Annotated in this window: 40 protein-coding genes and 4 tRNA genes (1 of these 44 only partly in view); 17 read left to right on the top strand and 27 right to left on the bottom strand. The window is 67.4% G+C overall.

Annotated elements, in window-relative coordinates; all coding sequences use genetic code 11:
- The 6 genes from AC5P65_RS05130 to AC5P65_RS05105 all read right to left on the bottom strand — a co-directional run.
- Positions 1-451 (bottom strand): GTP-binding protein (locus tag AC5P65_RS05130; protein ID WP_495215461.1); only part of this gene is annotated, 451 nt, incomplete at its 3' end.
- Positions 452-492: 41 nt separating this feature from the next.
- A tRNA-Thr gene (locus AC5P65_RS05125) sits at positions 493-568 on the bottom strand.
- Between the two features lie 49 nt (positions 569-617).
- Positions 618-691: transfer RNA gene (locus tag AC5P65_RS05120), tRNA-Gly, on the bottom strand.
- A gap of 24 nt (positions 692-715) precedes the next feature.
- Positions 716-801, bottom strand: a tRNA-Tyr gene (locus AC5P65_RS05115).
- Positions 802-938: 137 nt separating this feature from the next.
- Entirely contained in the window at positions 939-1955 is a 1017-nt protein-coding gene (locus AC5P65_RS05110; protein WP_021204466.1) for an isoaspartyl peptidase/L-asparaginase family protein, read from the bottom strand.
- Between the two features lie 138 nt (positions 1956-2093).
- Positions 2094-3113, bottom strand: coding sequence for a cyanophycinase (locus tag AC5P65_RS05105; protein WP_111099056.1), 1020 nt, complete (start codon positions 3111-3113; stop codon positions 2094-2096).
- A 170-nt stretch (positions 3114-3283) separates the two neighbouring features.
- On the opposite strand from AC5P65_RS05105, the gene AC5P65_RS05100 reads away from it, so the two are divergent.
- Complete coding sequence (locus tag AC5P65_RS05100) at positions 3284-6022, top strand: TonB-dependent receptor plug domain-containing protein (protein ID WP_111099054.1); 2739 nt, start codon at positions 3284-3286, stop codon at positions 6020-6022.
- Positions 6023-6636: 614 nt separating this feature from the next.
- On the opposite strand, the gene ychF is transcribed toward AC5P65_RS05100, so the two are convergent.
- The 9 genes from ychF to AC5P65_RS05055 form a co-directional block, all read right to left on the bottom strand.
- A complete protein-coding gene (ychF, locus tag AC5P65_RS05095; RefSeq protein WP_043403185.1) occupies positions 6637-7728 on the bottom strand; it encodes a redox-regulated ATPase YchF in 1092 nt (363 codons plus the stop codon).
- A gap of 98 nt (positions 7729-7826) precedes the next feature.
- Complete coding sequence (locus tag AC5P65_RS05090) at positions 7827-8408, bottom strand: DMP19 family protein (RefSeq protein WP_180832800.1); 582 nt, start codon at positions 8406-8408, stop codon at positions 7827-7829.
- Positions 8409-8449: 41 nt separating this feature from the next.
- The gene (gene pth / locus AC5P65_RS05085) at positions 8450-9028 is read right to left on the bottom strand and encodes an aminoacyl-tRNA hydrolase (RefSeq protein WP_111099052.1); all 579 of its coding nucleotides are present in this window, start codon (positions 9026-9028) and stop codon (positions 8450-8452) included.
- Between the two features lie 48 nt (positions 9029-9076).
- Positions 9077-9694 carry a 50S ribosomal protein L25/general stress protein Ctc gene (locus tag AC5P65_RS05080; protein WP_005415401.1) on the bottom strand — a complete coding sequence of 206 codons (618 nt, stop codon included), beginning with the start codon at positions 9692-9694 and terminating at the stop codon, positions 9077-9079.
- Positions 9695-9803: 109 nt separating this feature from the next.
- On the bottom strand, positions 9804-10763 hold the full coding sequence (locus AC5P65_RS05075; protein WP_005415400.1) for a ribose-phosphate diphosphokinase: 960 nt from the start codon (positions 10761-10763) through the stop codon (positions 9804-9806).
- Positions 10764-10903: 140 nt separating this feature from the next.
- A tRNA-Gln gene (locus AC5P65_RS05070) sits at positions 10904-10980 on the bottom strand.
- 11 nt (positions 10981-10991) lie between these two features.
- On the bottom strand, positions 10992-11861 hold the full coding sequence (gene ispE / locus AC5P65_RS05065; protein ID WP_021202247.1) for a 4-(cytidine 5'-diphospho)-2-C-methyl-D-erythritol kinase: 870 nt from the start codon (positions 11859-11861) through the stop codon (positions 10992-10994).
- On the bottom strand, positions 11858-12517 hold the full coding sequence (gene lolB / locus AC5P65_RS05060) for a lipoprotein insertase outer membrane protein LolB (protein ID WP_495215458.1): 660 nt from the start codon (positions 12515-12517) through the stop codon (positions 11858-11860). The genes ispE and lolB overlap by 4 nt, the downstream gene beginning before the upstream one ends.
- On the bottom strand, positions 12514-14199 hold the full coding sequence (locus AC5P65_RS05055) for a tetratricopeptide repeat protein (protein WP_171952421.1): 1686 nt from the start codon (positions 14197-14199) through the stop codon (positions 12514-12516). The genes lolB and AC5P65_RS05055 overlap by 4 nt, the downstream gene beginning before the upstream one ends.
- A gap of 63 nt (positions 14200-14262) precedes the next feature.
- On the opposite strand from AC5P65_RS05055, the gene hemA reads away from it, so the two are divergent.
- The 4 genes from hemA (at position 14263) to ppk2 (ending at position 19173) form a co-directional block, all read left to right on the top strand.
- A complete protein-coding gene (gene hemA / locus AC5P65_RS05050; RefSeq protein WP_111099050.1) occupies positions 14263-15546 on the top strand; it encodes a glutamyl-tRNA reductase in 1284 nt (427 codons plus the stop codon).
- The gene (gene prfA, locus AC5P65_RS05045; RefSeq protein ID WP_019661162.1) at positions 15524-16606 is read left to right on the top strand and encodes a peptide chain release factor 1; all 1083 of its coding nucleotides are present in this window, start codon (positions 15524-15526) and stop codon (positions 16604-16606) included. The genes hemA and prfA overlap by 23 nt, the downstream gene beginning before the upstream one ends.
- A 5-nt stretch (positions 16607-16611) precedes the next feature.
- Positions 16612-18315 (top strand): O-linked N-acetylglucosamine transferase, SPINDLY family protein, encoded by a 1704-nt coding sequence (locus tag AC5P65_RS05040; protein ID WP_111099049.1) that lies wholly within the window; start codon positions 16612-16614, stop codon positions 18313-18315.
- 75 nt (positions 18316-18390) lie between these two features.
- Complete coding sequence (gene ppk2 / locus AC5P65_RS05035) at positions 18391-19173, top strand: polyphosphate kinase 2 (RefSeq protein WP_111099048.1); 783 nt, start codon at positions 18391-18393, stop codon at positions 19171-19173.
- Positions 19174-19702: 529 nt separating this feature from the next.
- Here ppk2 and AC5P65_RS05030 read toward each other — a convergent pair.
- Entirely contained in the window at positions 19703-20272 is a 570-nt protein-coding gene (locus AC5P65_RS05030; RefSeq protein WP_099591109.1) for a TlpA family protein disulfide reductase, read from the bottom strand.
- Positions 20269-21543 carry a YihY family inner membrane protein gene (locus AC5P65_RS05025; protein WP_019661157.1) on the bottom strand — a complete coding sequence of 425 codons (1275 nt, stop codon included), beginning with the start codon at positions 21541-21543 and terminating at the stop codon, positions 20269-20271. The genes AC5P65_RS05030 and AC5P65_RS05025 overlap by 4 nt, the downstream gene beginning before the upstream one ends.
- A gap of 77 nt (positions 21544-21620) precedes the next feature.
- Here AC5P65_RS05025 and wrbA point away from each other — a divergent pair, with 77 nt between their 5' ends.
- From wrbA to AC5P65_RS05010, 3 genes are all read left to right on the top strand, one after another.
- The gene (gene wrbA / locus AC5P65_RS05020; protein ID WP_021203211.1) at positions 21621-22214 is read left to right on the top strand and encodes an NAD(P)H:quinone oxidoreductase; all 594 of its coding nucleotides are present in this window, start codon (positions 21621-21623) and stop codon (positions 22212-22214) included.
- On the top strand, positions 22211-22540 hold the full coding sequence (locus tag AC5P65_RS05015) for a DUF2069 domain-containing protein (RefSeq protein ID WP_180832802.1): 330 nt from the start codon (positions 22211-22213) through the stop codon (positions 22538-22540). Before wrbA ends, AC5P65_RS05015 begins: the two co-directional genes overlap by 4 nt.
- 85 nt (positions 22541-22625) lie before the next feature.
- On the top strand, positions 22626-23111 hold the full coding sequence (locus AC5P65_RS05010) for an asparaginase domain-containing protein (RefSeq protein ID WP_010481766.1): 486 nt from the start codon (positions 22626-22628) through the stop codon (positions 23109-23111).
- Between the two features lie 119 nt (positions 23112-23230).
- Here the strand turns inward: AC5P65_RS05010 and AC5P65_RS05005 are convergent, their stop codons facing one another.
- The 3 genes from AC5P65_RS05005 to sufT all read right to left on the bottom strand — a co-directional run bounded on the left by AC5P65_RS05005 (position 23231) and on the right by sufT (position 27130).
- Entirely contained in the window at positions 23231-24973 is a 1743-nt protein-coding gene (locus AC5P65_RS05005) for a S8 family peptidase (RefSeq protein ID WP_019661154.1), read from the bottom strand.
- Between the two features lie 451 nt (positions 24974-25424).
- Positions 25425-26519, bottom strand: coding sequence for a branched-chain amino acid aminotransferase (locus AC5P65_RS05000; protein ID WP_495215456.1), 1095 nt, complete (start codon positions 26517-26519; stop codon positions 25425-25427).
- Positions 26520-26578: 59 nt separating this feature from the next.
- The gene (sufT, locus tag AC5P65_RS04995; protein WP_005415385.1) at positions 26579-27130 is read right to left on the bottom strand and encodes a putative Fe-S cluster assembly protein SufT; all 552 of its coding nucleotides are present in this window, start codon (positions 27128-27130) and stop codon (positions 26579-26581) included.
- Positions 27131-27252: 122 nt separating this feature from the next.
- Here sufT and AC5P65_RS04990 point away from each other — a divergent pair, with 122 nt between their 5' ends.
- A complete protein-coding gene (locus AC5P65_RS04990) occupies positions 27253-27672 on the top strand; it encodes a hypothetical protein (RefSeq protein ID WP_019661152.1) in 420 nt (139 codons plus the stop codon).
- 131 nt (positions 27673-27803) lie between these two features.
- Here AC5P65_RS04990 and AC5P65_RS04985 read toward each other — a convergent pair whose 3' ends face one another.
- Entirely contained in the window at positions 27804-29264 is a 1461-nt protein-coding gene (locus AC5P65_RS04985; protein WP_111099047.1) for an NAD(P)(+) transhydrogenase (Re/Si-specific) subunit beta, read from the bottom strand.
- On the bottom strand, positions 29261-29581 hold the full coding sequence (locus AC5P65_RS04980) for an NAD(P) transhydrogenase subunit alpha part 2 (RefSeq protein WP_019661150.1): 321 nt from the start codon (positions 29579-29581) through the stop codon (positions 29261-29263). The genes AC5P65_RS04985 and AC5P65_RS04980 overlap by 4 nt, the downstream gene beginning before the upstream one ends.
- 98 nt (positions 29582-29679) lie before the next feature.
- Between AC5P65_RS04980 and AC5P65_RS04975 the strand changes: the two genes are divergently transcribed.
- From AC5P65_RS04975 to AC5P65_RS04965, 3 genes are read left to right on the top strand one after another with little or no spacing between them, the layout of a single operon-like run.
- A complete protein-coding gene (locus AC5P65_RS04975) occupies positions 29680-30264 on the top strand; it encodes an RNA polymerase sigma factor (RefSeq protein WP_019661149.1) in 585 nt (194 codons plus the stop codon).
- On the top strand, positions 30261-30587 hold the full coding sequence (locus AC5P65_RS04970; protein ID WP_019661148.1) for a hypothetical protein: 327 nt from the start codon (positions 30261-30263) through the stop codon (positions 30585-30587). The genes AC5P65_RS04975 and AC5P65_RS04970 overlap by 4 nt, the downstream gene beginning before the upstream one ends.
- Before the next feature lie 3 nt (positions 30588-30590).
- Positions 30591-31052 carry a DUF3106 domain-containing protein gene (locus AC5P65_RS04965; RefSeq protein ID WP_021203207.1) on the top strand — a complete coding sequence of 154 codons (462 nt, stop codon included), beginning with the start codon at positions 30591-30593 and terminating at the stop codon, positions 31050-31052.
- A 100-nt stretch (positions 31053-31152) separates the two neighbouring features.
- Here the strand turns inward: AC5P65_RS04965 and AC5P65_RS04960 are convergent, their stop codons facing one another.
- Together AC5P65_RS04960 and pacR are read right to left on the bottom strand one after the other, a co-directional pair.
- Positions 31153-32232: an NAD(P) transhydrogenase subunit alpha gene (locus tag AC5P65_RS04960; protein ID WP_021203206.1), complete on the bottom strand. Its 1080-nt coding sequence runs from the start codon at positions 32230-32232 to the stop codon at positions 31153-31155.
- A gap of 52 nt (positions 32233-32284) precedes the next feature.
- A complete protein-coding gene (gene pacR / locus AC5P65_RS04955) occupies positions 32285-34606 on the bottom strand; it encodes a PacR family protein (RefSeq protein WP_021203205.1) in 2322 nt (773 codons plus the stop codon).
- Positions 34607-34937: 331 nt separating this feature from the next.
- Here pacR and AC5P65_RS04950 point away from each other — a divergent pair, with 331 nt between their 5' ends.
- Genes AC5P65_RS04950 through AC5P65_RS04935 form a run of 4 tightly spaced genes read left to right on the top strand, consistent with a single transcriptional unit; the run spans position 34938 to position 37792 of the window.
- Positions 34938-35519: a nitroreductase family protein gene (locus AC5P65_RS04950; protein WP_026347148.1), complete on the top strand. Its 582-nt coding sequence runs from the start codon at positions 34938-34940 to the stop codon at positions 35517-35519.
- Complete coding sequence (locus AC5P65_RS04945; RefSeq protein WP_019661143.1) at positions 35516-36451, top strand: 5'-3' exonuclease; 936 nt, start codon at positions 35516-35518, stop codon at positions 36449-36451. The genes AC5P65_RS04950 and AC5P65_RS04945 overlap by 4 nt, the downstream gene beginning before the upstream one ends.
- Entirely contained in the window at positions 36448-37002 is a 555-nt protein-coding gene (locus AC5P65_RS04940; RefSeq protein ID WP_019661142.1) for an NUDIX hydrolase, read from the top strand. Before AC5P65_RS04945 ends, AC5P65_RS04940 begins: the two co-directional genes overlap by 4 nt.
- Complete coding sequence (locus tag AC5P65_RS04935; protein WP_111099046.1) at positions 36995-37792, top strand: N-formylglutamate amidohydrolase; 798 nt, start codon at positions 36995-36997, stop codon at positions 37790-37792. The genes AC5P65_RS04940 and AC5P65_RS04935 overlap by 8 nt, the downstream gene beginning before the upstream one ends.
- A 136-nt stretch (positions 37793-37928) precedes the next feature.
- Here the strand turns inward: AC5P65_RS04935 and AC5P65_RS04930 are convergent, their stop codons facing one another.
- Positions 37929-39341: an MFS transporter gene (locus tag AC5P65_RS04930; RefSeq protein WP_019661140.1), complete on the bottom strand. Its 1413-nt coding sequence runs from the start codon at positions 39339-39341 to the stop codon at positions 37929-37931.
- Between the two features lie 105 nt (positions 39342-39446).
- On the opposite strand from AC5P65_RS04930, the gene AC5P65_RS04925 reads away from it, so the two are divergent.
- The gene (locus AC5P65_RS04925) at positions 39447-40331 is read left to right on the top strand and encodes a LysR family transcriptional regulator (protein WP_111099045.1); all 885 of its coding nucleotides are present in this window, start codon (positions 39447-39449) and stop codon (positions 40329-40331) included.
- 90 nt (positions 40332-40421) lie between these two features.
- Here AC5P65_RS04925 and pip read toward each other — a convergent pair whose 3' ends face one another.
- Complete coding sequence (gene pip, locus AC5P65_RS04920) at positions 40422-41363, bottom strand: prolyl aminopeptidase (protein ID WP_021203202.1); 942 nt, start codon at positions 41361-41363, stop codon at positions 40422-40424.
- 48 nt (positions 41364-41411) lie between these two features.
- On the bottom strand, positions 41412-42096 hold the 3' portion of the coding sequence (gene prmC, locus AC5P65_RS04915) for a peptide chain release factor N(5)-glutamine methyltransferase (RefSeq protein ID WP_021203201.1). Its footprint extends 173 nt past the window's final position; 685 of the gene's 858 nt are visible here — the last part of the coding sequence; its start codon lies beyond the right edge, outside the window — the gene reads right to left on this strand; the stop codon is at positions 41412-41414.

Genomic DNA, 42096 nt, shown 5'->3' with positions numbered 1-42096 from the left:
CGACCAGCTCGAGCAGCTCGGCGTCGTCAACCATGTCGGCCTTGTTCAGGAACACGACGATGTACGGCACGCCGACCTGACGCGACAGCAGGATGTGCTCGCGGGTCTGCGGCATCGGGCCGTCAGCGGCCGAGCACACCAAGATCGCGCCATCCATCTGGGCGGCACCGGTGATCATGTTCTTGACGTAGTCGGCGTGGCCCGGGCAGTCAACGTGGGCGTAGTGACGGATCGGGGATTCGTATTCGACGTGCGCGGTCGAGATCGTGATGCCACGCGCCTTTTCTTCCGGAGCGGCGTCGATCGAGGAGTAGTCCTTGAACTCGCCACCGAAGCGCTCGGCACCGATCTTGGTCAGTGCGGCGGTCAGCGTGGTCTTGCCGTGGTCGACGTGACCGATGGTGCCGACATTGACGTGCGGCTTGGTGCGCTCGAACTTACCCTTGGCCATGGCTGCTTATCTCGAATTCGTCTGAGAGGTGATGCTTGAGATGGTGCTCACGAAAGGAATCGAACCTTCGACCTCTTCCTTACCAAGGAAGTGCTCTACCGACTGAGCTACGTGAGCCGAGTTTTGCATTATGACATGAACTCGATAATATTCAAAGTTCATTCAATGGAGCGGGAGACGGGAATCGAACCCGCACCATCAGCTTGGAAGGCTGAGGTTCTACCATTGAACTACTCCCGCGCCGGGAATGTCACAACGTGAAACTGGTGGAGGGAGGTGGATTCGAACCACCGAAGGCGTAAGCCAGCAGATTTACAGTCTGCCCCCGTTGGCCGCTTGGGTATCCCTCCTTACCACCCCAACCCGCTGCCGCCGAAGCGTTGCGGTGTGTGGTGGTGAGCCGCTTATTCTGCTGATGGGACGGGGGGCTGTCAACGCTTTTTTCCATTTTTTTCACACGCTGTCGCAAACCCATTGATACGCAAGGTTATTGCCCGGGAACCGGCAGGGTCTCGTTGGCGAAAATTGCGACATGAGGGACGCCGTCGCCGCCGATCCAGCCCCGATACATGCCCTGGGTGTTGAACGGCGTGGCCATTTTTCCGTCTGCGCCGAGCACGATCGCACCGCCGTCGCCGCCCATCTGCGGAATCGTCTCGTTGATCACGCCCTTGCCGGCCTGCTCCGGGCTCTGCCCCTGGTAGCGCATGCGCGCACAGATCTCGTGCGCGGCCGCAGTGCGGATGTAGTACTCGCCCCACCCGGTGCCGGACACCGCGCAGCGTGCGTCGGCCCAGGTGCCGGCACCGATGATCGGCGAGTCACCGACCCGGCCGTAGCGCTTGTTGGTCATGCCCCCGGTGGAGGTGCCGGCGGCCAGATGCCCCTGCGCGTCCAATGCGACCGCACCAACGGTACCGAAGTGCTTTGCAGTCTCCAGGTCGGCATGTGCCTGGCCACTGGCCTCTTCCTTGAGGGCGCGCTGCAGCTGTTGCCAACGCTTCTCTGTACGGAAGTAGGAGGGATCGACCAGAGGAATGCCCTGCTCGGCGGCGAAGGCTTCGGCGCCCTGCCCGACCATCATCACGTGGCGGGATTTCTGCATCACGGTCTGCGCCAGCAGGATCGGGTTGCGCACCCGCTGCACGCCCGCCACCGCGCCCGCCGCCTGGTTCGCGCCATCCATGACCGCCGCATCCAGCTCGTTGCGGCCGTCGTGGGTGAACACTGCGCCCTTGCCGGCGTTGAAGGTGGGATCGTCCTCCAGCACGGTGATCGCCGCAGTGACCGCTGCGAGCGCAGGGCGACCGGCCACCAGTTCCGCATGACCCTTCAGCAGTGCTGCCCGCAGCGCGTCACGTGCGGCCTTTTCCTCGGCCGGCGACAGGTCCTTGCGCTCGACGCCGGCGCCGCCGTGGATGACCAGCAGCGGTGAAGCGGCCGGTGCGGCCTGGGCAAGCATGGGCAGGGACAGCAGCATAGACAGCGCCAGGCGCAGTTTCATCGGATACGTCTCCAGCAGGTGGGCAAGGGAGGCATCATCGTAGAGCCGAGCCCATGCTCGGCTGATGCCTCGATTGAAGAGCAGCCGAGCGCGGGCTCGGCTCTACAGCATCCCATGCGTGGCCACAGGATCGCCGGGTCACTGGCGGATGACTTCGATCTCGCCATCGCTGACGTCGGCCACGGCCTGATAGTCGGCCTCGGCCTGGAAGTCATCCAGGCGCATGCGGCTGCCGCTGGCGACCACCGTTACCGGCACCGCGTGTAAGCGCAGCGGCTCACCTTCGACCAGGCGGTCGGCATCGCGGCCGGGGCTGACCACCCAGACCTTGCCCTCGCCGTCAGCACTGTAGACCTGCGCCTGGCCATCAGGCTCCACGCACAGGGCGGTGTCCTCGTCGACGCCGATGCCGACGATGCCGGGGTCGCCACTGTCCTGGGCGGCGCGCGCCACGAACACGATCAGGCGACCGAGCCGGTCGCGCTTGTCGAAGTGGGTGTCGGTGACCACGCGCTGCAGGTAGGGCATCTGCAGGAAGCCACTGTCCATGGTCACCGCACTGCCCATCGGGTCGGCCAGCGCACCGGCGGAGGTGATGCTGCCGCCGTCCATCGCGCCGTAGGCATAGCCACCGAGGATGGCGAGCCCCGCACTGGTACCGGCAATCGGCTTGCCAGCGCGCACATGGGCATTCAGCGCGCGGTTGAGCGCAGTGCCCTTCCAGAAGCGGATGTAGCGCGACTGGTCACCACCGGCAATGAAGATGGCATCGGCGGCGGCAACCACGCGCAGCACGGCCGGATCGTCGGCGCCGCGGCGGCTGTCGAAGACCAGCGTCTGCACTGCGGTGGTACCGCCGATCTCGCGGTACAGGCGGTCCTGCAGCTCATCACTGCCAGAAGCGCGCAGGATCAGCACGCGGCCATTGCCAGCCTGCTTCAGCCACCAGTGGAAGGCCTCCGGCACCCATTCGCCACCGCCCATCAGCATCATGGCCGGTGCGCGCGGACCGGGCCGGGGCGCGTCGAGATCGCCGGCTTCGTAGTAGGCGAAGCCCGGGCCCTGCAGGTCCTGCGCAAGGGCGACCAACGGCACGGCCAAGACCAACAGCGCCAGCCAGGCGAAGGGGGCACGCACGGTCCGATGGAGGCGTCGCATCTTGATCTCCCTGAACAAAATCGACTTGCAAGCGTTTCCACTCTTTGCCAGATAGGGACCCAGTAGTCAAGGACATGAAAAAGGCGTTAAATGCGCGCGCCCGTTCCGGAAATCTGAATGGGGGACAGGGCCCCTCCTCTGCGGGCCGGCTTCATTTCCGAGAATTCCTCATGCGTAGACAGGCGATGGCGTGGTCGATCCAGCTGGCGTTGATGGGCGTGGCTGCTTCCGCGGCGGCCCAGGCACCGGCTTCCTCTTCGGTGCAACAGCTGGACGCGGTGCAGGTCACCGGCTCGCGCATTCCGCGCGCCCAGGTGGAAGGCCCCGCCCCGATCACGGTGATCAACGCCGAACAGATCCGCTCCAGCGGCTTCACCAGCGTGCCGGACGTGCTGCGTGCAATGACCCAGAACGGCGGTGAGACGCAGAGCCAGCAGTCCTCCAGCGGCGCCGACTTCTCGCCCGGCGCCCAGCAGGTGGACCTGCGTGGCCTCGGCCCGAACCACACGCTGGTACTGGTCAACGGCCGCCGCATCGCCGACTTCCCGATGCCGTTCAAGGGCCGCAGCAACTTCACCGACGTCTCCAACATCCCGCTGGGAATGATCGAGCGCATCGAAGTGCTGACCGGCAGTGCCTCGGCCATCTACGGCTCGGACGCGATCGCCGGCGTGGTCAACTTCATCCTGAAGAAAAAGGCCGACGGCACCACGATCGACATGCGCATGGGCACCACCAGCGAAGGCGGTGGCGAGTCGTTCGACATGAGCCTGGCCAGCGGCTTCAGCCGCGGCAACTTCAACGCCGTGTACAGCGTCGAGCTGCAGTCGCAGACCCCGCTGTGGGCCTATGAGCGCGACATCCAGGATTCGACCCAGGACGGCCCCACCGAGGGCTCGCGCATCGCCCGCCGCGCTTACCTGCGTACGGACTACAACGACGACTACCTGGATCCGGGCGCGGCCACCTGCGAAGCGCTGGCCGGGCAGAACCAGGGCAGCACCTATCGCGCCTACCGCCCGCGCTACGGTTACTACTGCGGCAGCGACAGCTCGATCGGCTACGGCACCATCCTCAGCAAGCGCCGCGGCGCCAATGGCTACGCCTCGCTGAGCTACGACTTCGACAACGGCCAGCAATGGTTCGCCGATGTGCAGCTGGGCTACCACACGATGTCGCTGATGCGCGACGTCACCAAGTGGGGCCGCATGGACGCCAATGGCGATGAGTCGGGCTACTTCAACAACCAGGCCACCGGCGAGATCGAGTTCTGGCAGCGCCAGTTCTCACCCGAGGAAATGGGGGGCCTGCGCAATGCGATGGTCCGCAGCACGCAGAAGACCTTCAGCGTGACCACCGGCTTCAAGGGCAATCTGGCCGGCAACTGGGACTACGAAGCGGCGCTGAGCCATTCGCAGTACCAGTCGCGGATCAGCTGGGCGCAGATCATCGCCGCCAAGGCCAATGACCTGTTCCTGGGCCCGCAGCTGGGCGTGGACGACGACGGTTTCCCGATCTACAACGCGGACCCGTCGCGGCTGTACCGGCCGCTGACCCGCGCCGAGTACGATTCGATTGCCGCACGCACTACCTATTCGCCGAAGTCGCGCACCGAGACGGCTGCATTCACGCTGACCAATTCCGCGCTGTTCGGCCTGCCGGGCGGTGATGCCGGGTTCGCCGCGACCGTGGAAGTGGGCCAGCAGGCCTATGCGCTGAATCCCGATCCGCTGGCCACCCAGTACTACTACTACAGCTGGAAGGATTCGGACGGCCAGGGCTCGCGCAACCGCTGGGCGACCGCCGCCGAGCTGCGCATGCCGCTGCACGAGACGGTCAACCTGAGCGTGGCCGGCCGCTACGACCAGTACCGCTATTCCGGCCACACCATCGGCAAGGCGACCTGGAGCGGCGGTCTGGAATGGCGCCCGATCGACACGCTGCTGGTACGCGGTTCGTATGGCACCGCGTTCCGCGCGCCGGACCTGCACTACGTGTTCGCCGGACCGGGCAACGACGAGACCACCGCCGAAGACCTGTACAGCTGCCGCGCCGATGGCGCTAGCGACTGTTCCGACTACGAGCGCAACCTGATCCGCAGCCGCACCGGCAACCGCCAGCTCGACCCGGAAACCAGCACCTCGTGGAGTGCAGGCTTCGTCTGGTCGCCGGCGATCGGCCTGGACCTGTCCGTGGACTGGTTTGACATCGACATGCGCAAGCAGGTGCAGGACATGGACGTTCGCACGCTCCTGGCCAACGAAGCCAACTGCCGCCTGGGTACTGCCGACATCAACTCGCCGACCTGCGTGGACGCGCTCGACCGCATCACCCGCACCGGTGATGGCCGCCTATACGGCGTGCGCGTCGCTCCGATCAACGTCGCCCGCGAATCGACCTCCGGTATCGACGTCGGCCTGCGCTACCGCATGCAGACCGGCATCGGCGATTTCATCCTCAACGGCACCCACACCTGGGTGAAGAAGCACGATTTCCAGCGCTACCCCGGTGACCCGACCCTGGACCAGTTCGCGGTCAACAGCGGATTCGACATCCCGCGTACCAAGACCAGCCTGAGCGTGACCTGGGAGAAGGACGCGTGGTCGGCGACGGTCTATGGCTCGCGCCTGGGCAAGCTGCCAACTTCGGACAGCTACGACCAGTCGTTCGACTGGGACAGCGGCGACAGCCCGTACGTGAAGGCAACCTACCGCTACAACGCCTCGGTGCAGTACCGCTTCGACGACCACTCGCGCCTGTCGCTGTCGGTGGTCAATGTGTTCAACAAGATGCCGCCGAAGGACACCACGTATACCGCGTACCCGTACTACGACGTGTCCTGGTTCGACAGCGTCGGCCGCACCATCAACCTGCAGTACACCCACAAGTTTGGCGGCACCGCGCTGTAAGGCGCGCCGCCTTGCAGGACGTGGACGACAAGGCCCGCCATTGGCGGGCCTTGTCATTTGCGCTCTGGTAGATGCCCACCTTGGCGGGCACTGTCTCGCCGCGCGCCCACCAAGGTGGGCGGCTATCAGAGCGGGCCACCGGGGTTTTCCACACAATGCGTGGAGAGTGATGGGAACTTGATGTGGACAAGTGGGTTCGAGCGTTGCGATGCAGGCATTTCCGGGCGTGGTTATTTTTTATCCACGCCTCCCGTTGTTTTCCACACCACGCGTGGAAAGCGATGGGAACTTGGTGTGGACAAGTGGGTGCGAGCATTGCAGCGCAGGCGTTTCGAAGCGTGGTGAAAATCTGTCCAGGTCGCGCGGGCGAGCCCCTTGTAGAGCCGAGCCCACGCTCGGCTCCGGCTGGCATCAGCCGAGCATGGGCTCGGCTCTACATCGGCTTCGCCGGTTTTCCACATGCGGCGTGGAAAGCGATGGGAACTTGGTGTGGACAAGTGGGTGCGAGCATTGCAGCGCAGGCGTTTCGAAGCGTGGTGATTTTTTATCCATATTCAGAAACGCGAACGCCCCGCACGAGGCGGGGCGTCCGGGGTTGATCCGATGCCGCTGGATCAGACGTTGAAGCGGAAGTGCAGGATGTCGCCTTCCTGCACGCGGTATTCCTTGCCTTCCAGGCGCAGGCGACCGGCTTCCTTGGCGCCGGCTTCGCCCTTGTACTTGATGAAGTCGTCATACGCGATGGTTTCGGCGCGGATGAAGCCCTTCTCGAAGTCTGTGTGGATGACCGCGGCAGCCTGCGGGGCGGTGGCACCCTTGCGCACCGTCCACGCGCGGACTTCCTTCACGCCTGCGGTGAAGTAGGTCTGCAGGCCCAGCAGGCTGTAGGCCGCGTTGATCACGCGGTTCAGGCCCGGCTCGCTCAGGCCCAGGTCGGCCAGGAAGGTATCGCGGTCTTCGTCGTCGAGCTGGGACAGCTCTTCTTCGATCGCGGCCGACACCGGCACCACCTGCGCGCCTTCGGCGGCGGCATGCGCGCGCACGGCTTCCAGGTGCGGGTTGTTCTCGAAACCGTCTTCCAGCACGTTGGCGATGTACATCACCGGCTTCAGGGTCAGCAGGAACAGGTCGCGTACCAGCGCCTTTTCTTCATCATCCAGGCCGACCGAACGACCAGCCTTGCCGTCGGACAGTGCCGCCTGCAGCTTGGCCAGCACCGGCTTGCGCGCCGCTGCATCCTTGTCGCCGCCCTTGGCCGCGCGCTCGGCACGGTTCAGCGCCTTCTCGACGCTGTCCAGGTCGGCCAGCGCCAGCTCGGTATCGATGGTTTCGATGTCCGAGATCGGGTCGACCTTGCCGGCGACGTGCACGATGTCACCGTGCTCGAAGCAGCGCACCACGTGGGTGATCGCATCGACTTCGCGGATGTGCGCCAGGAACTTGTTGCCCAGGCCCTCACCGCTGGCGGCACCGGCCACCAGGCCGGCGATGTCGACGAACTCGACCGCGGTCGGGATGACCTTCTGCGGGTTGATGATCGCTGCCAGCTCGTTCAGGCGCGGATCCGGCACCGGCACGATGCCGACGTTCGGCTCGATGGTGCAGAACGGGAAGTTCGCCGCGGCGATACCCGCCTTGGTCAGCGCATTGAACAGGGTCGACTTGCCGACGTTGGGCAGGCCGACGATGCCGCATTTGATACCCATGGGTTGAATCCGGGTTTGAGTGTAAGTGGATGATTCGGGATTCAAGACTCGCCTGCGGGCATGCCCTCAATCCCCAATCGTCCTTCCAGTAGCCCAAGCTAGAACGCAGCGTACAGCTTGTGCTTCTCAGCGTAGGTCTGCAGTGCAGCAGAAAGCTCTAGCCTCTCCTCAGTCTCACAAAATCTCTGGCTCAAGCGGTCCAGGAGGACTCCGACACCGTCCGGCAACTCATTATGCTGACCGTACATTTTCTCCCAGCGGACACCTTCATCCTTGGGCACGGCTTCATCACCGAACAGCACCATTTTGGCTTCTTTCAGCACGTCGGCCAGTTCGACCAGCCCCATTTCTTCAAGACCTGCGAGCGTCTCTTCGTAATAGGCACCCGAGTAACTGTCGAAGTACGTACCAATACCGCCACGCCAGACTTCGCTGCTTGTCACCGAAACCGCGAAGTAGCGCTGGTCTGGCACAAGTAGCCCAGAGAATCCACAACCCGAACCGCCTTCCTGTTCCACCAGCCAGTTCCAGTGGCGCCCTGCAGCGGAATTCTCGTATCGGTCCCGCTCTTCGCGCATTTCCTTGTTTCGCACCCTCGCCTCTTCCATGCGTTGCCGCGTGCCATTCCGGCAGGGCATGCAGAGCCCATTGTTCCGGGCCGCCGTCGCAAGCAGGATCATGGCGCCACACACGGTGCAGGGAGTACGCGGGTCGGTCATGGTCAGCGCGGGGTGTGCAGCCGCTTCATCGCTTCGCTGAAATCGCCCTGTACCGCCAGCGGCATGACGTCGATCGCATCGTCGATGGCGCGCGCGATCAGCACGTCGTCGTCCTTGGACGGGCGGCCGAGCACCCAACCCACCACGCGGTCCTTGTGGCCGGGATGGCCGATGCCCACGCGCAGGCGATGGAACTTGCCATGGCCGAGCAGGCGGATGGTGTCGCGCAGACCGTTCTGACCGCCGTGGCCACCGTCGAACTTCAGCCGTGCCGCGCCGGGCGGCAGGTCCAGTTCGTCGTGGGCCAGCAGGGTTTCCTCCGGCTCGATCTTCCAGAACCGCTGCGCGGCGGTGACCGACTTGCCGCTGAGGTTCATGAAGGTGGCGGGCTTGAGGAGCCACACCGTCTGCCCGGCGATCTCGACCTTGGCGGTCTCACCGAACAGCTTGCTGTCCACATTCCATCGCGCACCGGCTTTCTCCGCCAGGGCCTCAACGAAATGAAACCCGGCATTGTGCCGGGTCCGGGCGTGTTCCGATCCGGGGTTGCCCAGACCGACGATCAGTCGCAGTCCTGCCATGGTTCCTTCCAGTACGGTGCCTGCCCGCAGGCAGGCACCGTAGCGGTATTACTCGGCGGCAGCCGCTTCTTCGTCGGCCGCGTCGGCCTTGCCGGCCTTGGCGGTGACGATGGCGTCGTCGTGGTCCTTGCCCAGCGCCAGGGCCGGGATTTCCACGCCCTTCGGCAGCTTGATGTCGGACAGGTACACCACGTCACCGGCCTTCAGCTCGCCCAGGTCGACTTCGATCGACTCCGGCAGGTCCTTCGGCAGGCAGGTGATGGTCACTTCCTTCAGTTCGTGGGTGACCACGACGTCGGCAGCCTTGCCGGCCGGCGAGGTGTCTTCGTTGACGAAGTGCAGCGGGACCGAAGCGGTCAGGGCTTCGTTCTCGTTCACGCGCTGGAAGTCCAGGTGCATGATCAGCTGCTTGTACGGGTGGCGCTGCATGTCACGCAGCAGGACCTTCTGCACCTGGCCATCCAGGTTCAGGTCCAGGATCGAGGCATAGAACCACTCGTTCTGCTGGGCCAGCCAGATTTCGTTGTGGTCCAGGCTGATGGCGACCGGCTCGGCGTTGCCGCCGTACACGATGGCCGGGATCACACCGGCGTGACGCAGGCGGCGGCTCGCACCCTTACGCTGCAGTTCACGCTTGGTGACCTTGATTTCATGGGTCTTCGACATTTTCGACTACTCAGGTTGTTGCCGCGCCCTGCGGCGTGGCGGTTGAAGATGCTTCCGCGACCAGAAGCACCCGGGGTATGCCCCCGCCGTTGCCGGCAGGGGCGAAAACTCAGTCGACGTACAGCGAGCTGACCGACTCACCGAAGGCGATGCGGCGCATCGTTTCAGCCAGCATTTCCGCCACGCTCAGCTGGCGGATCTTGCTGCACACCCGCGCCGCGTCCTTCAGCGGGATGGTGTCGGTCACCACCAGCTCGTCGAGCTGGGAATTGGTGATGTTGTCCACCGCCGGGCCCGACAGCACCGCGTGGGTGCAGTAGGCAGCGACCTTGAGCGCACCGCGCGCCTTCAGGGCAGCGGCAGCGGCGCACAGGGTGCCGGCGGTGTCGACGATGTCATCGACCATCACGCAGGTCTTGCCTTCGACGTCACCGATGATGTTCATCACGGTGGAGACGTTGGCGCGCGGGCGGCGCTTGTCGATGATCGCCAGGTCGGCGTCATCCAGGCGCTTGGCCACCGCACGGGCGCGGACCACGCCGCCCACGTCCGGCGACACAACAATCAGGTTCTCGGTGCCGTAGGCGCGCCAGATGTCGGCCAGCAGCAGCGGGGACGCATACACGTTGTCCACCGGAATATCGAAGAAGCCCTGGATCTGGTCGGCGTGCAGGTCGACGGTCAGCACGCGATCAGCGCCAGCGGTGCTGAACATCTTCGCCGCCAGCTTGGCGGTGATCGGCACGCGCGAGGAACGCATGCGGCGATCCTGGCGCGAGTAGCCGAAGTACGGCACCACGGCGGTCACGCTGGCCACCGATGCGCGCTTGAGCGCGTCGATCAGCACCAGCAGTTCCATCAGGTTTTCCGCGCTCGGCGCGCAGGTCGGCTGGATCACGAACACGTCCTGCTTGCGGACGTTCTCTTCGATCTCCACCTGCACTTCGCCATCAGAGAAGTGCGAGACCAGCGCCTTGCCCGGGCGAACCCCCAGTTCCTTGCAGATATTCTGCGCCAGACGTTTGTTGGCGTTGCCGGAAAAGACCAGCAGGTTCGGGGACTCTTGCATCATGATTGTCTCGGGCGGGGACGAGTGGCGGGGATCCGGAGTCGGCAAGGACCCCGATGGACCCTTGCTGCTGACAACACCGCGGTTGTTTCCACGTCCCGCGCGGGCGATGCGCTGGAAGGCGCGGACACAGCCGCTATTGGCAGGGGCGGTAGGATTCGAACCTACGAATGCCAGGATCAAAACCTGGTGCCTTGGGCCTCTTGGCGACGCCCCTGCAGTGATAAATCAGTGTTGCTCGAGTGCATCCAGCAGTGGCGAACGCGCTACGCCCGCTGCCACCCTTGCCCGCAACTCCTTCGGCAACTTCGACCGTCCCTGCTCTGCGGCAGACTGCGATGCGAACTCGACGAAACAACCACTTCCCGAACCGGTCAGCCGCGCCGTGCCGATGTCGCTCAACGCGGCGAACGCTGCCTCGACGGCAGGCTCACGGCGGCGCAGCACCGGTTCGAACGCATTCCCGACCAAGGTCCCGGAAGCGAAGTCCTCTATTTTCGCCACTGGGCTGTCGCGCGTCAAATCCGGGTCTGCAAACAGTGCTGGCGTAGGAACATGAACGCCCGGTTCGACCAGCACGTACCAGGCCGGGGCCAGAGTGATCGGCTGCAGGCGCTCGCCCACGCCTTCGGCCCAGGCGTTGCGCCCGCGCACGAATACCGGCACATCTGCGCCCAGGCGCAGGCCCAGCGCCGCCAAAGCCTCTTCATCCAGACCCGCCCGCCACAGCCGGTTCAGCACCACCAGCGCCGTGGCCGCGTCGGACGACCCCCCGCCAAACCCACCCCCGGCGGGAACGTGCTTTTCGACGATGATGTCTGCACCTTGCTCGACCTTTGCCGCTTCCTGGAGCAGGCGCGCGGCACGCACCGCCAGGTCATCAGCCTCGGCCACGCCGGCCAGGCCCTCGCCCTCACGGCGCACCTGGCCGTCTTCACGCAGGCGCAGGCCAATGCGATCGCCCCAGTCCAGCAGGCGGAACACCGTCTGCAGCTCGTGGTAGCCGTCGGCGCGGCGGCCGGTGATGTGCAGGAACAGGTTCAGCTTGGCCGGGGCCGGCCACCAGGACCAGCCCGCGTCATCGTGCCCGGCACTCATGGGGCGCCCTGCCCCCACTGGTCCACCAGCAGGCGCACCTTGGCGTCGCCATTGCTGGCCTCGATCCGGCGCGGCAGCGCCGGGCGTCCGGCCTCGGCCGGGTACCAGTCCAGATACTGCACCTGCCAGCCCATCTGCTGCATGCGGCGCGGCCGGCCGTCAGCGTCGCGCTCGACCTTCTCCGGACCGGCAGCATCGCCGGCCACCAGGCCACGGATCCACTGCGGCAGCTGGTTGACCGGTATGTCCCAGCCGGTCGCTTCCAGCAGCAGCTGCTGGGCGTCCTCGCCGTCACGCGGCCCGCCGGCCAGTCCTTCCAGGCGGCCGGCTTCGGAATGGGTATCGCCGGCCAGCTTCCAGCTCTGCCGGGTCACCGGCGCGCTCAGCTCGACCACATAGCGGCGTCCTTCCTGCTTCCAGTCGATGCGTCCGCTGCCGCCGACCTTGCCCTTGCTGACCGCGACCCGGCCCTGGAAAGCCCAGTCCGGCTGTGCCTGCAGCGCGGCCACGCGCGCCGCCTCGGCCTGCGCCGCTTCGGCTGAAACAACCTCGACCACCGCCGGCGCCGGGGTCTTCTGCGTGCCCACGCTGGTACAGGCGGTCACCGCCAGGGTCACGGCCGCCAACAGCAGCGGCCGGATCAGGGAAACACTCATGGATTGAATTTCTCGCGGGCGCGCAGCAGCGCGCGGTTTTCAGGATCGAGCTTGGCCGCTTCTTCGAAGAAGTGGCGGGCCTCGTCATGCTTGCCCAGCACCCAGAGCACTTCGCCAACGTGGGAAGCGATCTCCGGGTCCTTGGCCAGGGTCCAGGCCCGGCGCAGCTGCACCAGTGCTTCTTCCTTGCGACCCAGGCGATACAGCACCCACCCATAGCTGTCGACGATGGCGGCGTTGTCCGGTTCGGCCACGCGGGCGCGGTCGATCAGCTCCAGCGCTTCCTGCAGGCGGCCGGTACGGTCGGCCAGGGTGTAGCCCAAGGCATTCAGGGCCGGCACGTTTTCCGGGTCGGTCACCAGGATCTTGCGCAGGTCGGCCTCGGCGCGCGGGATATCGTCGCGGCGCTCCCAGGCGAGTGCACGGGCGTACAGCAGGCCGTTGTCATCCGGGTAGGCGGCCAGGCCGCGGGCCAATGCATCCAGTTCGCCGGCACTGTCATCGCCACGCTGGCGCAGTTCAGCCTCCAGCAGATAGGCGTCGCGACGCACATCGTCATCGACCACCGCATCGGACTGGATCGCGTGCACTTCATCCAGGGCCTGCGGCAGGCGCCCGGCCAGGGCCTGGGCATTGGCCGCGCGCAGGCGTGCTTCGCTCAGCTCATCGCCGCCGGGCACGCTGTGGTACCACTGCACCGCCTCCGGATAGCGCTTCAGGTACTCGGCGATCTTGCCCAGCAGCAGGCGCTGCGCCGGGTCCGGCTTGGCCGCCTGCCGCGACAGTTCGTTGTAGAGATTGGACAGCGCTGCCTTGTCGCCCTGCTTGGCCAGCAGCGAGGCGCGCATGCCCCAGGTCTGCACGTCCTGCGGGCCGAACGCCAGCACGCGCTCGGCCGCAGCAGGCTGCCCCAGGCTGTCGTAGGCGATGGCCACCGCATTGCGCAGTTCCGGGTCCTGGCGCGTCTTCGGCTCCACATCGTGCAGCAGCGACAGCGCCTTGTCGGTCTCGCCCGCTTGTTGCAACTGGCTGGCGCGCAGCAGTGCCACACGTGGCTCTTCCGGGAAGCGCTTGACCACCTCATCGATCATCCGCCGCGCCAGCTCGGGCTTTTCCATGCGCAGGGCCAGGCGACCGAACTCCTGCCAGGCCTCGATCTTCGGCGGAATCGCATTGGCATCGACCAGCTCGCCGAGCACCTGCGCCGGCACCGCCGGGTCGCGGCCACCGCCGATCAGCGCGGCCAGAGCGAACTTCCAGCCGCGCTCGTCGGGGTCGGCCAGCAGCGCCTGCAGCTCGGTGCGGGCAGCCTTCACATCGCCCTGGCGCATGGCCAGCGCACCGGCGGCGCTGCGCATGGTCAACGAGCGCGGGGCGCGCTGCTGCCACAGGGCCAGGCCCTTGGCGGCGCTGGCATCATCGTTGGCCAGCATGGAGATACGGGTCGCGCGCTCGGCCAGGCCGGCGTCGCCGTCGGTCTGCTGGGCCGCCTGCAGGTACCAGCGCGCCGCCTCGGCCAGCTTGCCGGCCTGCAGCGCGAACTCACCGGCCATCACCGGTTCCAGCGCCAGTTCCTCAGTGGCCGGGGCCCTTACAGGGGCCTTGGCCGGCACCGCCGCCAGGGCCTGGCTGCAGGCCAGGGACAGCAGCAGAACACTGGGGATGCGAATCAATGCGGGCATCGTCGGCATCGGGGCCTTAAAATGTCGTCCAATGGCCAGCAGCTTATCGCAAGCAACTGAACAATGACCCTGTGGGTGCTCGGACTGAATCACCAGACCGCACCGGTGGAGCTGCGCGAGCGCGCGGCCTTCGCCGGTGAGGCGTTGCCGCGCGCGCTCGGTTCGCTGCGCGATACCCCGCAGATTGCCGAGGCGGTGCTGCTGTCCACCTGCAACCGCACCGAACTGTACGCCGTGGCCGAGTCGGCACAGGCGCTGGACCAGTGGCTGCGCAGCCAGGCCGGTGACCTGCAGGGCTATCTGTACCAGCATGCCGATGCCGAAGCTGTGCGCCACCTGTTTCGCGTTGCCACCGGGCTGGACTCGATGGTGCTGGGCGAACCGCAGATCCTCGGCCAGGTGAAGGACGCCTGGTCGACCGCGCGCGACCATGGCCTGCTCGGCCAGCGCCTGGACCGCCTGTTCCAGCAGACCTTCTCGGTGGCCAAGCGTGCGCGGACCGATACCCAGATCGGCACCAACCCGGTGTCGGTGGCCTCGGCGGCCGTGCGCCTGGCACAGAACGCGTTCGCCCGTCTGGACGATTCCGCTGTGCTGCTGGTCGGTGCCGGCGAGACCATCGAACTGGCTGCACGGCACCTGAGTGAAGGCAAGGTGCGGCGGCTGCTGATCGCCAACCGCACCCTGGCCCACGCGCAGGAACTGGCCAGCCGCCATGGTGGCGTGGCCCTGCCGCTGACCGAACTGGACCGTCACCTGGGCGAGGCCGACATCGTGTTCTCGGCCACCGCTGCGCGCGAACCGGTGATCCATCGCGAGATGGTGGCCAAGGCCCTGCGCGCGCGCCGGCACAAGCCGATGCTGCTGTTCGACCTGGCCGTGCCGCGCGACATCGAAGCCGAGGTCGGCACGCTCAACGACGCCTTCCTCTACACCGTCGATGACCTGGAACGCGCGGTGGAAGACAACCGTCGTGGCCGCCGCGAGGCCGCTGCCGAGGCCGAGGCGATCATCGACCTGCAGGTATCGCGCTTCATCGAGACCCAGCAGGCCAGCGCCCACCAGGCACCACTGCGGCAGCTGCGCGCGTTCGGCGAAGCCACCCGTGCCGAGCTGCTGGAGCGCGCGCGCCAGCAGCTGGCCAACGGCAAGCCCGCCGACGAAGTGCTGGAACTGCTGGCCCACGGCCTGACCAACCGCCTGCTGCACCCGCCGACCGCCGCACTGCGCGCCGCCGCGCTGAGTGGCGATGCCGACCTGACCCGCGCCGCCGAGCGCCTGTTCCCGGCCACGCCGGGTTACCGCCACCCACCCGTGAGACCCGATGACGCCGACCCTGCGCCGTAAGCTGGAAGCGCTGGCCGAGCGCCGCGAAGAACTGGAACGCCTGCTCGCCGAACCCGATGTGGTCGCCGACAACACCCGTTTCCGCGACCTTTCGCGCGAATTCGCCCAACTTGAACCGGTTGCCACTGCACTGGCCGATGAAGCCCGTGCCAAGGCCGACCTGGCCGCCGCCGAAGGCATGCGCGCCGATCCCGATCTGCGCGAGCTGGCCGACGAGGAGATCGCCGCCGCGCAGGCGCGCCTGCAGGCGCTGGAGCAGGAGCTCGCATTGCTGCTGGTGCCACGCGACCCGCGCGACGAAGGCAACCTGTTCCTGGAAGTGCGCGCCGGCACTGGCGGCGACGAAGCCGCGATCTTCGCTGGCGACCTGTTCCGCATGTACGCCCGCTATGCCGAGCGCCAGGGCTGGAAGGTCGAGATCGAATCGGACAGCCCGGGCGAACACGGCGGCTACAAGGAGGTGGTGGCACGCGTGGTCGGCCGGGGAGCGTTCTCGCGCCTGAAGTTCGAATCGGGCACGCACCGCGTGCAGCGCGTGCCGGCCACCGAATCGCAGGGCCGCATCCACACCTCGGCGGCCACCGTGGCAATCATTCCGGAGGCCGACGAAGTCGATGACATCGTCATCAACCCCGCCGACCTGAAGGTGGACACGTTCCGCTCGTCCGGCGCCGGTGGCCAGCACGTCAACAAGACCGAGTCGGCGATCCGCATCACCCACCTGCCGACCGGCGTAGTGGTGGAATGCCAGACCGAACGCAGCCAGCACGCCAATCGCGACAAGGCGATGAAGCGCCTGAAGGCGCAGCTGCTCGATGCCGAACGCCAGCGCCAGGACGCGGCGCAGGCCGAATCGCGGCGCCTGCAGGTCGGCAGCGGCGACCGCAGCCAGCGCATCCGCACCTACAACTTCCCGCAGGGCCGGATCACCGACCACCGCGTGGAAGGCCTGACCCTGTACGACCTGCCCAACATCCTGGCCGGCGACCTCGACCCGCTGCTGCAGCGACTCAGCCACGAACACCAGGTCGACGCCCTGGCGCAGTTGTCGGCGGACTGATCACGATGACGGCCTGGCAGCAGCGACAGCACCTGCAGCAGGCGATCGCGCGCCAGCCCGGCGACTTCGTGGCCTGGGTGATGCTGGCCGACCTGGAACTGGAAGCCGGCGACATCGCTGCCGGCGAGCAGGCCGCACGACGCGCACTGCAACTGCGCCCCAACCACCCCGAAGCGCTGGCGCGGCTGGGCCGCGTGGCCTGGATGGCCGGCGCACATGGCGATGCAGCGAAGCTGCTGGGCCAGGCTTCGGCACTGGCCCCGCAGCACCCGGGCATCGCGTTGTGGCTGGGCCATGCACTGGAAGATGCCGATGATGCCGAAGGGGCGGCGACGGCCTATCGCCGCGCGCATGCGCTGATGCCGGGCGAACCCTATATCGCCGCCCAGCGCCTGGCCTGGCAGCGTCGCCTGTGCGACTGGCAGGACGTGGACGCACTGGCCACACAAGTGCGTGGCGCACTGGCCAGCGGCCAAGGTGTGGTCGAACCGTTCGCGTTCCTCAGCGAGGATGCCACCGCAGCCGAACAGCTGGCCTGCGCGCGCGCGCGCGCCGCGGTGATTGCTTCGGGGGTACGTCCCCTTCCTGCCGTGAAGGTGCGCGCGCACGGCCCCTTGCGGGTCGGTTTCCTTTCCAATGGTTTTGGCGCCCATCCCACCGGGCTGCTGACCGTGGCCCTGTTCGAGCAGCTGCGTCATGACCCGGCGTTGCAGCTGCATCTGTTCGCGCTGAACCGCGACGACGGCAGCCGCATCCGCCAGCGCCTGCAGACGGCCACACAGCTGCATGATGTGGCTGGCCTGCGCCATGCAGACACTGCCGCACGCATCCGCGCACAGGGCATCGACCTGTTGTTCGACCTGCGCGGCTGGGGCGGCGGCGGCACGCCGGAGGTACTGGCGATGCGCCCTGCCCCGCTGCAGTTGAACTGGCTGGCTTACCCCGGCACGTCCGGGGCGCCGTGGATGGATGCCGTGATCGGCGACAGCTTCGTTTTGCCAGTTTCACTGGAGCCGCACTACAGCGAACGGGTGCTGCGCCTGCCGCGTGCCTTCCAGCCCTCGGACAACACCCGCATGCTGGAGCCGGCACCGTCCCGCGCCGAGTGCGGGTTGCCCGGAAACGGCGTCGTGTTCTGCTGCTTCAACAACAGCTACAAGCTCAACCCGCGCAGCATGGGCCGCGCCTTCGCAGTGCTGCAGGCGGTGCCCGGCAGCGTGCTGTGGCTGCTGTCCGGCCCCGGCCATGCCGACGCCCGCCTGCGCAGCGCCGCACAGGCCGCTGGCCTGGACCCAACGCGGCTGGTGTTCATGGCCAAACTGCCGCATCCGCAGTATCTGGCCCGCTATCAGCTGGCCGACCTGTTCCTCGACACGCATCCGTACAACGCCCACACCACCGCGTCCGACGCGCTGTGGGCCGGCTGCCCGGTGCTGACCTGCCCCGGCGACACGTTCGCCGCGCGCGTGGCCGGCAGCCTCAACCACCATCTGGGACTGGCGCGGATGAATGTCGCCGACGATGCGGCGTTCATCACCACCGCCAGCGCGCTGGGCAATGACCCGGCGGCGCTGGCCGCGTTGCGCGCTGAACTGGCACAGGCGCGCGAGCGCAGCGGGCTGTTCGACATGGGCGGGTTTGCCCGCGATCTGTCAGCGTTGGTGCAGCAACTGGCACGTGAGAACGGCTGGACGGGCGCAGCAGGGTAAGCGCGACCAGGTAGCGTCGACATCGCCTGGGCAGCCCCTGCGCTACGCTCGGGCTTCCTCCCCGCGGGTGTGACGATGGCCAAGCTCAAGCGCAAGGACTACGACGAACTGCTGCTGCCTTTGCAGCTGGAGCTGACCGCCATGGCGCGCTGGGTGCAGCACAGCGGGCAACGCCTGCTGGTGCTGTTTGAAGGGCGCGACACGGCGGGCAAGGGCGGCGCGATCCAGGCCATCAGCCAGCACCTCAACCCGCGCCAGTGCCGCGTGGTGGCACTGCCCAAGCCCACCGACCGCGAAGCCACGCAGTGGTACTTCCAGCGCTACGCCTCGCACTTGCCCGCCGCCGGCGAGATCGTGCTGATGGACCGCAGCTGGTACAACCGCGCAGGCGTCGAACGGGTGATGGGCTACTGCAGCGAGACCGAGTACCAGCAGTTCCTGCGCCAGGCGCCGGTGTTCGAACAGCTGCTGGTGGACGACGGCATCCTGCTGTTCAAGTACTGGCTGTGCGTGGACCAGGAGCAGCAGGAGAAGCGCTTCGCCGAGCGCCATCTCGATCCGCTGAAGGGCTGGAAGCTCTCCCCGGTGGACCTGAAGTCGCGCAGCAAGTACAGCGCGTACACCGAGGCCCGCGAGGCGATGCTGCGCGCGACGCATCGGGAGGCGGCACCGTGGACGCTGGTGGATTTCAACGACCAGCGGCTGGGCCGGCTGACGCTGGTACGCAACCTGCTGGACCGGTTGCCCGATACGCGGGTGGATGCACCGTTGCCCGAGCTGCCGAAGCTGAAGGGCAAGCTGCATCGCGAGCACTACGATGTGCTGAAGCCGATCGAGAACTTCCCGGTCGAGGATTAGGGTGGGTCGGCAGGGCCTGCGGCCCTGCACCTGCTACGAACCAAGGCAACAGCAACAGCCGAAGCAGAAGCGGGTTTCCTGTGGGTAGGCAGGGTGGGTCCGCTTGCGGGGGACGCCGTAAATACGTCCATGTAGGCTCGGTCGCCGCATCCATGCGGCTCACGCCCCCGCAAGCGGACCCACCCCGCCTTCGACAGATCTCTACGATCTGTCGGAATAGCGCCTGGGGTCAGATCCGTTTTCCGCAGGAAAACGGATCTGACCCCGAATTGATTCGAGATCTGAAAGAGATTCATCCACGCATGGCGTGGATCTACCAGATCGCAGAAATCTGTCAGAGGCGGGGCGGTGTCGGAGTGCGGGGTGTCAGCCGCATGGATGCGGCTGCCAAGCCTACATGGACGTACTTGCGGCGTCCCCGCACTCCGACACCGCCCCGCCACAACACGGAAATCGCACTTTGGCAGTTGCTGTTGCCGTTGCTTGAAAGTTTCGGCGGGTGCAGGGCGCAGCCCTGCCGATACCCAACCTACTTGGCAGCAGCGATCTGCTTTTCGATGTCGGCGGCCGTCACCGGGCCAAGGAACGTGTGCGCCAGCTTGCCCTGCGGATCCAGCAGGTGCGTCAACGGCAAGCCGCGTGGCGTGGCGAAGTCCGCCGGCGGATCGAACGGGTCCACGATCACGATCGGATAGGTCACCGGATGCTTGGTCAGGAACGACTGCATCTCCGGCACCTCGATGTCTTCATAGGCCAGGCCGACCACTTCGATGTTGCTGCGCATCGCATGCAGCGCCGACAGCTCGGGCATCTCCTTGCGGCACGGGGCACACCAGGTCGCCCAGAAGTTCACCACCACCCACTTGCCGCGGTGCGCGGCCAGGTCGTAGTCGCTGCCGTCCACCGCCTTCATCTTCAGCGTTGGGAACTCGGCGGTGGTACGTTCGGCCGGGGTCTCCTCCACCGCTGCGGGGGTGGCCGGGGTCGGTGCCTGTGCCGGTGGCTGGCTGCTGGCGGGGGTGGGCTCCTGGGCCGGCTTGCAGGCCGACAGCGCCAGCAACAGTGCCAGCGGCAGCAGCAACGGGGTCTTGCGGGTCATGGCATGTCTCCGGAATCGGTGTAGATATCGCTGACCTTGCGCTTCAGGCGTTCACGCAAGGGCAGTCGCAGATCGTCCAGCGCCGCCAATGCGGCACGTCCCAGGCTGTCATCACGATACGGCAGGTGCTGCTCGGCCACCGGGATGCGCAGCTGGGTGCATTCGTAAAGATCGGCCAGGCTGACCTGGTCCAGATCGCGCGACAGCAGCCACTCGCCGCGCTCATCGCGGCGCAGCAGGTCGATGTCCTGCAGATTGCAGATCAGGTCCTGCAGCAGTGAATCGGTCAGCATCGGCTCCAGCCGCAGGATCTCGTCATCGGCCAGGCCCTTGCCCTTCGCCCGTGCATGCTGGAAGCGGCCGAGCAGGCGAAGCAGTCCATAGAACTCATACCCCTGCGGCAGGCGCAGTTCCACCGGCTGGTAACGGAAGGCCGCCATCGACGAAGACAATGATGCGCCCAGCAGCACCGCCACCCAGCACAGGTAGATCCACAGCAGCAGGATCGGCACGAAGGCCACCGTGCCATACAGCTTCTGGTAGGACTGGAAGCTGCCCAGATAGGCCCCGATGCCCCACTTCACCAGCTCCAGGATCACCGCCGCCAGAATCGCGCCGGGTATCGCGTGCCGCCACTTCACGGTGTGGTGCGGCACCACCCGGAACATCAGCGTGATGCAGACGAACTCGATCAGGATCGGCGCCAGCCGCAGGGCCAGTTCGGCCAGCCAACGGCCCTCCTGGGTACCGAACAACGGCAACGCGAACACCCGCGCCGACACCGCCAGCGACGCAGCGGCGAGCATCGCGCCCAGGGTCAGCACGGTCCAGTAGACCAGGAAGCGGGTCAGCTTGGGCCGGGTGGAGCCAACCCGCCAGATCTGGTTGAAGGTCTCTTCCACGCTGTTGAGGGTGATCAGCAGCGATACCACCAGCGCGATGAAGCCGGCGGCGGTGAGCTGGCCGGCGCTGGCCGAGAACTGCCGCAGGTAGCCCTCGGCCGCGCGCGCGGCGTTGGGCACGAAGTTGGAGAAGACGTAGTCGCTGAGCTGGTCGCTCCAGCGGTCGAAAACGGGGAAGGCCGAGAGCACGCCGAACACCACGATGGCCAGCGGCACCAGCGCGAACACCGTGGTATAGGCCAGCGCCGCCGCTGCCTGGAACAGGCGGTCGTCGAGGAAGCGATGCCACAGGAAGCGGCCGAAACTGATGGCCCGTGCGCGATCCCGCGCGCGCTCCATCCACAGGTTGAGCGTATCCAAAGGTTCCATCGGCGAAAGGGTACCCGATGCGGAATGCTGGCAGGATAGCCATACTGGTGGCCACACGACGAGGAGAAGCGGGCACGATGGGCGAGATTCTGGTGCTGTACTACAGCCGGGGCGGTTCGGTGGCACGGCTGGCGCGCCAGATCGCGCGGGGCGTCGGCGAAGTGCCTGGCATGAGCGCGCGCCTGCGCACGGTGCCGCCGGTGGCCGCAGTGACCCAGACCGCGCAGCCGCCGGTGCCCGACGATGGCGCCCCCTACGTGAGCGTGCAGGACCTGGCCGAATGCCAAGGCCTGCTGCTCGGCAGCCCGACCCGCTTCGGCAACATGGCCGCGCCGGTGAAGCATTTCCTCGACGGGCTCGGCGCCGAATGGGTCAACGGCACCTTGTCGGGCAAGCCGGCCGGGGTGTTCACCTCGACTGCTTCGATGCATGGCGGCCAGGAATCGACCCTGCTGTCGATGCAGGTACCACTGCTGCACCATGGCTGCGTGATCGTCGGCATCCCGTTCACCGAGCCGGCGCTGAGCCACACCACCAGTGGCGGCACGCCGTATGGCGCCAGCCACGTGGCCGGTGCCGCCGACGACCCGCAGCCGACCGACGATGAAGCCGTGCTTGCGCGCGCGCTTGGCCGCCGGGTGGCCGACATCGCGCAGCGGTTGGCCCGATGAGCACCGGGCAGCGCACGGTCCTGCTGCTGGCCCTGATGGGGCTGGCTGCGCTGTTCGCCGGCTGGTTCATCAATGACAAGCACTGGCTGGCCACCCAGCTGGTGTTTACCGCGCCACCGCTCGCGCTGGCCATTGCGCTGCGCCTGGGATGGCGCAGGACGGGTTTCTGGGCCTCGGTACTGGCCCTGGGCTGGTTCAGCCACGGCGTGATGAGCGCCTGGAGCCACCCGCAGACGCGCTGGCTGGCGCTGATCGAAATCACACTGGCCCTGCTGGTGATCTTCAGCGCCAGCCTGCCAGGGCTGCGCGCCCGCTTCGGCAAGTGACGCTGACGCTGCGCCCGCCGGGCCGTATCATCTGTGCTCCCGGCCCCGCGCCGCTGCACCTGTCCTGGTTTCGCGCATGCACATGATGGAAGAGCTCCTGGTCGTCACCACCGGTGGCACGATCGACAAGATCTACTTCGACGACAAGTCGGACTACCAGATCGGCGATCCGCAGATCGGCATGATCCTGCGCGAGCTGGGCGTGACGTTCCGCTTCAACGTGATTCCGATCCTGCGCAAGGATTCGCTGCACATCAACGATGAGGACCGCGAGCTGATCCGCGCCACCATCGCCGCGCAGCCGACCCGGCACGTGCTGGTGACCCACGGCACCGACTCGATGGTGCAGACCGGCAAGGTGCTGGCGACGATTCCGGACAAGACCATCGTGATGACCGGTGCACTGAGCCCGGCACGCTTCCGCGGCTCGGATGCGGAGTTCAACATCGGCTGTGCGATCGGTGCGGTGCAGTCGCTGCCGAGCGGCGTGTACATCGCGATGAACGGGCGGATCTTCGACCCGCAGCACGTGCGCAAGAACGTGGCCGCGAACCGCTTCGAATCGGTCTGAGGAACAGCGTGCCGACCAAGGTCGGCACCCACCATGGCGCGGCGGCACGTACCACCGCCGGCCCCATGCAAGAACGCCCCGGCCTGGGCCGGGGCGTGCCCATGGAGAGGGACTTGGGCTCAGTACTGGGCGTTGAGGGTCACGCCCGAGAAAGTGCTGTACGCCTTCACCCGCACATACCAGGTACCGGCGGCCGGACTGTTCACCGTGCAGGTCTCGCTGTTGCCGCTCAGGTACGGACGGCAGGTGTACACCGTGTCGGTCGGCGCGCTGCCCTGGCGGATGTAGAGGTCGGCGTCACCGGTGCCGCCGCTGATCGCCACGCGCAGCTGGCTGCTGCCGGCCGGGACATTGACGGTGTAGCTGAGCGATGAGCCACTGCTGGCCGACAGGCCGGTGACCGGCACATTGTTCTGCAGGACGTTGCCGCCCGGATTCGGAGTGCCGCCCCCGTTGATGGCCGCGGACACCGCAGCGTTGGCGTCGATGATCCCGGCACCGCAGCCACCCGAGCATGACCCCGGCAGCGGGCGTGCGGTGCTCTTGATGATGCTCTCGACCTGCGCCGGGCTAAGCGGGCTTGGCGCGACCGATTGCATCAGCGCAACCACGCCGGCCACATGCGGCGCCGCCATCGAGGTGCCGTTGTACGACGCGTAGCTGGCGCTGCCCGGCGTGGTGGTGCCGGTGTTGAGCGTTGACAGGATGCTCTGGCCCGGTGCCGAGATGTCGATGCCGGTGCCGTAGTTGGAGAAGCTGGCACGCGCACCGGCCGAGGTTGTGGCCGCCACGGCAATCACGTTCGGGCAGTTGGCCGGCACCGACGAGGACACGTTGGTGTTGCTGTTGCCGGCGGCGACCACCACGGTGGTGCCACGGCCGACAGCGCCATTGATCGCATTCTGGTAGGTGGTGGAGCAACTGCCGCCACCACCCAGCGAGAGGTTGATGACTTCAGCCGGGTTGGCATTGGCCGGCACGCCACTGACGGTGCCGCCGGAAGCCCATACGATCGCGTCGGCGATGTCGGAGGTGTAACCGCCGCACTTGCCGAGCACGCGCACCGGCACAACCTTGGCGTTGAACGCGGTACCGGCCACGCCGGTGCTGTTGTTGGTCACTGCCGCCACGGTGCCGGCGACGTGGGTACCGTGCCAGCTGGAGTTGGAGGCCGGGATGCCCGAGCCGCACTCGTTGGCGCCGTACCAGTCGCCTTCATCGTTCGGGTTGTTGTCGCGACCGCCACCATCGCGCGCCATCGCGGCGTCGCTGATGAAGTCGTAGCCGGGCAGGATGTTGGCGTTGAGATCGGGGTGGTTGGTGATGCCGGTGTCGATCACCGCCACGACCACGCCGGTGCCGGTCGACTTGTCCCAGGCCGGCTGCACGTTGATCGACGCATTGGAGGTACCGAAGCCCCACTGTTCGCTGAAGCGGGTGTCGTTCGGGGTCAGCGTCGCGCGCATGATCTGGTCGACTTCGACGTACTCCACGTTCGGATCGGCGGCCAGCTTGCGCATCAGCAGCTCGGATTCAGCCTGGTCGAGCGGGCGATCGGTCCTGACCAGGGTCGGGCCGACGGCCAGCTTGCGGACCTGCTGCAGGCCCAGTGCGCGGCCCTGGCTGCTGGCCAGGCCGGCGGCGGCATTCTTCAGTGAAGAGGCCAGTGCGGTGGTGTTGGCCACCGGCGCGCTGCCGTCGCGGTACTTCACGATGAAACGCTGGTGGGTCGGCGCGGACTGCAGGCCGCTGAGCTGGACATCGCCGGCCAGCGCAGGCGTGGCCAGCAGCAGCGATGACAGAACGGACGCACCAAGGACCACCCACACTCGACGCACACGCGGTTGCGTTACCTGGGACATCGTATTTCCCTTTCTTGTGGTGTGAATGCCGGAATCGGCAGAAGCACCGGCCCGAACCCTGGGCTGGCTTGCATTGGCGAGGTTCGAAGTCCGGCGAGCCAGCGGATCCCCCTAACGATCCGCCGTGCAGATGACGCTAATGGCCGAAACCGGACACCACAAGATTTTCAGCGTCTTTTCAGCTAGATGAAATGTTCGTTCTGAGACTTTTCGGGTCAAGGGTTTGTGAAGGTGAAGGAACTTTCTCGCGTCCTGCACAGACCTGACTGGGCCCTCACATGTCCCGGAATGACTTTGCCGACATCGGCGTCCGCCGATCCGGGGTCAGATGCCTTTTCACGCGGAAAGGGATCTGACCCCTTGGCCTGAAATGCAGAAAGCCCGTCGCGGGGACGGGCTTTCCAGAAGCGCAGCCGGGCGCGGGCCCGGCTCTACGATTCGATGTGGGCGATCAGCCCAGCTTGACCAGCCAGTTGTGGCGGTCCGGCAGGCGGCCGTACTGGATGTCGGTCAGTTCCTTGCGCAGCGACATGGTCACTTCGCCGGCCGGGGCGTTGATGTCGCCCACCGAGAAGCCCTCGCCCTTCAGCTGGCCGATCGGGGTGACCACCGCGGCGGTGCCACAGGCAAACACTTCGCTGATCGCACCGGAGGCGACGCCGTCCTTCCACTCGTCGATGCTGACCTTGCGTTCTTCGACCTTCATGCCGCGGTCGCGGGCCAGCTGCAGGATGCTCTCGCGGGTAATACCCTCGAGGATGCTGCCGGACAGTTCCGGAGTGACCAGCGTGCCGTCCTTGTAGACCAGGAACACGTTCATGCCGCCCAGTTCTTCCAGGTACTTGCCCTCTACCGGGTCGAGGAACAGCACCTGCGAGCAACCCTGCGCCTGCGCCTTCTGCTGCGGCAGCAGCGAGGCGGCGTAGTTGCCACCGCACTTGGCAGCACCGGTGCCGCCCTTGGCCGCACGCGCGTATTCGGTGGACAGCCAGATCGACACCGGGGCAACGCCCTTGGCGAAGTACGGGCCGGCCGGGCTGGCGATGACGTAGTAGCCGGCCTTGTGCGCACCGCGCACGCCGAGGAAGGCTTCATCGCCGATCATGAACGGGCGGAAGTACAGGCTCGACTCGTCGGCCGACGGCACCCAGTCGCTGTCGACGGCGATCAGCTGCTTCAGCGATTCGACAAAGATCTCCACCGGCAGTTCCGGCAGCGCCAGGCGCTGCGCCGAACGCTGCAGGCGACGGCCGTTGGCATCCGGGCGGAAGGTCCAGATCGAGCCGTCAGCATGGCGGTAGGCCTTGATGCCTTCGAAGATCTCCTGGCCGTAGTGCAGCACGGCCGCGGCCGGGTCCAGCTGCAGCGTACCGTAGGCACGCACGTTGGCGTTGTGCCAGCCGGTGTCCTTGTCCCAGCGTACTTCCACCATGTGGTCGGTGAAGTGCAGGCCGAAGCCCGGCTTCTCCAGGATCTTGGCGCGCTCTTCAGCGCTGCGCGGGTGGTCCGAACGGGTGACGGCGAAGCTGGGAATGGACTGGGACACCGGAGATTTCCTGTTCTGGTTGCGGGTATTGCCGGGCCCGCGTCACTGCGGGCCGTGGGTCAAAGCATGCCGGTCTCGAGCCGGGCCGCCTCGGACATCATGTGCTGGTTCCACGGCGGGTCGAACACCAGGTCGACGTCGGCCTCGGCCACCGTCGGGATCATTTCGAGTTTGCTGCGCACGTCGTCGACTAGGATCTCGCCCATGCCGCAACCCGGTGCGGTCAGGGTCATCTTCACATCGATCTCGCGCTTGCCTTCGTCCAGGTGCTTGATCTCGACCTCGTAGACCAGGCCCAGTTCGACGATGTTCACCGGAATTTCGGGGTCGAAGCAGGTGCGCAGCTGCTGCCATACCAGCTGTTCCACCTGTTCATCGGTGGCGTCGGCCGGCAGTTCCAGCGGTGCCGGCGCTTCCTTGCCGATGGCGTCGCCGTCCTTGCCGGCGATGCGGAACAGGTTGCCCTCGACGAACACCGAATAACTGCCGCCCAGCGCCTGGGTGATGTACCCATAGCTGCCGGCGGGCAGGGTCACGGTGTCGCCCTGCGGGACCATCACGGCCTCGCAATCGCGTTCGAAGTGGACAGGTTCGCTGCTACGGGAATACATGGGGACCGATATGGGGCCGTGGCCGGGGCCACGCAAGACGGCATTCTAGCCCAGCCGCCCTGCCGCCGCCGGTGCACTGCGGCAAACCACAGTATCCTGTGGGTGATCTTCAGGGAGCTTCGATGTCCTCCAATGCCGCGCGTGCCAGGACCGTGACCTGGCTCTGGCCCATCATGCTGTTGCTGGGCCTGCTTGTTGCTCCCCTCGCCTGGATGGTGCTGGCGCTGATGACCGGCCGGCAGGTCGGCTGGATGGCGGTCGTGACCGCCCTGGAACTGGTGTTCATGCTGCGCATGGGTACGCTGGGCCCGGGCCGGCTGCGCATTGCACTGGTCGTGCTGGGCACCCTGCTGGTGACCGCCGTCGCCAACTGGACCATCGCCAGCGCCTGGATGGGCGGCTCGATCGGGCTGGACCTGTGGGACGCGACCCTGCGGATGGGCCCGCACCTGGCCTGGACCCTGATCGCCCTCGCCAATGGCGCGGTGGAATGGCTGTGGCTGGCGCTGGGCGTGGCCGTGGGCGCCTGGCTGGCGCGCTGAGCACGCCGGTTGCCACGTCCGCCGGGGATATGCAGGTAGATCCACGCCATGCGTGGATGGGATGGTAGTGCCGGCCGCTGGCCGGCAGAAGCGTTCGGACCAAGGTCCGCACCCACGGATGCAGCCGGGCCTCAATGCCCGCCGTCGAGCGCCTTCAACTCGCTGACCAGCGAGGCTGCCGCTTCGGCACCATCGCCGTACAGCATGCGGGCGTTGTCGGCGTAGAACAGCGCATTCTCGATGCCCGCAAAACCAGTGCCCTTGCCGCGCTTGATCACCACCACGTTGCGCGCATTGACCACGTCCAGCACGGGCATGCCGTAGATCGGGCTGGCCGGGTCGGTCCGTGCCACCGGATTGACCACGTCGTTGGCACCAATCACCAGCACCACGTCGGTGTTGGCGAACTCCGGGTTGATGTCGTCCATGTCGGCGATCAGGTCGTAGGGCACACCCGCTTCGGCCAGCAGCACGTTCATGTGCCCGGGCATGCGCCCGGCCACCGGATGGATGGCGAACTTCACCTTCACCCCGCGCTGGCCCAGCCGCTGCGCCAGCTCCCAGATCTTGTGCTGGGCCTGCGCCACGGCCATGCCGTAACCAGGCACGATCACCACGCGTTCTGCGTAGGCCATCATCGCCGCGACATCCGACGCTTCAATCGGCTTCTGCGCACCGCTGATCGCCTGCGCTTCCCCGCCGGCGCCACCACCGAAGTTGGAGAACAACACATTGCGGATCGGCCGGTTCATCGCCTTGGCCATCAGCCGGGTCAGCAGGATGCCGGCGGCGCCGACCATCATGCCCGCGATGATCAATGCCTCGTTGCCCAGCACGTAGCCTTCGAACGACACCGCCAGGCCGGTGAACGCGTTGTACAGCGAGATCACCACCGGCATGTCGGCGCCACCGATAGGCAGCGTCATCAGCACGCCCAGCGCCAGCGCCAGTACGAAGAAGGTGACGATCGCCCAGGTGCTGAGCGTGCTGGCGGCGATGATCGCCAGCACCACCACGGCCAGCGCCACCAGCAGGTTCATCACCTGCTGGCCGGGCCAGGTCACGCGCTTGTCCAAGCGCCCATCCAGCTTGGCCCAGGCAATCACCGAACCGGACAGCGACACGGCACCGATCGCCGCGCCGACCACCGCCAGCAGCAGCACCGTGCCCGACGGCTGGCGCGCGGCCAGGTCGGCCAGCGCCTGCGCGCTCCAGTGGCGGGTATCGCGATGGGCCAGGAAGGCGTAGCGCAGCAGTTCCACCGCACCGATCGCCGCCGCCGAGCCACCGCCCATGCCGTTGTACAGCGCCACCATCTGCGGCATGTCGGTGATGGCGACCTTGCCGGCCGACCACCAGGCAAGGCCGGCGCCGAGCAGCAGCGCCACCAGGATCAGCGGCACGTTGTGCAGTTCGGGGAGCAAGAAGGTCGCCACCGTGGCCAGCAGCATGCCCAGCCCGGCCCAGCGGATGCCGCTGCGCGCGGTCAGCGGCGAGGCCATGCGCTGAAGGCCCAGAAGGAACAGCGTGGCGGCAGCGAGGTAACTGGCCTTGACCAGCCAATCGAGCAGTTCGACGGTGCTGATGTTCAAGCCTGCGGCTCCTTCGGTTCGTCCTGGCCCCCCTTGGGCGCGCTCGGCTTGAACATTTCCAGCATGCGCGCGGTGACCACGTAGCCACCGGCGGCGTTGCCGGCACCGAGCACCACGGCGAGGAAGCCCAAGGCTTTCTCCAGCGGCGTCTGCGCATGCCCCAGCACCACCATCGCGCCGATCAGCACGATGCCGTGGATGAAGTTGGAGCCCGACATCAGCGGGGTATGCAGGATCACCGGCACCCGCGAAATGATCACGTGGCCGGCGATGGCCGCCAGCATGAAGATGTACAGCGCCACGAACCCGTCACTCACTGGCAACGCTCCTGCTCTGTCTTCGTCGTCCCATCATAACCATGGGCTGAACCCCGCGTGCACCCGGCGTCAACCGAAGCGGCGCTCACGCGTTGTCGATGGTGACCCCAAGCGAGGAACCGTACCCTGTGCTGGTGAGCAGCCCCGTCCCCCCGAGCGCCGAGACCGATGCCCCGCCGGCATCGCTGGAGGCGTTCCTGGCCAGCGTCGGCCCGCGTGCGTTCCGCTTCGCCGAGGCCGGCCTGCGCCAGCGCGAAGACGCCATGGATGCGGTGCAGGACGCGCTGATGCGCATGCTGGACTACGCCGACAAGCCGGCGGCCGAATGGGCACCGCTGTTCTGGAGCATCCTGCGCCGGCGCGTGATCGACGTGCAGCGCCGGCGCCGCTTCCGCCTGCCGTTCTGGCGCGACAACCAGGACGCGGAAGGCGGCGGGATCGACTGGGCCGATCCTGGCCCCGACCCGGCACAGGCGCATGAACAGCGCCAGCAGTACCAGCAGCTGGTGGACGCGTTGCGCCGCCTGCCCGCCCGCCAGCGCGAGGCCTTCACCCTGCGCGTGCTGCAGGACCTGGACGGGGCCACCACTGCCCGCGCCATGGGCTGCAGCGAAGGCGCGGTAAAAACCCATCTGGCACGCGCCCGGCAGGCGCTGCAGGATTATCTGGAGATCCACCCGTGAAACGCTCCCTGCCTTCCGACGACACCCTGCGCAGCCTGCATGCGCAGTCGCTGCAGGCGCTGTCGCCTGCAACGTTGGCCCGGCTGCGCCACGCTCGCCACGGCGCCACGGCCGCCCACCGGGGGCGCTGGCGCTGGTGGCTGGCCAGTGCGTGCTCGCTGGTGGTGGCGCTGGGGATAGGCCTGCAGTTCACCGGCCATGGCACGCTGACGGGCCCTGCGCCGGCACCTGTGCTTGCCGCGGTGGAAGACAACAGCGCGCTCTACGACGAAAATCCCGATCTGTACCTGTGGCTGGGCGATACCGACCTGGCGATGGAGTGAATCATGCCCCGACTGCACACCCTGCCCCTGCTCATGACCCTGTTGCTGCTGCCGGCCGTCCCGGCGGTGGCGCAGAGCGCCGCGCCCGCCCCTGCCGCACGCCCTGCGCCGGCCGCACCGCTGCCGGCCTGGGAACAGTTGAGTGAAGCGCAGCGGGAGTCCCTGCTGGCGCCGCTACGCGACCGCTGGAACAGCGCCGATGCCGGCCAGCGCCAGCGCATGCTCTCGCACGGCCAGCGCTGGCAATCGATGAGCCCGGAAGAGCGTGACAAGGCCCGCCGCGGCCTGCGCCGCTTCGAGCACATGAGCCCGGAACAGCGTGAGCAGGCACGGGCCCTGTTCGGGCAGATGCGGGATCTGCCGCCCGCGCAGCGCGACGCCCTGCGCGAGCGCTGGTCGCAGATGACGCCGGAGCAACGCAAGGACTGGGTGCGAGAGAATCCGCCGCCGGCGAAGCCGCGGTAAGGCCAGATTCAATCCTCTGTAGCGCCGAGCCCACGCCCGGCTGCTTCATCGCGTCTGCGCAAGCCGAGCATGGGCTCGGCTCTACAGCATGCAGGTCAGGTCACGCTTGCCAGCGCGTCTTGGCCAGCAACTCGTCTTCCCAGTCGAAACCGAGCTGCCCTTCGCGCACGAACAGCGCGACGAAGTTGAGCAGGTTGCGCGCATACATCTCGCTGGCCTGGGTCGCGCCGCGGCTGGCCAGGCCCAGTGGGCCATCAATGGTCACGCCCTGGTGTTCGATGCACTGCCCCGGCTGGGTCAGAGCGCAGTTGCCACCGCTCTCGGCAGCCAGATCCACGATCACGCTGCCAGCAGCCATGCCCTCCACCATTGCCGCAGTCACGATCGTCGGCGCCGGTCGCCCCGGCACCGCTGCGGTGCAGATCACCACATCCACGCTGCGCAGGTGGTCGGCCAGCCGGCGCTGCTGCTCGGCGCGCTCCTCATCACTCAGTGCGCGCGCATAACCGCCCTCGCCGGCCGCACTCACGCCAAGATCGAGGAAGCGTGCACCCAGTGACTGGATCTGCTCGCGGGTTTCCGGGCGCACGTCGAAGCCTTCCACCTGTGCACCGAGGCGGCGCGCGGTGGCAATGGCCTGCAGGCCCGCCACGCCGGCACCGATCACCAGCACCTTGGCCGGGCGCACAGTGCCGGCGGCGGTGGTCAGCATCGGGAAGAAACGCGGTGCACGTTCTGCAGCGATCAGCGCCGCCTTGTAGCCGGCCATGCCGGCCTGCGAACTGAGTACATCCATCGCCTGCGCGCGGGTGGTGCGCGGCAGCTGCTGCAGCGGGAACAGCTGCAGGCGACCATCGGTCGCCAGCGCGGCCAGCGCCGGATCGCTGGACGGGGCCAGCAGGCCGACCACGCTGGCGCCGGGCTTGAGCTGTTCCAGCACCGCCGCAGGGGGGGCCTGCACGCACAGCAGGATGTCGATCTCGGCCCAGCGGCCCGCGTCGAAGACGCGTGCACCGGCATCGTCATAGGCGGCGTCGGTGAAACCAGCGGCCAAACCCGCGCCCGCCTCATACCAGACGGCAATGCCCATGGCCCCGAGCTTGCGCGCGGTTTCCGGCGTCAGCGCCACGCGCCGTTCGCCCGGCGCGGTCTCCTTGATCCCCAGCAACGCCACGGCCATGCAGGTCCCCGCTGATCGGTGAGTTTTCCCGATCCTAGCAGGCGGCCACGGCTCAGTGCAGCGTTGCGCTGCCCGGGTCCAGCCGATCGATCACACCCTGCATCGCGCTGTCGAAGGCGCCGTCATCCACGTGGGCACGCAGGCGGCCCAGCCGCACCATCACCGCCAGTTCTTCCGGCGAGGCCACGCAGAAGCGCACGCCACGACGGTTGACGAACAACAGGCGCGAGGAAATCGGGCTGACCCAGGACAGCTTGCCGGCCTGGACCTTGCCGTCCTTGTCGACGAAATCCAGCCAGTTGCCGATTTCCATGCGGCGGAAGCGGTCGGCATCGGCGTTGTCGAAATCGTCGGCGTCGATCTGCCCGCCGAGCTCGACCGCTGGCGATTCAGCCACCGGCGGTACCGGCAACGCGACCTGCGGCAGCTCCGGCAGCGCGCGCTGCAGCTCCGGCCGCGATTCGGCAATGCCCTGCAAGGTGTCATGCAGGGCATCAATGGCGCCGGTGGCGGCATCACCGTGCACGCCAACGCTGCCGAACACCTTGGCCAGCGCCGGCTGCCAGGCCTGCAGCCATGGCTTGCCGACGATCTGGCGGCGCGCCTCGGCCACTTCCTCCAGCAGGCCGTCGGCCAGGCTCAGTGCCTCGGCCACCGACGCGCCCTCCTCGCCCTCGCGCAGCAGGGCCAGGGTCAGATGGTGCTGCCACGGCTGGCGCAGGAACTCGGCGATGGCCGGCGGCAGGGAGGCATCGCCGATGCGACGGTCCAGTTCGGCACCTGCCCGGCTGCGGGCCATTTCCAGCTTTTCCTGGCCACGCTGCGTTTCGGCGGCGCGCCGCTCGGCGATTTCCACGCGGCGGCGGTGCTGCACGAGGAACTCGCGGAATTCCTCTTCCAGGGTCAGGAAGATCGCCAGGTTCTCGTTGAACTCGGCCACCAGCCGTTCGATGATCTCCTCGACCTTGGCCATCAGCATGCGCTCGGCCTGGCTCTCGCCGGTGTTGCCCTCGCAGGCCTCCGCCAGCGAGTTGAGCAGCTTGCGCGCCGGATGGGTCTTCTGCACGAACATCCGGCGGTCGAGCATCGCCACCTTGACGAAGGGCACCACCAGGCGGCCGATCAGCTCGCGCGAGCGGCCTTCCAGTTCGCGCTCGTCCAGCATCACGTCGAACAGCATGCCCACCAGGTCGATCGCATCCTCGTCCTGCGGGTCCAGCCGGGTCTGGCCCGGATCGACGCCCAGCCGGGTCGCGCTGGACAGTACTTCACTCTTCAACCGCTGCGCCAGGGATTCGCCGTCCTCGCCGATGGCCGCGCGCAGGGTGGCGCTGGGCGTGGCCTGCAGCAGTGACAGCACCGACATCATCTCGCGCTGGCTCAACGGGCGATGCTGGCCGACCGCGACCTGCGCGGCCGAGGTGGCATCCTCGCGAACGTGACGGGTCTGCTGCAGCAGCTCATGCAGGGCCTCCAGCAGCATGCCTTGCTGGCCGGCATACGCCTCGCCGTTGCCGGCATCGTCGCCCCCGAGATGCTGCTGCATGTGGCCACGGCGCTCGGACCAGCGCGCGGCGAAGCGCTGCGCCCAGGCCGGCGCGGCCTGCTCATCATCGCTGAACTCGGATTCCAAGCCCGCCGCGTGGCGCGGCTCGACCAGATCATCCGCCCCCGCCGCCATGCGCGGGTCGGGCGCGGCCGACAATGGACGCCGCGGGGCCCCCACCTGCGACATCACGCCAGCGGCGGCCAGCTGCTCGTCCAGCTTCTCGTAGATGCGGCCCACCGGCGCGCGCAGGTCGCGCTCGCACAGCTTGATCAGCACCAGGTGCACTTCCGGCGCCAGCTCGCAGCCGGCAAAGGCCTCGTGGATGGCCACGCCCAGGTGCTCGGGGCTGACCGGGTTGTGGTCGGCATCCAGCTCGGCGCCGCCGATCAGGCGGCCCAGGCGCCGGTCCAGCCGCGCCAGCACCGGCTTGAAGTCGCGCAGCAGCACGGTGGCGAAATTGCGCACCGCCAGCCGCGATTCCAGTACATGTTCGGCCAGCAGGCTCAGGCCATCTTCGGCAGGACCGGACAGGGTCGCCTCGGCCGACAGCGGCTCGCCGCTGGCGAGCGCGTCCCAAGCCCGCTGCAGATGGCCGGCGAAGGCACCGGCGATGTCCTCGCGGCGGCGGCGCAGTTCACGCATCGCATCCAGGAACAGCAGCTGCGACGAACCGGCATTGCCGGCGCGGTCGAACAGTGCGTCGTCGAAACGCGCCAGTGCGGCCCCGAAAACCTGGCACAGCGCGGGCAGGACCATGTCCCGGGCACGCTGCAACTGGACCGGGTCACGACCCGGCGATCCCATCGGTGTGGGCGCGCTCATCATTCGGGAAGGCTCCCCACCTTCTCTGGTACGACAGTCAGCATGGACATCGCGGCGGCCGGCACACCCCATGTACCGGTACGTCGATGGTAGGCCGGCCAGCCCGTCACGGACAGTGAAACAGTCCTCACTTCAAACCTCATGACCGGCGGCCCGGCAAGATGGATATCGTAAGCCGTGCAAGGCCCACGAGGCGAGAGCACGCGGCCGTCCCTTTCCCGCCAGTGGCATGATGTTCATCACAGTTTGGTATTCAGGGGCTGGACGCGACCCAGACGGCGTCTTCGACCACCCCGACTATAATCAAATGCCCGTGATGACCGGTTCAGACTCCATGCCCGACCCCACTGCCCTGCTTGCCCTGGATGCCCGCCGCTCGGTGCCCTCGCGGCAATTGGGCGAGCCCGGCCCGGACCCGGCAACCCTGCAGCGCATGCTGGCCTCGGCCGTACGCGTGCCCGACCACGGCAAGCGGGTACCGTTCCGCTTCCTGAAGATCGCCGGCGATGCACGTCACACTCTGGGCAACTTCCTGGCCGAGCGCAGCCGCCAGCGCGACCCGCATGCCGGCGAGGCGGTATTCGAGAAGGACCGCCAGCGTTTCAGTCATGCCCCGCTGGTGATCGTGGTGGTGGCCAGCCCGCGCCCGGACCCGAAGGTCCCCGAACAGGAGCAGCTGATGACCGCCGGCTGCGTCTGCTTCGCCCTGCTGCAGGCCGCACAGGCGCTGGGCTTCGGCGCGCAGTGGCTGACCGCCTGGATGGCCTTCGACCCCGCCGTGCACGCCTACCTGGGCCTGGCCGAGGGCGAGAGCGTCGCCGGTTTCATCCATATCGGTACGCCGAAGGCCGCCGTACCCGAGCGCGAGCGTCCGGACCCGGCCGCGCTGCTGCGCGACTGGACGCCGCCGGCATGAGCCTGCCGGCACCGCCGCCTTCGCTGTACCTGGTCGATGCCAGCATCTACGTGTTCCGCGCCTGGCACTCGCTGCCGGACCAGTTCCAGGACGCGCAGGGCTGGCCGACCAATGCCGTGCACGGTTTCGCCCGCTTCCTGCTGGACCTGCTCGAGCGCGAGCGCCCGCAGCACATCGCCATCGCCTTCGATGAAGCGCTGGACAGCGGCTTCCGCCACCGCCTGTACCCGGCCTACAAGGCCAACCGTGATCCGGCACCGGAAGCACTCAAGCGGCAGTTCGTGCACTGCAAGGCGTTATGCGCGGCGCTGGGCCTGGCGGTGCTGGCGCACCACGAATACGAGGCCGACGACCTGATCGGCAGCGCCCTGCACGTTCACCGCAGCAGCCATCGCGGCGTGATCATCTCCGCCGACAAGGACCTGTCGCAGCTGCTGGCCGACCATGACGAGCAGTGGGACTATGCGCGCAACCAGCGCTGGAACGTGGCCGGGGTGAAGGCGCGGCACGGCGTGCACGCGCACCAGATTGCCGACTACCTGGCGCTGTGCGGCGATGCGGTGGACAACATTCCCGGTATCAGTGGCGTGGGCAGCAAGTCCGCCGCCGTGCTGCTGGCCCATTTCGGCAGCATGGATGCACTGTACGAACGCCTGGACGAAGTGCCGTTCCTGCGCCTGCGCGGCGCGGCCCAGATGGCGGTGCGCCTGCGCGAGCAGCGCGAGCATGCCCGGCTCTGGCGCCAGCTGACCACCATCGCGCTGGACGCGCCGCTGGAAGGCAGCCAACCCGGCCTGCTGCGCCAGGCGGCCGACCCGGAACTGCTCGGTGGCCTGTGCCAGACCCTTCGATTCGGCCCGATGACCCGCCGCCGGCTGTTCGATGCCGCTGGCGTGGCCGACCCTCTTCCCACCCACAGCGAGCCCGCATGAGCCAGCGCAATACCGAAGCCCCGCGTGTCGTCTATGAAGGCAAGTACCAGCGCATGGTCGTGCGCGGTACCTGGGAATACAGCGAACGCACCCACGCCGGCGGCCTGGCGGCGATCATCATCGCCGTCACCCCGGAGGACAAGGTGCTGTTCGTCGAACAGTTCCGTGTACCGCTGCAGGCCCCCACCATCGAGATGCCGGCCGGCCTGGTCGGCGACATCCACGCCGGCGAATCGATTGAAGTCTCGGCCGTGCGCGAGCTCGAGGAAGAAACCGGCTGGACCGCCGATCACGCCGAAGTGCTGCTGATCGGCCCGACCTCTTCCGGCGCCAGCAGCGAGAAGATCGCCTTCGTGCGCGCCACCGGCCTGCGCCGGATCGGCGAAGGGGGTGGCGACGACAGCGAGGACATCATCGTCCACGAGATTCCGCGCAGTGAGGCAGCGGCCTGGCTGGTGCAGAAGATGGGCGAAGGCTACGAGCTGGACGCCAAGCTCTGGGCCGGGCTGTGGATGATCGAGCATCACCTGGACGGACGCCCGCGTGGCTGACGCCGACCTGCATGCGCTGCCGGCGCTGCTCGGCGCCGACGACCCGACGATCTACACCCTCCACCGGCCGCAGGGCGCGTCGCCGTACCTGCTGCTGGCCGACCACGCCGGCCAGCAGGTGCCGCGTGCCCTCGCAGGCCTGGGCTTGCCGCAGGCCGAACTGGACCGCCATATCGGCTGGGACATCGGCATTGCCGGCACCACTCGTGCACTGGCCGAACGGCTGGATGCCTGGGCGATCGAACAGACCTATTCGCGGCTGCTGATCGACTGCAACCGCCCACTGGCCTCGCCCACGCTGATTCCGGAGGTGAGCGACCACACCGTGGTGCCCGGCAATGCCGCGCTGTCGGCGGCGCAGCGGCAGCAGCGCATCGATGCGATCCACGCACCGTACCACGCCCGCATCGATGCGGAACTGGACGCGCGCCGCGCTGCCGGCCGCCCCACCCTGCTGGTGATGATGCACAGCTTCACCCCTGTGATGAACGGCGCGCAGCGACCGTGGCACGCCGGCGTGCTGTACCACCAGGACACGCGCTTTGCGCATGCCCTGCTGCAGGCACTGCGCGATGAAGGCGACCTGGTGGTGGGTGACAACGAACCGTATTCGGTCAGCAGTACCAGCGACTACGCGGTACCGGTGCATGGCGAAGGGCGCGGCCTGGTGCACGTGGAGCTGGAGATCCGCCAGGACCTGATTGCCGATGCCGCCGGGCAGCAGGCGTGGGCAGAGCGGCTGGCGCGGATCTTCAGCGCGTTGCAGCCGCAGTTGCTGGCGCTGGGTTGAATGCGCGTGGATCCATTCCGGATCGGTAGTGCCGGCCGCTGGCCGGAAACCTCAGGGTAGTTGGATCAATGTGTTTGCCGGCCAGCGGCCGGCACTGCCACAGGCGCGGCACATCCACCCACGGCAGCGCCTTCAATCATGCCTCGTTGGCCGGGCAGACGGTGGCGGCCGATTCGGCCGGCGCCGGGCGCAAGCCCAGCGCGATCACCACGCCGAACAGTGAAAACAAGGCGGCACCGTATTCGGCGCGCACCAGCCCGGCCAGTGCACTCGGCGAACCGGCTGCACCCGCATGGGCATTGGCCACCATCACCAGCACCGCCAGGCCCAGCGCACCACCGATCTGCTGCGCGGTCGCCGCCATGCCAGATGCAACACCCTGCTGTGCGGACGGCACGCCCTGCCCGGCCACGATCCACATCGAGGTCCAGGTCATGCCCTGGCCGATGCTCAGCACTACCACGCCGGGCAGCAGCGGCCAGAAGTTCGAGGCGTGCGGGAGTGTTGCTGCGGCCCAGGCGATGCCAACGGCACCGGCCAGCTGGCCGAGCACCAGCACCTTGCGTGCACTCCAGCGCTTCAGCGCCCACTCCGCCAGCTGGATGCCGACCGTGCACACCGCCGTCGCCGGCAGGAAAGCCAGGCCGGCCTGCAGCGGGCTCCAGCCGTAGCCGTCCTGGAAGTACAGCGCCATGAAGTAGTACTGCACTCCATAGCTGCTCATGAAGGCGAAGGTCAGGCCCAGTGCCGCGCGCAGTCCGGGCAGCCGCAGCAACGCGAACTGCATCAGCGGATCGCGGCTGCGCTGTTCGATCTGCACGAACGCCACCAGCAGCAGCACCGACAGCAGCAGGCAGCCCAGCGTGGCCGGCGCAGTCCAGCCCCACTCCGGCCCTTGCACGAGGGTAGTGACCAGCAGACTGCCGCCGGCAGTGACGGTGAGGCAACCGGCCAGATCGAAGGAACGGCCCTGCAGACGCGGGCCATCGGCCGGCAACCACGCGCCCGCAGCGACCGCGCAGGTGGTGGCCAGTGGCACGATCACTGCCAGCACCGCCGGCCAGCCGAACGCCTGGGTCAGCACGCCACCGAGCAGCGTGCCCAGCGCCAGGCCCACCGCGCTGGCCATGCTCCAGATCGCAAGTGCGCGGTTGCGCACCGGACCTTCCGCATACAACGTGTTGATCAGCGCCAGCGTGGCCGGGAACAGCAGTGCCGCGCCGATGCCCTGCGCCGCACGCGCGATGATCAGCAGGGTGGCGTTCGGCGCCAGCGCGCCGAGCAGCGACGCCAGTGCGAACAGCAGCATGCCCAGCCGGTAGAAGCGGCGACGGCCGATCAGGTCGGCGGCACGGCCCCCCAGCAGCAGGCTGCCGCCAAAGGCCACGGTGTAGGCACTGACCACCCATTGCAGCTGCTGTGCGTTGATCTGCAGCGCGCGACCCATGTCGTGCAGGGCGACGAAGATGATGGTGGCATCCAGGGCGATGATCAGCTGGGCGGTGGCCAGCAGGGCCAGCGCCCAGCGCGGGTACTTGAGGGGAGGCATCGACGGTCCGGTGCTGTGGGGGAGCGCAGTCTCATTGATGCAGAGCTATCAATAAACCCCTTTCCAGCCATATCTGTCATGATTTTCAGCATGAATGGAACCTCGATGGACCTCAATGCCGTGCGCATGCTGGTGCAGGTGGCTGAAGCACGCAGTTTCACCGTCGCCGCCGGGCAGCTGGGCCTGAGCCAGTCAGGCCTGTCGCGCGCGATCAGTCGGCTGGAGGCCACGCTGGGGGTGAAGCTGCTGCAGCGAAACACCCGCAACGTGGCACTGACCCCGGATGGTCGCCAGTTCGTCGATCAGGTCGCGCCCCTGCTGTGCGGTCTCGAAGACGCCGAACGCCAGTTGGCCGACCGTCCGTGCACGCCCTCGGGCACCCTGAAGATCAGTGCGCCCTCGATGTTCGGGCGCAAGGTGCTGGTACCGCTGCTGGGGCCGATGCTGCAGCAGCACCCGCAACTGCAGGTGGAAGCCGTGCTCAACGACCGCCTGGTCGATCTGGTCGAGGAAGGTTTCGATGCCGCGCTGCGCACCGGCGTCATCGCCGACCAGCGCATCGTCGCGCGGCCACTGCGGCCGCTGCGCTGGGTGACGGTGGCCAGCCCCGGCTACCTGGCCCGCTGTGGCGCACCGGACGATGTGGCGGCGTTGCAGGGCCACGCGTGCCTGGCGGTGCGCAACCTGCGCAGTGGCCGGCTGGTGGACTGGCAGTTCCTGCAGGACGGCCAGCTTCACGACTTCACGCCACCGACGCGGATGGTGTTCGACAGCGGCGATCCGCTGGTGGAAGCGGCGATCGCCGGCATCGGCATCGTGCAGGTGATGGATTTCGCGGTGGCCGACGCGCTGGCCGACGGCCGGTTGCAACGCGTGCTGCAGCCGTTCGAGGGCCGCAGCCGTGCGCTGTCGCTGATCTACCCGCCGTCGCGCCAGCACTCGCCGAAGCTGCAGGTGCTGGCCGACGCGTTGCTGGCCGGGGACTGGTAAATCCACGCCATGCGTGGATGAGGCCGGTAGCGCCGGGCGATGCCCGGCGCTGATGGTGAAGCATTGCCGGCCAGCGGCCGGCACTACCGATCAGGCGAAGCTATCGGTGGCGCGCACCAGCGCATCCACGTTCTCGGCCTCGAACGCCGAATGGCCCGAGGCCGGGGTGATTTCCAGCTTCGCCTTCGGCCACACCTTGGTCAGGTCCCAGGCGTTGGCCAGCGGGCAGACCACGTCGTAGCGGCCGTGCACGATCACGCCCGGGATGTCGGCGATGCGGTGCGCGTCGCGCAGCAGCTGGTCTTCCACCTCGAAGAAACCACCGTTGACGAAGTAGTGGTTCTCGATGCGGGCAAACGCCAGCGCGAAATGCGGGTCTTCGTGGCTGTTGATGAAGTCATCATCGACATGCAGGAAGCTGGTCGCGCCTTCCCACACCGCCCAGGCCTTGGCCGCTTCCAGGCGGGTGGTTTCGTCGTCGCTGGTCAGGCGGCGGTGGAAGGCCGAGATCAGGTCATGGCGCTCCACCGGCGGAATCGGCTTGAGGTAATGCTCCCACGCATCCGGGAACAGGCGGTTGGCGCCTTCCTGGTAGAACCACTCCAGTTCCCAGCGACGCAGCATGAAGATGCCGCGCAGGACCAGTTCGGTCACGCGCTGCGGATGGGTTTCGGCATAGGCCAGCGCCAGGGTCGAACCCCAGCTGCCACCGAACACCTGCCAGCGATCGACCTTCAGGTGTTCGCGCAGCTTCTCGATATCAGCAACAAGGTCCCAGGTGGTGTTGTCCACCAGGTCGGCGTGCGGGGTGGAACGGCCGGCACCGCGCTGGTCGAACAGGATGATCCGGTACTTGGACGGGTCGTGGAACTGGCGCATCTTGTCGCTGCAGCCGCCGCCCGGGCCACCGTGCAGCATCACCACCGGCTTGCCGTCCGGGTTGCCGCACTGTTCGAAGTACAGCGTGTGGCGGTCGTCGACCTTCAGGGTGCCGACGTCGTAGGGGGTGATGGCGGGGTACAGCGTACGCATGCTTGCAGCTCCAGGGTGATGCCCTGCCGGGGCAGGAGAACCTCCATTCTAGGCCGGACGCCGGCCCAGGGTGATGCGGTCGCGCTGCTCCAGGTCCTGTGCGGTCTGCACCTCGACAAATCCCGCCGCGTCGAACAGCGCACGGATCGCCGCGCCCTGGTCCCAACCGTGCTCGATCAACAGCCAGCCCTCGGGCCGCAGGTGGGCCTGGCCACCGTCGACGATACGGCGGATGTCATCCAGGCCATCCGGACCCGAGGCCAGTGCGGTGGCCGGCTCGAAGCGCAGGTCACCCTGCTCCAGATGCGGATCGTCGCTGGCGATGTACGGCGGGTTGCTGGCAATCAGATCAAAACGCGCGCCCTGCAGCGGCGCATACCAGTCGTGCCCGCCTTCGGCGAAGCGGACGTTGCGCAGATCATGGCGGGCGGCATTGCGCGCGGCCACGGCCAGCGCGCCCGGGCTGGCGTCGGTGGCCAGCACCTGCGCCTGCGGCCGTTCGCTGGCCAGTGCCAGTGCAATCGCACCACTGCCGGTGCCCAGGTCAGCCAGCTGCAGCGACTGGTCTGGCGGCAGGCGCTCCAGCGCCAGCTCGACCAGCAGCTCGGTTTCCGGACGCGGGATCAGCGTGGCCGGGTCGACCTCCAGGTCCAGCGTCCAGAATCCGCGACGGCCGGTCAGGTAGGCCACCGGCTCACCGGCCACGCGGCGGGCCAGCAACGCCTCGAAGGCG

This window comes from Stenotrophomonas sp. YJH_SMC_48-3 (assembly GCF_059369375.1).
This window is presented reverse-complemented; position numbering and strand designations above follow the sequence as displayed.

Excerpts from the sequence above, each read along its gene's own strand:
- AC5P65_RS04990 (WP_019661152.1), top strand. The coding sequence starts at position 27,253 with ATGTCCTCCAATGCCGCGCGTGCCAGGACCGTGACCTGGCTCTGGCCC.
- AC5P65_RS05105 (WP_111099056.1), bottom strand. The coding sequence starts at position 3,113 with ATGCGACGCCTCCATCGGACCGTGCGTGCCCCCTTCGCCTGGCTGGCG.
- ppk2 (WP_111099048.1), top strand. The coding sequence starts at position 18,391 with ATGGCCAAGCTCAAGCGCAAGGACTACGACGAACTGCTGCTGCCTTTG.
- pacR (WP_021203205.1), bottom strand. The coding sequence starts at position 34,606 with ATGATGAGCGCGCCCACACCGATGGGATCGCCGGGTCGTGACCCGGTC.
- lolB (WP_495215458.1), bottom strand. The coding sequence starts at position 12,517 with ATGAGTGTTTCCCTGATCCGGCCGCTGCTGTTGGCGGCCGTGACCCTG.
- AC5P65_RS05040 (WP_111099049.1), top strand. The coding sequence starts at position 16,612 with ATGACGGCCTGGCAGCAGCGACAGCACCTGCAGCAGGCGATCGCGCGC.
- AC5P65_RS04965 (WP_021203207.1), top strand. The coding sequence starts at position 30,591 with ATGCCCCGACTGCACACCCTGCCCCTGCTCATGACCCTGTTGCTGCTG.
- hemA (WP_111099050.1), top strand. The coding sequence starts at position 14,263 with ATGACCCTGTGGGTGCTCGGACTGAATCACCAGACCGCACCGGTGGAG.
- AC5P65_RS04940 (WP_019661142.1), top strand. The coding sequence starts at position 36,448 with ATGAGCCAGCGCAATACCGAAGCCCCGCGTGTCGTCTATGAAGGCAAG.
- wrbA (WP_021203211.1), top strand. The coding sequence starts at position 21,621 with ATGGGCGAGATTCTGGTGCTGTACTACAGCCGGGGCGGTTCGGTGGCA.
- AC5P65_RS05015 (WP_180832802.1), top strand. The coding sequence starts at position 22,211 with ATGAGCACCGGGCAGCGCACGGTCCTGCTGCTGGCCCTGATGGGGCTG.
- AC5P65_RS04945 (WP_019661143.1), top strand. The coding sequence starts at position 35,516 with ATGAGCCTGCCGGCACCGCCGCCTTCGCTGTACCTGGTCGATGCCAGC.
- pip (WP_021203202.1), bottom strand. The coding sequence starts at position 41,363 with ATGCGTACGCTGTACCCCGCCATCACCCCCTACGACGTCGGCACCCTG.
- AC5P65_RS05010 (WP_010481766.1), top strand. The coding sequence starts at position 22,626 with ATGGAAGAGCTCCTGGTCGTCACCACCGGTGGCACGATCGACAAGATC.
- prfA (WP_019661162.1), top strand. The coding sequence starts at position 15,524 with ATGACGCCGACCCTGCGCCGTAAGCTGGAAGCGCTGGCCGAGCGCCGC.
- AC5P65_RS05005 (WP_019661154.1), bottom strand. The coding sequence starts at position 24,973 with ATGTCCCAGGTAACGCAACCGCGTGTGCGTCGAGTGTGGGTGGTCCTT.
- AC5P65_RS05030 (WP_099591109.1), bottom strand. The coding sequence starts at position 20,272 with ATGACCCGCAAGACCCCGTTGCTGCTGCCGCTGGCACTGTTGCTGGCG.
- sufT (WP_005415385.1), bottom strand. The coding sequence starts at position 27,130 with ATGTATTCCCGTAGCAGCGAACCTGTCCACTTCGAACGCGATTGCGAG.
- AC5P65_RS04925 (WP_111099045.1), top strand. The coding sequence starts at position 39,447 with ATGGACCTCAATGCCGTGCGCATGCTGGTGCAGGTGGCTGAAGCACGC.
- AC5P65_RS04950 (WP_026347148.1), top strand. The coding sequence starts at position 34,938 with ATGCCCGACCCCACTGCCCTGCTTGCCCTGGATGCCCGCCGCTCGGTG.
- AC5P65_RS05110 (WP_021204466.1), bottom strand. The coding sequence starts at position 1,955 with ATGAAACTGCGCCTGGCGCTGTCTATGCTGCTGTCCCTGCCCATGCTT.
- AC5P65_RS05025 (WP_019661157.1), bottom strand. The coding sequence starts at position 21,543 with ATGGAACCTTTGGATACGCTCAACCTGTGGATGGAGCGCGCGCGGGAT.
- AC5P65_RS05090 (WP_180832800.1), bottom strand. The coding sequence starts at position 8,408 with ATGATCCTGCTTGCGACGGCGGCCCGGAACAATGGGCTCTGCATGCCC.
- AC5P65_RS05100 (WP_111099054.1), top strand. The coding sequence starts at position 3,284 with ATGCGTAGACAGGCGATGGCGTGGTCGATCCAGCTGGCGTTGATGGGC.
- AC5P65_RS04930 (WP_019661140.1), bottom strand. The coding sequence starts at position 39,341 with ATGCCTCCCCTCAAGTACCCGCGCTGGGCGCTGGCCCTGCTGGCCACC.
- AC5P65_RS05075 (WP_005415400.1), bottom strand. The coding sequence starts at position 10,763 with ATGCAAGAGTCCCCGAACCTGCTGGTCTTTTCCGGCAACGCCAACAAA.
- pth (WP_111099052.1), bottom strand. The coding sequence starts at position 9,028 with ATGGCAGGACTGCGACTGATCGTCGGTCTGGGCAACCCCGGATCGGAA.
- ychF (WP_043403185.1), bottom strand. The coding sequence starts at position 7,728 with ATGGGTATCAAATGCGGCATCGTCGGCCTGCCCAACGTCGGCAAGTCG.
- AC5P65_RS05080 (WP_005415401.1), bottom strand. The coding sequence starts at position 9,694 with ATGTCGAAGACCCATGAAATCAAGGTCACCAAGCGTGAACTGCAGCGT.
- AC5P65_RS04960 (WP_021203206.1), bottom strand. The coding sequence starts at position 32,232 with ATGGCCGTGGCGTTGCTGGGGATCAAGGAGACCGCGCCGGGCGAACGG.
- ispE (WP_021202247.1), bottom strand. The coding sequence starts at position 11,861 with ATGAGTGCCGGGCACGATGACGCGGGCTGGTCCTGGTGGCCGGCCCCG.
- AC5P65_RS04975 (WP_019661149.1), top strand. The coding sequence starts at position 29,680 with ATGGTGACCCCAAGCGAGGAACCGTACCCTGTGCTGGTGAGCAGCCCC.
- AC5P65_RS05055 (WP_171952421.1), bottom strand. The coding sequence starts at position 14,199 with ATGCCCGCATTGATTCGCATCCCCAGTGTTCTGCTGCTGTCCCTGGCC.